Annotated in this window: 56 protein-coding genes and 4 pseudogenes (2 of these 60 running past the window's edge); 28 read left to right on the forward strand and 32 right to left on the reverse strand. The window is 68.6% G+C overall.

Going from position 1 to position 56,084, the window contains the following annotated elements:
- Together gad and SM116_RS02385 are read left to right on the forward strand one after the other, a co-directional pair.
- On the forward strand, positions 1-36 hold the 3' end of the coding sequence (gene gad / locus SM116_RS02380) for a glutamate decarboxylase (protein WP_320942867.1). Its footprint begins 1,359 nt before the window's first position; 36 of the gene's 1,395 nt are visible here — the last part of the coding sequence; its start codon lies beyond the left edge, outside the window; the stop codon is at positions 34-36.
- A 91-nt stretch (positions 37-127) separates the two neighbouring features.
- Complete coding sequence (locus tag SM116_RS02385; RefSeq protein ID WP_320942868.1) at positions 128-655, forward strand: DUF1269 domain-containing protein; 528 nt, start codon at positions 128-130, stop codon at positions 653-655.
- A gap of 31 nt (positions 656-686) precedes the next feature.
- Here the strand turns inward: SM116_RS02385 and SM116_RS02390 are convergent, their stop codons facing one another.
- Positions 687-1,505, reverse strand: a complete 819-nt coding sequence (locus SM116_RS02390; RefSeq protein ID WP_320942869.1) for a mechanosensitive ion channel family protein — start codon at positions 1,503-1,505, stop codon at positions 687-689.
- A gap of 225 nt (positions 1,506-1,730) precedes the next feature.
- Here SM116_RS02390 and SM116_RS02395 point away from each other — a divergent pair, with 225 nt between their 5' ends.
- From SM116_RS02395 to SM116_RS02405, 3 genes are read left to right on the forward strand one after another with little or no spacing between them, the layout of a single operon-like run.
- On the forward strand, positions 1,731-2,963 hold the full coding sequence (locus SM116_RS02395; protein WP_320942870.1) for a glycosyltransferase: 1,233 nt from the start codon (positions 1,731-1,733) through the stop codon (positions 2,961-2,963).
- Positions 2,964-2,977: 14 nt separating this feature from the next.
- Positions 2,978-4,162: a glycosyltransferase gene (locus SM116_RS02400; protein WP_320942871.1), complete on the forward strand. Its 1,185-nt coding sequence runs from the start codon at positions 2,978-2,980 to the stop codon at positions 4,160-4,162.
- Between the two features lie 38 nt (positions 4,163-4,200).
- On the forward strand, positions 4,201-5,133 hold the full coding sequence (locus SM116_RS02405; RefSeq protein WP_320942872.1) for a DUF1214 domain-containing protein: 933 nt from the start codon (positions 4,201-4,203) through the stop codon (positions 5,131-5,133).
- A gap of 67 nt (positions 5,134-5,200) precedes the next feature.
- On the opposite strand, the gene SM116_RS02410 is transcribed toward SM116_RS02405, so the two are convergent.
- Positions 5,201-5,614, reverse strand: a complete 414-nt coding sequence (locus SM116_RS02410) for a DUF7144 family membrane protein (protein ID WP_320942873.1) — start codon at positions 5,612-5,614, stop codon at positions 5,201-5,203.
- A 206-nt stretch (positions 5,615-5,820) separates the two neighbouring features.
- Here SM116_RS02410 and SM116_RS02415 point away from each other — a divergent pair, with 206 nt between their 5' ends.
- Positions 5,821-7,491, forward strand: a complete 1,671-nt coding sequence (locus SM116_RS02415) for a SulP family inorganic anion transporter (RefSeq protein WP_320942874.1) — start codon at positions 5,821-5,823, stop codon at positions 7,489-7,491.
- A 15-nt stretch (positions 7,492-7,506) separates the two neighbouring features.
- Here SM116_RS02415 and SM116_RS02420 read toward each other — a convergent pair whose 3' ends face one another.
- The gene (locus SM116_RS02420) at positions 7,507-7,668 is read right to left on the reverse strand and encodes a hypothetical protein (protein WP_320942875.1); all 162 of its coding nucleotides are present in this window, start codon (positions 7,666-7,668) and stop codon (positions 7,507-7,509) included.
- A 106-nt stretch (positions 7,669-7,774) separates the two neighbouring features.
- Between SM116_RS02420 and SM116_RS02425 the strand changes: the two genes are divergently transcribed.
- The 3 genes from SM116_RS02425 (at position 7,775) to SM116_RS02435 (ending at position 11,592) form a co-directional block, all read left to right on the forward strand.
- Entirely contained in the window at positions 7,775-9,961 is a 2,187-nt protein-coding gene (locus SM116_RS02425) for an ATP-dependent Clp protease ATP-binding subunit (protein ID WP_320942876.1), read from the forward strand.
- 184 nt (positions 9,962-10,145) lie between these two features.
- The gene (locus SM116_RS02430) at positions 10,146-10,772 is read left to right on the forward strand and encodes a hypothetical protein (protein WP_320942877.1); all 627 of its coding nucleotides are present in this window, start codon (positions 10,146-10,148) and stop codon (positions 10,770-10,772) included.
- A gap of 205 nt (positions 10,773-10,977) precedes the next feature.
- Positions 10,978-11,592, forward strand: coding sequence for a hypothetical protein (locus SM116_RS02435; protein WP_320942878.1), 615 nt, complete (start codon positions 10,978-10,980; stop codon positions 11,590-11,592).
- 33 nt (positions 11,593-11,625) lie between these two features.
- On the opposite strand, the gene SM116_RS02440 is transcribed toward SM116_RS02435, so the two are convergent.
- Positions 11,626-12,444: an MIP/aquaporin family protein gene (locus SM116_RS02440; protein WP_320942879.1), complete on the reverse strand. Its 819-nt coding sequence runs from the start codon at positions 12,442-12,444 to the stop codon at positions 11,626-11,628.
- 139 nt (positions 12,445-12,583) lie between these two features.
- Positions 12,584-13,918 carry an MFS transporter gene (locus SM116_RS02445; RefSeq protein WP_320942880.1) on the reverse strand — a complete coding sequence of 445 codons (1,335 nt, stop codon included), beginning with the start codon at positions 13,916-13,918 and terminating at the stop codon, positions 12,584-12,586.
- 57 nt (positions 13,919-13,975) lie between these two features.
- Here SM116_RS02445 and SM116_RS02450 point away from each other — a divergent pair, with 57 nt between their 5' ends.
- On the forward strand, positions 13,976-14,518 hold the full coding sequence (locus SM116_RS02450) for a winged helix-turn-helix domain-containing protein (protein WP_320942881.1): 543 nt from the start codon (positions 13,976-13,978) through the stop codon (positions 14,516-14,518).
- Between the two features lie 19 nt (positions 14,519-14,537).
- On the opposite strand, the gene moaC is transcribed toward SM116_RS02450, so the two are convergent.
- Genes moaC through SM116_RS02465 form a run of 3 tightly spaced genes read right to left on the reverse strand, consistent with a single transcriptional unit; the run spans position 14,538 to position 16,542 of the window.
- Complete coding sequence (gene moaC / locus SM116_RS02455; RefSeq protein ID WP_320942882.1) at positions 14,538-15,023, reverse strand: cyclic pyranopterin monophosphate synthase MoaC; 486 nt, start codon at positions 15,021-15,023, stop codon at positions 14,538-14,540.
- On the reverse strand, positions 15,007-16,290 hold the full coding sequence (locus SM116_RS02460) for a molybdopterin molybdotransferase MoeA (RefSeq protein WP_320942883.1): 1,284 nt from the start codon (positions 16,288-16,290) through the stop codon (positions 15,007-15,009). The genes moaC and SM116_RS02460 overlap by 17 nt, the downstream gene beginning before the upstream one ends.
- 3 nt (positions 16,291-16,293) lie before the next feature.
- Positions 16,294-16,542 carry a MoaD/ThiS family protein gene (locus SM116_RS02465; RefSeq protein ID WP_320942884.1) on the reverse strand — a complete coding sequence of 83 codons (249 nt, stop codon included), beginning with the start codon at positions 16,540-16,542 and terminating at the stop codon, positions 16,294-16,296.
- Positions 16,543-16,632: 90 nt separating this feature from the next.
- Here SM116_RS02465 and SM116_RS02470 point away from each other — a divergent pair, with 90 nt between their 5' ends.
- Both SM116_RS02470 and SM116_RS02475 read left to right on the forward strand, forming a co-directional pair.
- Entirely contained in the window at positions 16,633-17,778 is a 1,146-nt protein-coding gene (locus SM116_RS02470; protein ID WP_320942885.1) for a ThiF family adenylyltransferase, read from the forward strand.
- A 9-nt stretch (positions 17,779-17,787) separates the two neighbouring features.
- A complete protein-coding gene (locus SM116_RS02475) occupies positions 17,788-18,198 on the forward strand; it encodes a molybdenum cofactor biosynthesis protein MoaE (protein ID WP_320942886.1) in 411 nt (136 codons plus the stop codon).
- A gap of 12 nt (positions 18,199-18,210) precedes the next feature.
- Here SM116_RS02475 and moaA read toward each other — a convergent pair whose 3' ends face one another.
- From moaA to SM116_RS02500, 5 genes are all read right to left on the reverse strand, one after another.
- Positions 18,211-19,305: a GTP 3',8-cyclase MoaA gene (moaA, locus tag SM116_RS02480; protein ID WP_320942887.1), complete on the reverse strand. Its 1,095-nt coding sequence runs from the start codon at positions 19,303-19,305 to the stop codon at positions 18,211-18,213.
- 64 nt (positions 19,306-19,369) lie between these two features.
- Positions 19,370-20,449 (reverse strand): sulfate/molybdate ABC transporter ATP-binding protein, encoded by a 1,080-nt coding sequence (locus SM116_RS02485; protein WP_320942888.1) that lies wholly within the window; start codon positions 20,447-20,449, stop codon positions 19,370-19,372.
- Entirely contained in the window at positions 20,446-21,267 is an 822-nt protein-coding gene (locus tag SM116_RS02490) for an ABC transporter permease (RefSeq protein WP_320944229.1), read from the reverse strand. The genes SM116_RS02485 and SM116_RS02490 overlap by 4 nt, the downstream gene beginning before the upstream one ends.
- Before the next feature lie 20 nt (positions 21,268-21,287).
- Complete coding sequence (gene modA / locus SM116_RS02495) at positions 21,288-22,091, reverse strand: molybdate ABC transporter substrate-binding protein (protein WP_320942889.1); 804 nt, start codon at positions 22,089-22,091, stop codon at positions 21,288-21,290.
- Positions 22,088-22,498: a TOBE domain-containing protein gene (locus tag SM116_RS02500; RefSeq protein ID WP_320942890.1), complete on the reverse strand. Its 411-nt coding sequence runs from the start codon at positions 22,496-22,498 to the stop codon at positions 22,088-22,090. The genes modA and SM116_RS02500 overlap by 4 nt, the downstream gene beginning before the upstream one ends.
- A gap of 257 nt (positions 22,499-22,755) precedes the next feature.
- On the opposite strand from SM116_RS02500, the gene SM116_RS02505 reads away from it, so the two are divergent.
- Together SM116_RS02505 and SM116_RS02510 are read left to right on the forward strand one after the other, a co-directional pair.
- Positions 22,756-23,268 (forward strand): nucleoside deaminase, encoded by a 513-nt coding sequence (locus SM116_RS02505; RefSeq protein WP_320944230.1) that lies wholly within the window; start codon positions 22,756-22,758, stop codon positions 23,266-23,268.
- A 32-nt stretch (positions 23,269-23,300) separates the two neighbouring features.
- Positions 23,301-24,842, forward strand: coding sequence for an NCS2 family permease (locus tag SM116_RS02510; protein WP_320942891.1), 1,542 nt, complete (start codon positions 23,301-23,303; stop codon positions 24,840-24,842).
- A 331-nt stretch (positions 24,843-25,173) separates the two neighbouring features.
- Here the strand turns inward: SM116_RS02510 and xdhC are convergent, their stop codons facing one another.
- From xdhC to SM116_RS02530, 4 genes are all read right to left on the reverse strand, one after another.
- A complete protein-coding gene (xdhC, locus tag SM116_RS02515) occupies positions 25,174-25,992 on the reverse strand; it encodes a xanthine dehydrogenase accessory protein XdhC (RefSeq protein ID WP_320942892.1) in 819 nt (272 codons plus the stop codon).
- 31 nt (positions 25,993-26,023) lie between these two features.
- On the reverse strand, positions 26,024-28,417 hold the full coding sequence (gene xdhB / locus SM116_RS02520) for a xanthine dehydrogenase molybdopterin binding subunit (protein ID WP_320942893.1): 2,394 nt from the start codon (positions 28,415-28,417) through the stop codon (positions 26,024-26,026).
- Positions 28,414-29,868, reverse strand: a complete 1,455-nt coding sequence (locus SM116_RS02525) for a xanthine dehydrogenase small subunit (protein WP_320942894.1) — start codon at positions 29,866-29,868, stop codon at positions 28,414-28,416. The genes xdhB and SM116_RS02525 overlap by 4 nt, the downstream gene beginning before the upstream one ends.
- Before the next feature lie 1,027 nt (positions 29,869-30,895).
- Positions 30,896-31,654, reverse strand: a complete 759-nt coding sequence (locus SM116_RS02530; protein ID WP_320942895.1) for an IclR family transcriptional regulator — start codon at positions 31,652-31,654, stop codon at positions 30,896-30,898.
- A gap of 202 nt (positions 31,655-31,856) precedes the next feature.
- On the opposite strand from SM116_RS02530, the gene SM116_RS02535 reads away from it, so the two are divergent.
- The 4 genes from SM116_RS02535 to SM116_RS02550 are packed head-to-tail and all read left to right on the forward strand — an operon-like array spanning position 31,857 to position 36,952.
- The gene (locus SM116_RS02535) at positions 31,857-33,260 is read left to right on the forward strand and encodes an NAD(P)-dependent malic enzyme (RefSeq protein ID WP_320942896.1); all 1,404 of its coding nucleotides are present in this window, start codon (positions 31,857-31,859) and stop codon (positions 33,258-33,260) included.
- Positions 33,257-34,882 carry a malate synthase A gene (gene aceB / locus SM116_RS02540; RefSeq protein ID WP_320942897.1) on the forward strand — a complete coding sequence of 542 codons (1,626 nt, stop codon included), beginning with the start codon at positions 33,257-33,259 and terminating at the stop codon, positions 34,880-34,882. Before SM116_RS02535 ends, aceB begins: the two co-directional genes overlap by 4 nt.
- Positions 34,879-36,123 carry a DUF6986 family protein gene (locus SM116_RS02545; RefSeq protein ID WP_320942898.1) on the forward strand — a complete coding sequence of 415 codons (1,245 nt, stop codon included), beginning with the start codon at positions 34,879-34,881 and terminating at the stop codon, positions 36,121-36,123. Before aceB ends, SM116_RS02545 begins: the two co-directional genes overlap by 4 nt.
- 16 nt (positions 36,124-36,139) lie before the next feature.
- Positions 36,140-36,952, forward strand: coding sequence for a bifunctional allantoicase/(S)-ureidoglycine aminohydrolase (locus SM116_RS02550; RefSeq protein ID WP_320942899.1), 813 nt, complete (start codon positions 36,140-36,142; stop codon positions 36,950-36,952).
- A 51-nt stretch (positions 36,953-37,003) separates the two neighbouring features.
- On the opposite strand, the gene SM116_RS02555 is transcribed toward SM116_RS02550, so the two are convergent.
- The 7 genes from SM116_RS02555 to SM116_RS02585 form a co-directional block, all read right to left on the reverse strand.
- Positions 37,004-37,213 carry a hypothetical protein gene (locus SM116_RS02555; protein WP_320942900.1) on the reverse strand — a complete coding sequence of 70 codons (210 nt, stop codon included), beginning with the start codon at positions 37,211-37,213 and terminating at the stop codon, positions 37,004-37,006.
- A gap of 160 nt (positions 37,214-37,373) precedes the next feature.
- On the reverse strand, positions 37,374-38,702 hold the full coding sequence (locus SM116_RS02560) for a phosphoribosyltransferase family protein (RefSeq protein WP_320942901.1): 1,329 nt from the start codon (positions 38,700-38,702) through the stop codon (positions 37,374-37,376).
- Between the two features lie 83 nt (positions 38,703-38,785).
- On the reverse strand, positions 38,786-38,926 hold the full coding sequence (locus SM116_RS02565; protein ID WP_320942902.1) for a hypothetical protein: 141 nt from the start codon (positions 38,924-38,926) through the stop codon (positions 38,786-38,788).
- 205 nt (positions 38,927-39,131) lie between these two features.
- Positions 39,132-40,100, reverse strand: coding sequence for an aldo/keto reductase (locus tag SM116_RS02570; RefSeq protein WP_320942903.1), 969 nt, complete (start codon positions 40,098-40,100; stop codon positions 39,132-39,134).
- On the reverse strand, positions 40,097-40,426 hold the full coding sequence (locus tag SM116_RS02575; RefSeq protein WP_320942904.1) for a ubiquitination-like system serine protease family protein: 330 nt from the start codon (positions 40,424-40,426) through the stop codon (positions 40,097-40,099). Before SM116_RS02575 ends, SM116_RS02570 begins: the two co-directional genes overlap by 4 nt.
- A complete protein-coding gene (locus SM116_RS02580) occupies positions 40,423-41,610 on the reverse strand; it encodes a ThiF family adenylyltransferase (RefSeq protein ID WP_320942905.1) in 1,188 nt (395 codons plus the stop codon). The genes SM116_RS02575 and SM116_RS02580 overlap by 4 nt, the downstream gene beginning before the upstream one ends.
- Complete coding sequence (locus SM116_RS02585) at positions 41,585-41,845, reverse strand: multiubiquitin domain-containing protein (protein ID WP_320942906.1); 261 nt, start codon at positions 41,843-41,845, stop codon at positions 41,585-41,587. The genes SM116_RS02580 and SM116_RS02585 overlap by 26 nt, the downstream gene beginning before the upstream one ends.
- 42 nt (positions 41,846-41,887) lie before the next feature.
- Here SM116_RS02585 and SM116_RS02590 point away from each other — a divergent pair, with 42 nt between their 5' ends.
- The 5 genes from SM116_RS02590 to SM116_RS02605 all read left to right on the forward strand — a co-directional run bounded on the left by SM116_RS02590 (position 41,888) and on the right by SM116_RS02605 (position 45,895).
- Positions 41,888-42,277 (forward strand): hypothetical protein, encoded by a 390-nt coding sequence (locus tag SM116_RS02590; protein WP_320942907.1) that lies wholly within the window; start codon positions 41,888-41,890, stop codon positions 42,275-42,277.
- A 16-nt stretch (positions 42,278-42,293) separates the two neighbouring features.
- Positions 42,294-43,421 (forward strand): helix-turn-helix domain-containing protein, encoded by a 1,128-nt coding sequence (locus SM116_RS02595; RefSeq protein WP_320942908.1) that lies wholly within the window; start codon positions 42,294-42,296, stop codon positions 43,419-43,421.
- A gap of 442 nt (positions 43,422-43,863) precedes the next feature.
- Entirely contained in the window at positions 43,864-44,544 is a 681-nt protein-coding gene (locus SM116_RS02600) for a hypothetical protein (protein WP_320942909.1), read from the forward strand.
- A 34-nt stretch (positions 44,545-44,578) separates the two neighbouring features.
- Positions 44,579-44,944 carry a hypothetical protein gene (locus SM116_RS18455; protein ID WP_488168372.1) on the forward strand — a complete coding sequence of 122 codons (366 nt, stop codon included), beginning with the start codon at positions 44,579-44,581 and terminating at the stop codon, positions 44,942-44,944.
- A gap of 441 nt (positions 44,945-45,385) precedes the next feature.
- Positions 45,386-45,895 (forward strand): hypothetical protein, encoded by a 510-nt coding sequence (locus tag SM116_RS02605; RefSeq protein WP_320942910.1) that lies wholly within the window; start codon positions 45,386-45,388, stop codon positions 45,893-45,895.
- Between the two features lie 95 nt (positions 45,896-45,990).
- Here SM116_RS02605 and SM116_RS02610 read toward each other — a convergent pair.
- Positions 45,991-46,242 (reverse strand): annotated as a pseudogene (locus tag SM116_RS02610) (transposase); the annotation flags it as partial.
- Between the two features lie 272 nt (positions 46,243-46,514).
- On the opposite strand from SM116_RS02610, the gene SM116_RS02615 reads away from it, so the two are divergent.
- The 4 genes from SM116_RS02615 to SM116_RS02625 all read left to right on the forward strand — a co-directional run bounded on the left by SM116_RS02615 (position 46,515) and on the right by SM116_RS02625 (position 49,553).
- Positions 46,515-47,750, forward strand: coding sequence for an IS110 family RNA-guided transposase (locus SM116_RS02615; RefSeq protein ID WP_320944126.1), 1,236 nt, complete (start codon positions 46,515-46,517; stop codon positions 47,748-47,750).
- Positions 47,751-47,902: 152 nt separating this feature from the next.
- On the forward strand, positions 47,903-48,202 hold the full coding sequence (locus SM116_RS02620) for a hypothetical protein (protein ID WP_320942911.1): 300 nt from the start codon (positions 47,903-47,905) through the stop codon (positions 48,200-48,202).
- Between the two features lie 34 nt (positions 48,203-48,236).
- A complete protein-coding gene (locus SM116_RS18460; protein WP_488168372.1) occupies positions 48,237-48,602 on the forward strand; it encodes a hypothetical protein in 366 nt (121 codons plus the stop codon).
- A 441-nt stretch (positions 48,603-49,043) separates the two neighbouring features.
- Positions 49,044-49,553 (forward strand): hypothetical protein, encoded by a 510-nt coding sequence (locus tag SM116_RS02625; protein WP_320942910.1) that lies wholly within the window; start codon positions 49,044-49,046, stop codon positions 49,551-49,553.
- Between the two features lie 95 nt (positions 49,554-49,648).
- On the opposite strand, the pseudogene SM116_RS02630 reads toward SM116_RS02625, so the two are convergent.
- Positions 49,649-49,900: pseudogene (locus SM116_RS02630) on the reverse strand (transposase); the annotation flags it as partial.
- Positions 49,901-50,154: 254 nt separating this feature from the next.
- On the opposite strand from SM116_RS02630, the pseudogene SM116_RS02635 reads away from it, so the two are divergent.
- Positions 50,155-51,081 (forward strand): annotated as a pseudogene (locus SM116_RS02635) (IS110 family RNA-guided transposase); the annotation flags it as partial.
- A 94-nt stretch (positions 51,082-51,175) separates the two neighbouring features.
- Here SM116_RS02635 and SM116_RS18420 read toward each other — a convergent pair.
- From SM116_RS18420 to SM116_RS02660, 6 genes and pseudogenes are all read right to left on the reverse strand, one after another.
- On the reverse strand, positions 51,176-52,369 hold the full coding sequence (locus SM116_RS18420; protein ID WP_430438690.1) for an IS256 family transposase: 1,194 nt from the start codon (positions 52,367-52,369) through the stop codon (positions 51,176-51,178).
- A 139-nt stretch (positions 52,370-52,508) separates the two neighbouring features.
- Positions 52,509-53,063: pseudogene (locus SM116_RS18425) on the reverse strand (RHS repeat-associated core domain-containing protein); the annotation flags it as partial.
- A gap of 255 nt (positions 53,064-53,318) precedes the next feature.
- Entirely contained in the window at positions 53,319-53,648 is a 330-nt protein-coding gene (locus SM116_RS02645) for a carboxymuconolactone decarboxylase family protein (protein WP_320942912.1), read from the reverse strand.
- Positions 53,645-54,055, reverse strand: coding sequence for a (R)-mandelonitrile lyase (locus SM116_RS02650; RefSeq protein ID WP_320942913.1), 411 nt, complete (start codon positions 54,053-54,055; stop codon positions 53,645-53,647). The genes SM116_RS02645 and SM116_RS02650 overlap by 4 nt, the downstream gene beginning before the upstream one ends.
- A 59-nt stretch (positions 54,056-54,114) precedes the next feature.
- Complete coding sequence (locus SM116_RS02655; RefSeq protein ID WP_320942914.1) at positions 54,115-55,134, reverse strand: zinc-dependent alcohol dehydrogenase family protein; 1,020 nt, start codon at positions 55,132-55,134, stop codon at positions 54,115-54,117.
- An 11-nt stretch (positions 55,135-55,145) separates the two neighbouring features.
- On the reverse strand, positions 55,146-56,084 hold the 3' portion of the coding sequence (locus SM116_RS02660) for a multidrug effflux MFS transporter (RefSeq protein WP_320942915.1). It continues 309 nt past the right edge of the window; 939 of the gene's 1,248 nt are visible here — the last part of the coding sequence; its start codon lies beyond the right edge, outside the window; its stop codon occupies positions 55,146-55,148.

Consider the following 56,084-nt stretch of genomic DNA (forward strand, 5'->3'; position numbering starts at 1 on the left):
ATGTCGGAGGAGGAGGCGGGAGCCTTCCACCACTGAACGCCGGGTCGGCCCACTCGGGGGCGGGTCGACCCGGGCACCATCGCCGCGCAGACCGCGTCGGGCGACGAAGGAACGAGAGGGGAGACAAATGAGTTCGGACAACCTCGCACTGGTCGTCGGCGCCTATGGCGACGACACCGCGGCGCAGGAAGACTACGACGCGATGGAGAAGGGCCAGGAGGAGGGCCAGTACGAGATCGTCGGCGCCGTCGTCCTCCAGCGCGACTCGAGCGGCAAGGTCACCGTCAAGGAGCACAAGGACGGCACGGTGGGCCGCGGCGCGGCGTGGGGTGCCGGCGCGGGCGTCGTCGTCGGGCTGTTCGCCCCGCCGCTGCTGGCCGCCACGGCGATCGGCGCCGGCATCGGCGCCGTGATCGGCGCGATCAAGAAGGGCCGCGACGAGAAGGAGCTCGGCGTCGACGTCGACGAGTACCTGCCGCCGGGGTCGTCGGCCGTCATCGCGGTCGTCGACGACAAATGGGCCGACAAGGTCGAGGCCGCCCTCGAGCGGTCGGACAAGCGCATCAGCAAGGCGATCGACAAAGGCGACTACGACAAGCTGCGGGAGGCCATCGAGAAGTCGGTCAACGACGTCTCGGACGCGATCGAATCCTGATCGAGCGAGGATGGATGAGCGTGCTGGAGTGCTACTTCTGCACGCTCATCACGGTCGCCTCCACGCCGCGGTCGGCGAAGGCCGTCGCGAGGGCGCGGACCACGTCCGACCTCACGACCACGCCGCGAGTGGGCTCGTGCCAGAACTGCACGACCCCCGTCACCTTGCCCTGCAGCACCGTGTTCGCGAGGGTCTGCGGCGCCGGCGCCGCCTGGACGCCCGGTACGGCGGCCGCCGCCTCGGCCACGCGCGACAGCAGGTCGTCGATCGCCTCCCCGTCGACGCGGGGGAGCCGGAACTGGATCTCGCTGCGGCGCAGCCCGTGGAGCGTGTGGTTCACGACCGAGTCGCCGAGCAGCTTCGCATTCGGCACGACGACCGTGCGCCCGTCCGCCGCCAGGAGCATGACCGCGCGCGCGGTGAGCTCGGTGACGGTTCCGACGACAGCGCCTCCCGGCGTGTCGACCTGGATCTCGTCGCCGATGCGGACTGGATTCTCGGACTGGATGAGCACACCGGCGGTGAAGTTGTCGGCGGTTCCGCGCAGCACGAGCACGGCGACCACGGCGACGATGATGACGACGGCCAGGAGCGGCTGGATGTTGGCGCCGAGGATCGCGAGGGCGATGCCGATCCCGAGGGCGACCACGAGGTACTCTGCGATCCGCGCCGTGGGATAGGCGGCGGCCCTGGGGAGGCCCGGCGCACGAGCGAAGAGGGCGAGCACGGCCCTCCGGGTGAGCCGTCCGAGGATCCACCCGACGACCATGACGGTGATCGCGACGATCAGCTGCCACCACTGGATGCCCGCCAGCAGCGTGGCCAGATCGACGTTCGCGAGGTGCCGCACGATCACACGGTAGAGCGCAGGAGCGCTCCGGCCGCGGAGGACACCCGCCACGGCGCCGAGAGGATGCGCAGACTGGTACACGCAGACGACGGAACGGGCCCAGCCGCGCCGCCGTACGGGGATGCACCGTCTCGGGGCGCCTGCCAGAGGCGCCCCGACCCCCTCGGGTAGAGTTGTGCGGTCCGCGCGCCGCATCCCCCGGCACACAGAGAGCAGCCACAGACCGTGACTTCCCCCGACAGCCCGCCCCGCCCCTCGCCCGAGGATTCGTCGCATCCGGAGGGCGACCGACGACCGCTGACCGTACTCATCGGAGCCGACACGTTCTCGCCGGACGTGAACGGCGCCGCCCGGTTCGCGGAGCGGCTCGCCGCGGGCCTCGTCCAGCGCGGGCATGACGTGCACATCATGGCGCCGAGCAAGACGCACGCGCAGCACGGCACCTATCGCGAGACGATCGAGGGTCAGGAGATGACCGTCCATCGCCTGCCGTCGTGGCGGTGGTATCCGCACGACTGGCTGCGCTTCGTGCTGCCGTGGATGTCGAAGCACTACGCGCGGAAGGTTCTGGACGATGTGAAGCCGGATGCTGCGCACATCCAGTCGCACATCGTCATCGGACGCGGCCTCATGCGCGAGGCCCGCAAGCGCGACGTACCGGTCGTCGCCACCAACCACGTCATGCCCGAGAACATCGTCGACTTCACGACGCTGCCGCCGTTCCTCGACAAGGTCGTCGTCAAGCTCGCGTGGGATGACGCGTCCCGCACACTGCGGATGGCCCGCGCCGTCACGACCCCGACGCAGAAGGCCGCCGACTTCCTGACGGCGGCGACGGGCCTGACCGATGTGATCCCGGTCAGCTGCGGCATCGACAGGTCGCATTATTCGCCGGACCTGTCGCCGCGCACCTCGAACCGGATCCTCGTCGTCGGGCGCCTCACGACCGAGAAGCACATCGACGTCACGCTCAAGGCCGTCGCGAAGCTCGACCCGGCATTGGGCGTCACCGTGGAGATCGTCGGCGGCGGCGACCAGCGCAAGAACCTCGAGGTGCTGACCCGGCAGCTCGGCCTCTCCGACCGTGTGGAGTTCGTCGGCCGTGCGTCGGATGAGGAGCTCCGGCGCCTCTACTCCGAGGCGAGCCTGTTCGTCATCTCGTCGATCGCCGAGCTGCAGTCGATCGCGACGATGGAGGCGATGGCGTCCGCCCTGCCGATCGTCGCCGCGGATGCCGTGGCACTCCCGCATCTCGTCCACGACGGCGAGAACGGCTACCTCTTCCCGCCCGGAGACATCGATGGGCTGGCCGACCGCATCACCCGGGTGCTGACGGCGTCACCGGAGGAGCGGCTGCGGATGCAGCAGGCCTCCCTCGACATGGTCGCCGTGCACGACATCAACCGCACTCTCGACACCTTCGAGGCGCTCTACCGCGGCGAACCGCTGCCCTCCTGAGGCCCGCCGTGCACGTGGTGTTCTTCGGTGACCAGCACCTCGAGTCGCTGGGCGGAGCCCAGGTGTCGATGCGCCTGCAGAAGACCTATCTCGAACGCGCGGGGCACACGGTCACGGTGGTCGCCCCCCGCATGCACGGCCGCCGCGCGCGCGAGGCGCGGAAGGATGCCGCGTACCTCGATCTGCCCTCCGTCCCGGTCACGTTCGATCGGGAGTATGCGATGACGTGGCCCGGGCGGCGCACCGACCGGTGGCTCGATCGCGCGATGGCCGAGCGCCCCGCCGTCGACGTCGTCCATGTCCAGGCCGACTTCTGGGGGGCGTTCATCGGCCATCGCTTCGCCGAGCGCCACGGTCTGCCCGTCGTGCATACGATGCACAACCGCGTCGACGTCGGGATCGAGGCCACGGCGCCCTTCCCCGGACTCGTGATGCGGATGCTCAACGCCTGGCAGCGCCGCGCGGTGCGCGCGGAGGACGGCGGCACCGATGGCTGGGCGTATCTCCGCCGATTCGCGCAGCATTCGGCCGCCGTGACCGCACCGTCAGCGCACTTCGCGGACCGGCTCGAGCAGCACGGCGTGAGCGAGCGCGTCGACGTGATCTGGAACGGCATCGACGACCGGATCCGGGCCGAGGTCCTGACGGCGGCTCCTGTCCGGACCTCCGAGCGGCCGCACATCCTGTGGCTCGGCCGCATGAGCCCCGAGAAGCGGCTGCTGCCGTTCCTCGAGGCCGTCGCCGAGTCGGGCATCGACGCGGACGTGGAACTGCTGGGCGGCGGTGGCCAGCTGCGCGCAGCGCAGCGGCTCGTCGCGAAGCGCAGGCCCGCGGCATCCGTCGTCTTCGCCGGGCGGATGAGCTACGCCGACACCCTGCGCAAGATCGCCCGGGCGGATGCCGTCGTGCAGACCTCGATCGGATTCGAGACGCAGGGGATGACCGTCTTCGAGGCGGCGACGCTCGGCACGCCTGCCGTCGTCAGCGACCCCGACATCGGCGCGGAACTCGAGAGCGGCTTCTGGCCGGTCGCGGATGCGTCGGTCTCCGCGCTCGCATCGACCCTGCGCACCGCCGTCGCGGACATCGCCGCCGGGCGGCCGCTCCAGCCGAATCCCGAGGTCGCCCACCGGTTCCTCCAGTCGTCGCGGACGGCCGCGATGATCGAGGTCTACGAGCGCGTGCTGGAGAACCGGTGAGAGCCGATATCGTCGGACGCGCCGCAGAGAGGACGCCCATGGCCATCACCGTCACGATCGACAACTTCGCCCGCGCCGAGACCGAGGACATGATCGTCAGGATGCTGCCGATCATCGGCGGTCAGGGGATCTTCCACCACGACCGTCAGCTCGCGCCGCTCGACCAGCAGCCCGTCATCCGGCAGAACCGCGACACGCTCTACTCCGTGGCGGTCGTGGACATCTCGGAAGGCGCGACGCTGACGATCCCCGAGGCGGGCGACCGCTACCTCTCTGTGATGGTGATCAACCAGGATCATTTCATCAACCGCGTGTTCCACTCCGCAGGCACCTACCCGCTCACGGTCGAGGAGTTCGGGACCGACTACGCGGTCGTCGCCGCGCGCATCCTGTTCGACCCCGATGATGCGGCCGACATCGCCGCGGTGCACCGGGTGCAGGACGGACTGGCGATCGAATCCCGTGCGAACCGCCCGTTCGTCCCGGGCGATTGGGATGCCCAGTCGCATCGGGAGATCCGCGACGCGCTGCTCGTGCTCGGCCGCACCATGGGCGGGCTGGCGCACGCCTTCGGGCGCAGGGACGAGGTGGATCCCGTACGGCACCTCGTCGGCACGGCGATGGGATGGGGCGGCCTGCCGGATGCCGAGGCGCAGTATGTCACGATCGACCCGCGACTGCCGCAGGGTCGCTACACGATGACGTTCCGCGACGTTCCGGCGGACGCGTTCTGGTCGCTCAGCGTGTACAACGCCGCAGGGTACTTCGAACCCGGGCCCTCCGGTGTCACGAACGTGAACTCGGTGTTCGCGCAGAAGAACGACGACGGCTCGACGACCGTCCGGCTCGGTTCGGCTGACGAGGTGAACGGCATCCCGCTGCCCGAGGGCTGGAATCTGCTCATCCGGATCTACCGGCCGCGCCTCGGCGACCTCGCCCGCTGGTCCGTACCCGAGATCGTCGCGGACTGATCCGGCACGGGGATGCCCCGGGCCGCCGAAGCGGGCGCCGGGGCATCCGTCGCTCGGACTCAGGCGGTCAGGCCTTCGTGGCGTCGATCTCGCGACCGTGCACGGTCAGGGCGTAGATCACCACGATGTCGAGCGCGAGGACCGCGATCGACAGCCACGGCTGGCTGTCGATCAGAGTGATCTGCCCGATGGCGTTGATCGCGACGAGCACGATCGCGGTGATGCGCGCCCACCTCTGGCCGCCGAGGAGCGCGATGCCGACGAGGATGAGCAGCAGGCCGACGATCAGGTGCCACCATCCCCAGCTGCGCACGTCGATCGAGAAGATCCCGATCTTCGCGAGGAAGTAGGCCGTGTTCGGACCGATGATGGCCTGCAGGCCGTGGAAGGCGTCGATCGCGCCGCTCACGATGAGGACGACGGCTGCGAAGGTGCCCCAGCCGGCCCAGCCGGACCTGGTTTCTGCGGTGTTGTCTGTCATGAAGAGATCCCTTCATCTCGGGCGGGACGCGGCGAGCGGGCTCGTCGGCGTCCTCACGCAGGTGCCTCCAGGAGCACCCTGCTGCACACGATAGCGAACCTGTGAGAAACCTGGGAGAAGCGTGCGGCGATCCGTGTCCCGGCGTTTCGCAGATGGTCACCCGCGGCCGGCGCCATACGGCCGGCCAAGTTCGTTACCGTGTGTCCGTGGGGTGGAATCCGAGGACGTGGCTCTCGCGCGAGACGCTCGGGAAGGATGCGGCGGCGGGCCTGATCCTCGGCATCGAGGCGGTCCCGGACGGACTGGCCGCCGGCGTGCTCGCGGGGGTCAACCCGCTCGCCGGCCTCTACGGGTACCTGTTCGGCATGGCGGGCGCCGCCGTCCTCACCGGCAGCGCGCTGATGGCGGTGCAGGCGACGAGCGCGATGGCCCTCGTGGTGTCGGACGCCGGCCTCGAATCCGCACCGGACCCCCATCGGAGTCTCTCGACGCTCGCGATGATGACCGGGATCGTGATGGCGGTCGCCGGCCTCGTGCGCGCCGGACGCCTCGTGAGCTTCGTGCCGACGGCGGTCATGACCGGCTTCGTCACGGCGATCGGCATCAACATCGTGCTCGGGCAGCTCTCGAACCTCACCGGGTATCAGGGCCGGGGGCCGAACCGGCTCCTGAAGACCGTGGACGTCTTCTTGAACATTGGGCAGTGGAGCATCCCGTCGCTGGTGTGCGGCGCGATCACCGTGCTCGTCATCCTGTCGTTCCGCTCGACGCGCATCGGGAGCCTCAGCCTCGTGCTCGCCGTCATCGTCGGCTCGGCGGCCGCCGCGCTGCTCAACCTGTGGGTGGGGCATCCCGCCCTCCTTCTGGACGACATCGTCGACGTCCCGCGATCGCTCCCCGTGCCGGTGCTCCCCGACCTCGCCGACGCGCCGAACCTCCTGATTCCCGCTGTCTCGCTCGCGTTCATCGGCCTCGTGCAGGGCGCGGCGGTATCGGCCGGCATCCCGACTCGCGACGGGCGCAGGGTGGACACGAACCGCGACTTCATCGGTCAGGGCGCGGGCAACATCGTCTCGGGCCTCTTCCAGGGCATGCCGGTCGGCGGGTCGATGGCCGGCTCGTCGATCCTCGTGCAGTCGGGTGCCAAGTCGCGCGTGTCGCTGTTCGTCGCGAGCGGCGTCATGGTGCTCGTCATCCTCTTCGCCGCCGACGCTGTCGGCTACATCGCGATGCCCTCGCTGGCCGGGCTTCTCGTCTACGTCGGCGTGCTCACTGTGAAGCCCAGCCGCGTCCACTCGGTCGTGAAGTCGGGTCCGCTGCCGGCCGCGATCATGGCGGTCACCTTCGCCTTGACCCTTGTCATCCCGCTCCAGTTCGCGGTGCTGGTCGGCGTCGGCCTCGGCATCATCCTGTACGTCGCCGAGCAGTCGAACCAGATCCGGGTGCGGTGGCTGCAGATCGAGGACGACGGGCGTACGCGCGAGACCGATCCGCCGGCGGTCGTGCCCGGTGGCCGGGCGGTCATCCTCCAGCCGTACGGCAGCCTGTTCTTCGCGAGCGCGCCCGTGTTCGAGAAGCAGCTGCCGGCGGTGGATGCGACGTCCCGCGGAGCGGTCGTCATCGTGCGGCTGCGCGGCATCGACCAGATCGGCCTCTCGCACGTCGACGTGCTCCGCCGCTTCGCGGCGCAGCTGCGCGAGGTCGACGGCGCCCTGAAGGTCGTCGCCGCGGAGGCGGCTGTGATCGCGAGACTGGATGCCGGCGGCCTCGCCGGCGACATCGGCCCCGAGAACATCTACAAGGGCAACGAGTGGATCGGCGCGACCGTGCGCCGCGCGTACGACGACGCGGCGCGCGAGATCGAGGCGCGCGGCTAGTCCGGAAGGGTCGGGCTACTGCTGCCTGCGCTGCGCGAGCCCGACGACCAGACCGATGACGACTGCGACCAGCAGGATCCCCACCGGGATCCACGCGGGCGTGTAGTCCACTTTCTCCCCCAGGGCGCACTGCGCGGCACCAGGGAAGCACAGCATGTACACATTCGTCAGGAACATCGGAAACCCCCTCCGTCGATGGCACGATTGTCCACCATCGGGGACGAGTGGTAAACTTGAGCGCAAGAGACTCAACTTTGAATCCCGAAGACTTCCAAGGAGCCCCATGAACGCCACGCAGCAGCCCGGGCAGGAGGACGCGCAGAGCGCGCTCGAGCAGTTCGGGATCAACCTCACCGATCGCGCCCGCCAGGGCAAGCTCGACCCGGTCATCGGGCGCGACAGCGAGATCCGGCGGGTCAGCCAGGTGCTGACACGCCGCACCAAGAACAACCCCGTGCTCATCGGCGAGCCCGGCGTCGGCAAGACCGCCGTCGTCGAGGGGCTCGCCCAGCGCATCGTCGCGGGCGACGTCGCCGAGTCGCTCAAGGACAAGGAGCTCGTGACGATCGACATCTCCGCGCTGGTGGCGGGGGCGATGTACCGCGGCCAGTTCGAGGAGCGCCTGAAGAGCGTCCTGAAGGAGATCACGGACTCCGACGGCCGCATCATCACCTTCATCGACGAGCTCCATGTGCTCATGGGCGCGGGCGGCGGCGAGGGGTCGGTCGCGGCATCCAACATGCTCAAGCCGATGCTGGCGCGCGGCGAGCTGCGCATGATCGGCGCGACGACGCTCAACGAATACCGCGAGTTCATCGAGAAGGATGCCGCGCTCGAGCGTCGCTTCCAGCAGGTCTACGTCGGCGAGCCGTCGGTCGAGGACACCGTCGCCATCCTGCGCGGCCTCAAGGAGCGCTACGAGGCGCACCACAAGGTGGCCATCTCGGACGGCGCACTCATCGCCGCGGCATCCATGTCGAACCGCTACATCCCGAGCCGGCAGCTGCCCGACAAGGCCATCGACCTCATCGACGAGGCCGCGTCCCGGCTGCGCATGGAGATCGACTCCGCGCCGCTCGAGATCGACGAGCTGCGCCGGCACGTCGACCGGCTCAAGCTCGAGGAGCTCGCCCTCAAGAAGGAGAAGGATGAGGCGTCCCGTGAGCGCCTCGCGAAGCTGCGCGACGACCTCGCCACGGAGCAGGCGCGGCTCGACGACCTGCAGGCGCGGTGGGAGCGGGAGCGTGCCACGCTCAACCGCGTCGGCGACCTGAAGTCGAAGCTCGACGCCGCGCGCGGGGAGGCCGAGCGCGCGCAGCGAGAGGGCAACCTCGAGCGTGCGTCGCGTCTGCTCTACGGTGAGATCCCGAGCCTCGAGCGGGAGCTCATGGTCGCCGAGCAGGCCGAGTCCTCGGAGGACCGCATGGTCAACGACCAGGTCACCGACGAGGACATCGCCTCGGTGATCGCCGCGTGGACCGGCATCCCCGTCGGCCGCCTGCTGCAGGGCGAGACCGAGAAGCTGCTGCACCTCGAGACCGAGCTGGGCAAGCGCCTGGTCGGCCAGAAGGAGGCCGTGAAGGCGGTGTCGGATGCGGTGCGCCGCTCGCGCGCCGGCATCAGCGACCCGCGCCGGCCGACGGGGTCGTTCCTCTTCCTCGGGCCCACCGGTGTCGGCAAGACCGAGCTCGCGAAGGCGCTCGCGGAGTTCCTGTTCGACGACGAGCACGCCATGGTGCGCATCGACATGTCGGAGTACGGCGAGAAGCACACGGTGTCGCGTCTGGTCGGCGCCCCTCCCGGCTACATCGGCTACGAGCAGGGCGGCCAGCTCACCGAGGCCGTGCGTCGGCGCCCGTACTCGGTCGTGCTGCTCGACGAGGTGGAGAAGGCGCATCCCGAGGTCTTCGACGTCCTGCTGCAGGTGATGGATGACGGCCGCCTGACCGACGGTCAGGGTCGCACGGTCGACTTCACGAACGTGATCCTCATCCTCACGTCGAACCTCGGCTCGCCGGTGCTCATCGACCCGACACTGTCGGCCGACGAGAAGCGCGACACCGTGATGGCGATCGTGCGGCAGGCCTTCAAGCCCGAGTTCCTGAACCGGCTCGACGACATCGTCATGTTCTCGGCGCTCAGCGAGGACGACCTCGCGCAGATCGTCGAGCTGTCGGTCGACCAGCTGCACAAGCGTCTGCGCGAGCGCCGGCTCACTCTCGCCGTGACCCCGGATGCGCGCGCGTGGCTCGCCGAGCGCGGGTACGACCCGGTGTTCGGCGCCCGGCCGCTGCGGCGGCTCATGCAGTCCGAGATCCAGGACCGCCTCGCCATGGCACTGCTCGCCGGGCGGGTGCGCGACGGAGACATGGTGCGCGTGGATGTCGCGGCCGACGGCTCGTCGCTGGTCCTGACGAGCGACGGTCCGGCCGTCGAGGACATCGTCGAGGCCGAGCTGGTCGAGGAGTAGCGGCTACTCCCGACCGGGGCGTGCGAAATCGTTATTCGACGACCCGCGATTTGCACTAGCGGTGGAGTAAATGGGTACCGCACAATAGCCCAGCGGGCATGCGACCCCGCGCGAAAGGACCGCGATGACCGCGCCCCACCCCGAGGCGGACCCGCCTCGGAGGCGGATCCCGCCTGCCCTCTGGATGACCGCGACGGCGACCGTGTTCGTGCTGATCGGCGGGATCGCCCTGACGACATCGATCGCCACTCGCTACGGACAGGCTCTGAGCGAGCTCGCCGGATTGTCCAGCCCGAGTTCGCCGCTTCGCGGGGACTGGGGGCTCTCCCAGCGGGCGCCGGTCGGCCCCCTGAAGTGGAGTTTCTCTCGGGTGGAGTGGCGTGAGCAGGCACGCAGCGGCACGGGGGACAGGGTGTTCCAAGACGCAGCCGACAATTGCATGCTGTTTCTCAACGTTCGAGGGGTCGGCTCCATACTCCCTGTGTTCCGTGCGGACGACCTGGACTCGGAGGGCTCGCTGCTGGGCGCAGAACGCGGACTCTCCCGCGGCGGCGCGACCATCGCCCACGAGGGTTCTACTCGCGACGGTTGGGTCGCGGTGGACGAGGGCAAGGTCGAACTCGCGGCCGCAACCCTCGACTTCACACCACGTGGGTCGAAGCAGCCCATCACCCAGTACATCTACGTTCGGAAGTTCAATGCCTCGCACCAGTTGGCGAGCATGATCATCGACTGCCCGAAGGGCACATTCGAGACGGCGCCGACGCTGCTTTCCGACGCCGTCCACGCCGCCAGCCTTGTGCATGAGTAAGGTCACGATGTCCAGCACCCCTTCGCAGCCCCCATCCATGTCGAGGAACCCCACGAAAGACTCTCTGGCGGAGGACCGCTCCCTGCCCATGGGGGCGTGGGCCGGGCTCGGCGTGAGTGCGCTTCTGATGACGGCGGCTGCCACAGTGGCCATCGCGGTGGCGATGGGAGCCTTCGGGTCGGCCCCGCCGAGTCATGCCGCGCCCGTGGCCAAGACGGGCACCGACTGCGCAACGTGGCCGCTCTGTCCTGCGCAATCGCCGACAGCATCGGACGCACCGCACGTGTCACAGCAGCCGCTCCTTGCGGCCGACGCGCCGATCACAGACCCGATGCCCTACGACGGGACCCTGACAGCGACCTTGTCCGGCGACTGGAACGTTGTGCCGGGTGCTGCGGAGGGCGTCGAGCACTTTCGCAGTCTGACAAGGGGATGCGACCTGACGACGGGGTACACGCCGGCTGACGGATCCGCCGGCATGTCCGATCAGGATGCGACGGAGGCCGTTTTGGCCAACGTCTTCGACTCGTACGCAGGCGATCCGAAGATGAAAGACGCGGCGCGCAACCGGCTGCCGAACGTGTGGATACCCGTGAACGGCACCACGGCGCGCGTCGAGTTCGAAGGCGAACGCATCGACTACTCGATGGACGTGCCGAACACGGTCGCAACGTTCAGTACCGTCGTCTTCTCGCGCGCGTTGCCGCAGAAGAACGAGACCGTGTATGCGGAACTGGACTGCGACACCTTCTCGCCGGGCAATCTGCCTTCCGGTGTCGTGCAGCAGACGACCCAGGCGCTCGAGTTCCAGGAGCGGTAGGCGGCAGTCCTGGTTGCCGCGAACCTCAGGCGACTACTTCTTGCCCGGGTGCTCGACCTCGGTGTCGATGTCGCCCTGGGCGGCTGCCGAGCCGCTCAGGCCGCCTCCCGCTCCGCGCAGGACGTAAGCGAGAAGGACGGCGACGACCGCACCGAGGAGCGGACCGGCGAGGTAGACCCAGTAGGCGGTGAAGTCGAGGCTCGCGAGGTCGGGGCCGAAGGTGCGGGCCGGGTTCATCGAGGTGCCCGAGATGGGGCTGCCCCACAGGCCTGCCAGGGCGATGTATCCGCCCACGCCGATGGCCCCCAGGACTCCGATGTTCTGGGCACCGGATGCGGTGCCCAGGATGACGCTCACGAGCCCGAGCGTCAGCAGCGCCTCCATCCAGAACGCCTGGAGCGACGTTGCCGCAGACGCGGGATAGTTCGAGCCGTACTTCGCGGAGACGCCGATGATCCAGACGAGCACCAGGGATGCGAGCGTGGCTCCGATCAGCTGGGCGATGATGTACCCCGGCACGCGCCGCCACGGGAAGTCGCCGCGCATCGAGAACGCGAGAGTGACGGCGGGGTTCAGGTGGGCGCCGGAGATCTTGCCCATGAACAGGATTATCCCCATGACCATGAGGCCCGGCGCGACCACGGCGGCCGCGCGAGTGATCTGGCCGGGGTAGGCCTGCGACATCATGCCGCCGCCGGCAGCGACGATCACGAGCAGGAACGTGCCGAACACCTCGGAGGTGAGCCGCCGCCACTCCTGGCGCGGATTGTGGAAGTCGTTCATCGGCTCGATGACCTCCACCTGGAGCCAGTCCTCGACCCTGCTGCGAACCCTGTCCTTGCCATCGGCCATCGGTCTCACCCCAACCCGTCGTTTCCCCGCACTGATGGAGCGATCGGCACCATCGCCCACCGCTCGGTGGCCGCGAGCCTACTCTCGCCGTCCACCCGCGACCAGGCTTGGCGCGGCGACGCGCCGGACGACGGGCGGGTCAGGCCGGGACGGTCTCTGCATCGGGCAACGTGCGCATCGCCCAGAACGGTCCGGCCACCACGAACAGCGCCGACAGCAGCTGGCCGACCGCGCCGATCCACATGGTGGGAACGATGCCGAGCCACGTGCCGAGGGTGCCGGAGAGCAGCGAGGCGATCGGCATGACGCCCCACACGACGAAGCGCACCGACGCGTTCATCCGCCCGAGCAGGCGTGGCGGCGTGATCCGCTGACGGAAGGTGACCTGGGTGATGTTGTAGACGAGCACGGTGAAGCCGGCGATGAAGCTCTGTGCGACCAGCAGCGGGAACGCGATCAGCGGCGTCATGGCGGCGAGCGGGAGGAAGACGCCGACGACGGAGAACCCGATCGCACTCAGAGGGATGGCGCGCGCCTCGCCCACCCCGCGGACGATGTGCGGCGTGGCGATCGCTCCGACCACACCGCCGACGGCGCCCAGCGAGAAGATGAGGCCCATCGCGGCGGCCGTCATGCCGAGCTCGCGCAGCAGGAAGATCGGGAGCATCGTCATGGCCACGATGTTGAAGAAGTTCGATGTGCCGGTCGTGCCCACGATGCGCCGCAGGTACCGGTTGCCGAAAACCCACCGAAGCCCTTCGCCGATCTCGCGCAGCATCGGCTCGTGCTCGTGGGCAGGGCGCGGGACCTCGTGGTCGCGGGTCAGGAGGAGCGCGACGAACGACACCACGTACGTGCACGCGGTGACGATCATGGCGAACGGCGCGCTCACGAGCGAGATCAGCCCGCCGCCGATGGCGGGGCCGGCGAGCTGCGCCACCTGCTGCGTGGCCTGCAGCTTGCCGTTGGCCTCGGCGATCTGCCCCGGGCGCACGAGCGATGGGATCACGCTCTGGTACGACACGTCGAAGAACACCGTCGCGACGCCGATGACGAACGCGATGGCGTAGAGCTGCCAGATGTGAAGGGCGCCGAGCATCCACATGAGCGGGATGGTCGCGATCGCGACCGCCCGGACGGCGTCGGCCCAGATCATGACGTGGCGCTTGCGCATCCGGTCGACCCACACGCCCGCGGGCAGGCCGATCAGCAGGAACGCGACGAGTCCCGCGGCATCGAGCACCCCGACCTGGAACGCGGTCGCGTCGAGGAGGACGACCGCGAGCACCGGGATGCCGAGCATCGAGATCTGCGCGCCGAACTCGCTGAGCGTCTGACCGCTCCACAGCGTCAGGAAGTTCCCGTCGTGCCACAGGGAGCGCTCGGGCACCGGGTTCGGGCCGTCGGCCACGATCGGCTCCGCCGCGCCCCCGCGTTCCTCGTCGAGCGCCTCGGCATCCTGCGATTGAGACATGCCAATCAGTCTGCGCTTCTGATTGAGACTTGTCAATCGGTCGCGTAGAGTCGCCGCATGGGGGACCAGGAGCGCATCGAGATCGGCCTCGAGGACGCGGATGCCGAGAACCAGGCGAAGGCCCGCGCGCTGAGCTCACCGCTGCGCATGCGCATCCTGCGGCTGTGCGCGTTCGAGGCGCGCACGAACAAGGAGCTGGCCGACCTGCTGGGCGTGAACCCCGGCACGATGCTGCACCACGTGCGCACTCTCGTGCAGACCGACTTCCTGGCGGCTGAGCCTGCGCGCGTCGGACGGCAGGGCGCGCGCGAGGTGCCGTACCGCGCGACCGGGCTATCGTGGCGCACCTCGATGCCGGGCGGCGGGCCGGTGCTGGTCGAGACGTTCCTGCAGCAGATCGCGCACCTCGACCCCGACGAGCTCGACATCACGTGGCTGGGGCTGAAGCTCAACGCGGAGCACAAGGCCGAGCTCGAGGACCGCCTCTACGCGCTCGCGAACGAGTTCAAGGAGCGCGGTCCGGATGCCGACGGCGAGACGTACTCCCTCTTCACGGCGTTGCATCCCGATGAGAACCCGCCCTCGGCGCTGACACCATGACCCTCGCGCCGGCCCGGGCCTACTCGACCGACCAGTCGCCGCTCTTGCCGCCCGACTTCGCGAGCACCCTCACATCCGTGATGACCGCGCGGTTGTCGACGGCCTTGATCATGTCGTAGAGCGTCAGCGCTGCGATGCTCGCGGCGGTCAGTGCCTCCATCTCGACGCCGGTCACGCCATTGGTCACAGCCGTCGCGACGATGCGGACCCGGTCGCCGCCGGGCTCGAGGTCCACGGCGAGCTTCGTGAGCGGCAGCGGGTGGCACAGCGGGATGAGGTTCGACGTCTGCTTGGCGCCCATGATGCCGGCCAGGCGTGCGGTGCCGAGCGCCTCGCCCTTGGGAAGGGTTCCGTCGGCGATGGCCGCGACCACCTCCGCCGTCGTGATGAGCACGGCCTGCGCGCGCGCCTCGCGGCGGGTCACCGCTTTGTCGGTCACGTCGACCATGTGCGCCGAGCCGTCGGCACGCAGGTGGGTGAGCTGCGGGTCACGTGATTCCGTCATCGATCCTCCAGATCTCGACCTCCGCCCCGGCGGGAAGCGAGTCCACGCCGACTGGGAGGTGCACGAGCACGTTCGCCAGCGCGTAGGCGTGCAGCAGGTGGGAGCTCGGTGCGCCGACCTCGACCGCGCCGTCCGCGCGAAGACTGCCGCGGCGCACCTGGTGGCGCGCCGGGGGAGAGGACACGGGATGCGCCAGCACGGCGAGCTGAGACGGCCGGTGCGCCGGCAAGCCCGCGAGGCCGCGCAGCACCGGCCGCAGGAAGAGCTCGAACGACACGAGGGCCGACACCGGGTTCCCCGGGAATGCGACGACCGGCACTGTTCGCCCGCCCGGCAGCACGGCGCTGCCGAGTCCCTGCGGGCCGCCGGGCTGCATCGCGACCGGACCGAACTCGACGCCGAGCGGCGCCAGCGCGTCGCGAACGACCTCGAACGCGCCGGCGCTGACCCCGCCGGTCGTCACCACCAGGTCGGCCTCGGGGTGGGCTTCGAGTACGTCGATCACCGCCGCCGCATCGTCGGGGGCGGCATCCGTCACCGCCACAGCGCCCGCCTCCGCGATCGCCGCGGCCAGCATCGTCGAGTTCGCGTCGTAGATCGCACCGCTGTCGCGGACGGGGTCGAAGGCGATGCCCGGGTCGCGCAGCTCGTGCCCGGTCGACAGGACGAGCACACGGGCCTGCGGGCGCACGGGCACGTCGACCACCCCTGCCGCCGAGAGCGAGCCGAGCTGCGCCGGGCCGAGACGCGTGCCGGCCCGCAGCAGCACGTCGCCCTCGGCGATGTCGGTGCCCACGTCACGGACGAAGGTGCCCGGCGCGACGGGCGCCGTGAACGAGACCGTCGTGCCCATCGGAGCATCGTGCGCGCCGGCGCCGATGCCGACGAACCTGGGCGGGTCCGCCCGCTCGATCGGCACCACGGCGTCAGCGCCGAGGGGTACCGCCGCGCCGGTCATGACGGGGGCGGCTTCGCCCGCATCCATCGTCCCCACCGGATCGCCCGCGGCGCTCGTGCGGCCGACGGTCAGACGCACCGGGGAATCCGGGGATGCCGATGCCAGGTCGGCGGAGCGGATCGCGTAGCCGTCCATCTGCGAGTTCGCGAATCGCGGCAGCGACGTCGGCGAGGCGATGTCGGTGGACAGGATGCGTCCGCGGGCGTCGCCGACCCGGATCACCTCGGCGACGGCCGGATCGGCGAGGTGCTCGATGAGCGGGGCGAGCAGAGCGGCGGTCGCTGCCCGATGCTCGAGGTGGGTGCGCACGCGTCACCCTCCCGCGAAGGGAGGGAGGACGTCCACGCTGGCGCCGAGCGGGGTCGACGGCGATCGTCGCACGATGCCGTCGACGAGGAAGGAACCCGAGCGCAGGACGCGCTCCATTGCGGCGCCGTACCGCTCGAGCAGAAGCTCGCGGAGGGTCAGCACGGTCGCGTCGGGCCCGAGCTCGAGCTGCTCCTGCTCGCGCCCGGCCGCTTCCGCCGCAGCGGCGAAGTACCGCACCGTCACCGTCGCCATAGGCCCATGATACCCGGGATGCGGAAGCGCGCATCCGTAACGCGGAAAAGAAAGTCCGCGATGCGGAGCCGGCGGCGTAGAATCGCAGGCATGAGTCCGCTCGTCGAGCCCGGTCCCCCGCTGGATGCGGACAGCATCGCCCGCTACAGCCGCCAGCTTATGCTCCCCGGCTTCGGCGAGGACGCGCAGCGGCGTCTCGGGGCGGCCCGCGTCCTCGTGATCGGCGCCGGCGGGCTGGGCAGCGCCGTGGTTCCCGCACTCGCCGCAGCGGGCGTCGGAACCATCGGCGTCGTCGACGACGACGTGGTGGAGGCATCCAATCTGCACCGCCAGCTCAGCCACGGCGTCGCGGACATCGGGCGCCCGAAGGTCGACTCGCTCGCCGAGACGGTGGCGGCCATCGCACCGGGATGCCGCGTCGAGACGTATGCGATGCGGGCGACGAGCGCGAACCTGCCCGAGCTGCTGGCCGCCTACGACCTGCTGATCGACGGCAGCGACAACTTCCCGACGCGTTATCTCGCCAACGACGCGGCCGTGCTCGCGGGCGTGCCGCTCGTGTGGGGTGCGATCCTGCGCTTCCACGGCCAGGTCGGCATCTCGTGGCACGGCCACGGGCCGACGTACCGCGACCTCTTCCCCGTGCCGCCGGCACCGGACGAAGCGCTGTCGTGCGAGCTCGGCGGCGTGCTGCCCACCCTGTGCACGGCGGTCGGATCGATCATGGCGACCGAGGCGATCAAGCTCGTCACGGGTATCGGCGAGCCGCTCCTCGGTCGCGTGCTCGTCTACGACGCCCTCACGGCCCGCACGCGCGAGATCGCCTACGGCGTGTCGGACGAGACGCCCGTGATCACCGGGCTCGTCGACTACGAGCTGTTCTGCGGAGTCGATGCCGGCAGTGATCTCGAGGCCATCTCGGCGGCCGACCTGCTGCGGCGCATGCGCGCGGGCGACGGGATGCGGCTGCTCGACGTGCGCGAGCCGCACGAGGCGCGGGCGCGACGCATCCCGGACAGCATCCTGATGCCGGTCGGCGAGCTTCGCGGCGGTGCTCTTCCCGAACGGGCCCTGCCGGGGCGCGCCGCCGATCCGCTCGTGGTGTACTGCGAGCAGGATCCCCGTGCGCGGCAGGCTGCCCGCATCCTCCGTGACGCCGGCTTCGCCGGCGTCGTCTACCTCGCCGGCGGCATCCAGGCCTACGCCGCCGTCGGCGGCGAGACCGTCCACGACTGAAGGGTTCGCATGACCTCCTACGCCCTCGTGTCCGAGCAGCCGCTCGATGAAGCCGCCATCCGCCGCGCCGTCGAGGCCGACGCCAGTGGAGCCGTCGTCATGTTCTGCGGCGTCGTGCGCGACCACGACGGCGGCAAGCCCGTGCGCTCCCTCGACTACCGCGCGCACCCGGAGGCCGAGCGGTTCCTCGCCGAGTGCGTGGCGCGCATCCAGGCCGACACCGGGCTCGCCGTCGCGGCAGCCCACCGGGTGGGCGACCTGCGCATCGGCGACGTGGCGCTGTTCGCCGCCGCATCCGCCCCCCACCGGGCCGAGGCGTTCGACGCGTGCGAACGGCTCGTCGAGCTCATCAAGCGCGAGGTGCCGATCTGGAAGCGTCAGCACTACGACGACGGCGTCTCGGAGTGGGTCGGGCTGTAGGCCGGAGCCGCCTCAGCCGCCGATGTACGACATCTCGACCCGTTTGCGGTGCTCGCGCAGCTCGGGCGTGAGTCCGGCGCGGATCTCCGAGTAGCGGTCGTCGCGGGCTCCCCAGATGGATGCCATCGCCGCAGCCAGCTCGTCGTCCGTGGCCCCGCCGCGCAGCAGCGCGCGGAGGTCGTGCCCTTCCGAGGCGAACAGGCACGTGAACAGTCTGCCCTCGGTCGAGATGCGGGCCCGGTTGCAGGTGCCGCAGAACGCGTTCGTGACGCTGGAGATGAGGCCGATCTCGCCGCCGCCCTCGACGTAGCGCCAGCGCTGTGCGGTCTCGCCGGGAACGATCGCGCCCACCGGCTCGAGGGGGTGCACGGCGCCGATCCGCTCGACGATCTCGGCGGAGGACACGACCTCGTCGAGCGTCCAGCCGTTCGTGTTGCCGACGTCCATGTACTCGATGAAGCGCAGCGTGTAGGGCGTGCCCTTGAAGTGCTGCGCCATGTCGACGATCTCGTGGTCGTTGAGGCCGCGCTTGACGACCATGTTGATGCGGATGGGCGCGAGGCCGGCGTCGTGCGCCGCGTCGATGCCGGCGAGCACGCGCCCGACGGGGAAGCGCACGTCGTTCATTCGCTGGAAGAGCGCGTCGTCGAGGGAGTCGAGCGACACGGTGACGCGGGTGAGGCCGGCAGCCTTCAGGGCTGCGGCCTTGACGCCGAGCGCGGCGCCGTTCGTGGTCAGGGCGATCTCCAGCGGGTCGCCTGACGGTGTCCGGATCTCGGCGAGCTGCGAGATCAGCTCCTCGACCCCGCGCCGCAGCAGCGGCTCGCCTCCTGTGAGCCGGATCTTGTGCACGCCGTGGCCGGCGGCGACCCGTGCGATGCGTGTGATCTCCTCGAACGTGAGCAGCTCGTCACGGTCGAGGAAGGCGTAGTCGCGCCCGAAGACGGTCTTCGGCATGCAGTAGACGCAGCGGAAGTTGCATCGGTCGGTGATCGAGATCCGCAGGTCGCGGAGCGGCCGGCGATACGCGTCGACGAGGCCGTCGGGCACGCCGGTCGACGGCAGTCGCCGCGCCCGGGCGGGCGCATCGAGCCGTGTGATCGTCATCGGTCACCCCCTTACGGATCGTCAACCGTAGCACCGGAGCCTCCACGTTGGATCCGAAAATAAGCTACCGCATTGCGGAAACGCGCACAGAGACGTCGTCGGCATGGATCGTGAAGCCGAGACGGATGCCGGGTGCCACCCCGGTCGCGACGGCGATGGTCGAGGGGCAGTCGATCGCGATGGCGGGATGCTCGGCGGTCCGCAGCCGCATCCCTCCCGGCAGGGGCTCGAGCGTGGCGACCGTGCCGGCCCACATGTTCGGCGCCGCTGTCGTCTCGACGGCCGGATGCAGCCGCACCGAGCTGGGCGCGAACACGACCGTCGCCTCGGAGCCGCGGGGCACCGCATCCCCCACCCCCGCCCACTCGATGCCCTCGTGCCGGATCGTTCCGTCGGCGGTGCCCGTGCCCGCGAGGAGGTTCACGCCGGCGAGCGCCGCGACGAACGACGACCTCGGGTGGCCCAGCACTTCGGCCGTCGGCCCCTGCTGCATGAGGCGGCCCTCGTGGACGATCGCCGTGCGCGAGGCGAGGAGCACGGCGTCCAGGGGATCATGCGTCACCATCACGATCGGGATGCCGGCCGCATCCCGCTGCTCGGCCACCAGCTGCCTCGCCAGCGACGCGGTCTCGACGTCGAGCGCCGCGAAGGGCTCGTCGAGGAGCAGGGCAGCGGGTCGTGCCGCCAGCGCGCGGGCGAGCGCCACACGCTGCTGCTGACCGCCCGACAGCTGGGCCGGCCGCCGCTGGGCGAACGCGCCGACACCGAGGCGGTCGAGCCAGGTCGCCGCATCCGCCCGCGCCTGTGCGCGCGAGACCCCCCGCGCGCGCGGACCGAACGCGACGTTCTCCAGGGCGGACAGATGCGGGAACAGCAGGGCGCGTTGGCCGAGCAGGCCGATGCGGCGCTCGGCGGGCCGGATGCGGACCGGCCGTCCGTCCGCGCCGGCAGTGTCGAGGGTGCGGCCGTTCAGCGTGATCGCCCCGGTCTCGAGAGGCAGGAGCCCGGCCAGTGCCGCCAGGAGCGTCGACTTGCCCGACCCGTTCGGGCCGAGGACCGCGAGCACCTCGCCGTCGTCGGCCGACAGTGCGGCTTCGACGACGAAGGCGCCGGCACGTGTGCGGAGGTCGGCCTGCAGCGTCATCGCACGGCATCCGCTCGCCAGCCGCGCATGAGCGCGAGCACCGCGATCGCGACGAGGATCAGCAGGAGCGACAGCGCGATCGCGGTGTCCTCGCCGACGCCTGCGCCGTTGAACGCCGTGTAGATCGCGAGGGGCATCGTGCGGGTCACACCGGCGGCGTTGCCGGCGAACAGCGCCGTGGCGCCGAACTCGCCGAGCGCGCGGGCGAAGCAGAGCACCGTGCCCGCGAGGAGCCCAGGCGCCACGAGCGGGAGCGTCACGCGGCGGAACACGGTGAACGGCCGCGCGCCGAGGGTCGCGGCGACGGCCTCGTACGCCGTGCCGCGGGTGCGCAGCGAGCCTTCGACCGAGATCACGAGGAACGGCATCGCGACGAACGTCTGGGCGATCACGACGGCGGGTGTCGTGAAGGGGATGTGGACGCCGACCTCCGCGAGCATCCCGCCGAGAACGCTCTGCCGGCCGAGGAGCGCGAGGAGCGCGATGCCGCCGACGAGGGGCGGAAGGATGAGCGGCAGGGTGGTGAACGTCCGCAGCACCGCGGCCAGCCGCCGGTGCGCTCGCGCGATGACGACGGCGAGCGGCACACCGAGCAGCAGGCAGACGATCGTCGCGGCCGTCGCCGTGGTCAGCGACAGGCCGAGCGCCTGCAGCGCCTCCGGCGAGGTGATGGCCGCCGGGACGCTCGCCCAGTCGAGCTGCGCGAGCAGGGCGACGAACGGCAGCACGAGCAGCGCCGCCCCGATGGCCGCCGGAACGAGGAGCCAGACCGGCAGGCGCGCGGACGCGCCCGCCGCGGCCCCCGTGGGGGTCGCCATCGGCGCGTACCTGAGCGACGTCACGGCGCTCCGAAGCCGAACCTCTTCAGCACCGCCCGGCCCTGCGGGCCGGTGACGAAGGTCACGAACGCGGCCGCCGCAGCGGGATTCGGAGCGTGGGCGAGCTCGGCGATCGGATAGACGTTGGTCGCGGCATCCGCCCCCTCGATGGGCACGCCGGTCACAGCCGAGCCGGCGGCCTTCACGTCGGTGACGTAGACCAGGCCGGCGTCGGCATCCCCCGACTTCACCTTCGTGAGCACTGCCGTGACGTTCTGCTCCTCGCTCGCGGGGGTCAGCGTGACGCCCGCGTTCTCGAGCAGCGTCTGCGCGGCGCTGCCGCACGGCACAGCGGGCGCGCACAGCACGACGGTCGGGACGGCGCCCGTCGAGCTCGGCTTCGCGAGAGAGGCGAGGCCGGTCAGGTGGCGCGGATTGCCAGGGGCCGTGGCGATCTCCATGACGTTGGTCGCGAAGTCCACCGGGTTGGACGCGAGCTTCGCGTCTGTGACCTTCTGCATGTTCTTCTGGTCGGCCGAGGCGAAGACGTCGACCTGCGCGCCGCCGTCGATCTGGGTCGCGAGCGTGGACGATCCGTCGTAGTTGACGGGCTTGACCGTGACGCCGGGATGCTCGGCCGCGAACTCCGCGGCGAGCTCGTCGAAGGCGCCGGAGAGGGATGCGGCGGCGTAGATCGTCAGGTCGCCGCTCAGCGCATCGGAGCCCGCGGTCCGGGATGCCGCGGGCGGCGCGGCGCTGCCGCAGCCGGTCAGCGTCAGAGCCGCCGTGACGGCCAGGGCGATCGCTGCACTTCGCGTCTTCACGTTCCGGACTCCCGGCTGTGGGTCTCGATGATGACCGTGGTCGCCTTGACCACGGCCACGCCTCGGTCGCCGACCTCGAGCTGGAGGTCGCGCGCCGCTTCGGCCGACATGAGCGACACGACACGGAACGGGCCGCACTGCAGCTCGACCTGGGCCATCAGCCCCTCGATCTCGACCCTGGTCACGAGGCCGACGAACCTGTTGCGGGCGCTGGTGCGCACGCCCGCGTCATCCGTCGCCCCGGACGCCATCGCCTGCGCACGCGCGGCGAGCTCGTCGCCGCGGACGACCTGTCGGCCCGCCGCATCGCGAGACACGGAGAGGATGCCGTCATTCACCCACCGTCTGACGGTGTCGTCGCTCACGCCGAGGAGGTCGGCGGCCTCGGCGATCCGATAATGCGTCATGAAGACGACGTTAGAGCAGCATATGCGGAACTGCAACCAAGATTCTCACATCGTGGAAGTGACATTCCGAATTTGCTGGACGATCGTCCGGTTCGTTGTTATGCTCATGACGCCGCCGCATCCACACCTGACGCCCGGCAAAGAAGCACACCCTAGCGGTTCGACGTATATCTCGTGGAACGACCCGATCCGGGTCCGACCCGATAAGCCGTATCACTGCGACGACAGCAAGGAAGCTTTTCGTCATGAACTACGTCATGAGCAGCTCCACCGTGCCCGAATCCGCACCGCACCCCAGCCCGGCCGAGTACCTCGCCCGAGCCGTGCAGATCGCCGTGGACAACGTCCACAACTCCGGCGGCCCGTTCGGCGCCATCGTCGTCTCGGCCGACGGGCAGATCTTCGAGGGCGTGAACCGGGTCACCGCGAACCTCGATCCGTCTGCGCACGCCGAGGTCACCGCCATCCGGAACGCCTGCCAGGGCCTCGGCACGTTCGACCTCTCGGGCGCGACGCTCTACACGAGCTGCGAGCCCTGCCCGATGTGCCTCGCGACATCGCTGTGGGCGCGCATCGACCGCGTGTACTTCGCCGCCAGCCGCGACGACGCCGCCGACGCGGGCTTCGACGACGCGCTCTTCTACCGCTACTTCGAGGGCGACGCCGCCGACCGACGGATCATGCCCGTGACGGACATCGTCCTCAGCGACGAAGAGCGCGTGGCCCCGTTCACCGCCTGGAGCCTCAACCCCACCCGCACCGAATACTGAACCCACCCGACGAACACCGAAAACTGGAGCCGATGATGTCTTCACAACCACCCTCAGCCGACGGCAACGCGACAGCGTCGTCGTCGACGTCCTCGCCGTTCTCGCGCACTGCGCAGACGCTGCCCCCGCTCGCGACCGGCACGTCCACCACCGTCGACGCGAAGCCCAAGAACGGGTTCGACAAGTTCTTCGAGATCACGCGCCGCGGCTCGACCATCGGCCGTGAGTTCCGCGGCGGCATCGTGACCTTCGTCACGATGGCGTACATCGTCATCCTGAACCCGCTGATCCTCGGCGGCGCGAAGGATGTGGCGGGCAACATGCTCAACCCCGCCGAGATCGCCGCATCCACCGGCCTGACCGCCGGCGTCATGACGATCCTCTTCGGGCTGATCGCCCGACTGCCGTTCGCGATCGCCGCCGGCCTCGGCATCAACTCCTTCCTGGCCGTCTCGGTGGTCCAGCAGGTCACGTGGCCGGAGGCCATGGGCCTCGTCGTCATCAACGGTCTGTTCATCGTGCTGTTCGGGGCGACCGGCATCCGGACCGCGATCTTCAAGGCCGTGCCGCAGCAGCTGAAGGCCGCCATCACGGTCGGCATCGGCCTGTTCATCGCCTTCATCGGCTTCGTCGACTCCGGCTTCGTGAACCGCACCCCCGGCGGCCCGCCCGTGCAGCTGGGCGACGGCGGCTCGATCACGTCGGTCCCGACGCTCATCTTCGTGTTCGCGCTCGTCCTGATCGGCGTGCTCGTGGCGCGGAAGGTGCCGGGCGGCATCCTGATCGGCATCCTGGTCTCCACCGTCATCGCGATCATCGCCCAGGCGATCCTGCAGCTCGGCTCGTCGGCCAAGGACCCCAACGGCTGGCACATGACGATCCCGCAGCTGCCGAGCCAGTGGGTCACGATCCCGAACTTCGGGCTCGTCGGGCAGTTCGACCTGTTCGGCGCGTTCAGCCAGGTCGGTGTGCTGTCGGCGACGATGCTCGTCTTCACGCTCGTGTTCTCGAACTTCTTCGACGCGATGGGCACGATGACGGGTCTGGCGAAGAACGCCGGCCTCGCCTACAAGGACGGCACCTTCCCGCGCCTGCGCTCCGCGTTCGTCGTCGAGGGCCTCGGCGCCGTCGCCGGTGGTGCCACCTCGTCGTCGTCGAACACCGTCTACGTCGACAGCGCATCGGGCATCGGGGAAGGCGCCCGCTCGGGCGTGGCGTCGCTGGTCGTCGGCGGTCTGTTCCTGCTGTCGATGTTCTTCACGCCGCTGACGCTGGTCGTGCCGATCGAGGTCGGATCCGCAGCGCTGGTGGTCGTCGGTGCGATGATGATGGCCCAGATCAAGACGATCAAGTTCGACAACTTCGCGATCGCGCTGCCGGTCTTCCTGACCATCGTCACCATGCCGCTGACGTACTCGATCGCGAACGGCATCGGCGTCGGCTTCATCTCCTGGACGCTCATCAACGCCCTGTCCGGCCGAGCGCGGAAGGTCCACTGGCTGATGTGGGTCGTCTCCGCCGGCTTCCTGCTGTACTTCGTGCGCGGGCCGATCGAGACGCTCCTCGGCCACTAGCCTGTTCGGCGGAAAGCCCCGGCTCCCTCGCGGAGCCGGGGCTTCTTCGTCTGCACCACGGCCTCGGGCGCCCCGGCCGTTCAGTTGTCACGAAAAGGGGTCTGCGGCCCTGGTTTGTGCCAGGTGAGGGGATGCCCGGGCTGCTTCGGTTGTCACGAAAAGGGGTCTGCGGCCCTGGTTCGTGACATGTGAGGGAAGCCCGGGCTGCTTCAGTTGTCACGAAAAGGGGGGTGCGGCCCTGGTTTGTGACAGGTGAGGGGATGCCCGGGCTGCTTCGGTTGTCACGAAAAGGGGGGTGCGACCCTGGTTCGTGACAGGTGAATTCAGTGCGCTACTCGGATGCGATGGGCGCGGCCTCTTCGACGAGCTGCAGCAGCCGCGCCGCCACACTCACAGCGATGACGGCCGGCTGCTTGCCGGAGACCTCTGGAATGCCGATCGGCGTCGTCACGCGCTCGAGGTCGGCGGGCGTGTGCCCGGCCTCGGTGAGCCTGGCGCGGAAGCGCGCCCACTTCGACGCGGAACCGATCAGGCCGATCGAGCCGACGCCCGCCGTGCGCAGCGCCTGATCGACGACAGCGAGATCCTCGACGTGGTCGTGGGTCATGACGAGCACGTGCGCACCGGTCGGCAGCGAGGCCAGGACGGACTCGGGAACGGGCGCGTGGTGCACTTGGATGCGGGCGACGGCGTCGCCCAGGGCCGGCTGGAGGCGCGCAGCATCCAGCATCTCCGCGCGGGAGTCGACCAGATGCAGGTCGAGCTCGTGACGGGAGAGGATGCGGGCGAGCTCCAGCCCGACGTGACCGAGGCCGAACACGGCCACGGTGGGGACGACCCGGACGGGTTCGAGCAGCATGGTGACCTCGCCTCCGCAGCACTGCACGCCGTATTCGGTGGTGGCCTTGTCGCTGAGCGTCAGCGTCAGCAGGTCGGGCTCGCCCGTGCCGGCCGCGAGCATCGCGCGCGCCTGGTCCACGGCAGTCGCCTCGAGGTTGCCGCCGCCGACCGTGCCGAACAGGGCGTCCGGCGAGACGACCATCTTCGCGCCGCCGTTGCGCGGCGCATGCCCGCGCACGATGGCGAGCGTGACGATGACTGCGGGGGTGCGCGATTCGCGCAGTGCCCGCAGTGCGTCCAGCCAGTCCATCGTGCGCGGCTCCGCTCTCTGATCGTCGAGCTCAGACCGAGGCGAGCTCGGCCTCGGTGCCCGGCTCCGCGGCCTCGGCGGTCTCTGCAGAAGGCGCCGCCGCGGCCCGCGCGGCCTCGATCGCCCAGAAGACCGCCTCAGGCGTCGCGGGCGAGCCGAGCTCGACCATGTGTCCGGCGGGCCCGAAGGCTCCCACGGCCTCGCGCAGCGCCTCGCGGGCGCTGAAGGCGAGCATGAACGGCGGCTCGCCGACGGCCTTCGAGCCGTAGACGGCACCGTCCTCGCGGGCGTTCTCGAACAGGCGGACGTGGAACTCCGCCGGCATCTCCGAGAAGCTCGGCAGCTTGTACGTCGAGGCGGACTGGGTCTGCAGGCGCCCGCGGTTCGGGCCGTCGCTCGCGTCCCAGCGCAGCTCCTCGAGCGTGAGCCATCCCACGCCCTGCACGTAGGCGCCCTCGATCTGGCCGATGTCGAGCATCGGCGACAGGGAGTCGCCCACGTCGTGGATGATGTCGACCCGGCGCAGCGTGTACGCGCCCGTGAAGCCGTCGACCTCGACCTCGGTGACCGCGCATCCGTAGGCGAAGTACTTGAACGGCGAACCCTGCATGCGGTCCGGGTTCCAGTGCAGGCCCTCGGTGCGGTAGTAGCCCGCGGCGAACAGCTGCACGCGCTGGAGGTACGCGGCCTCGGCGACCTCGGCGAACGTGAGGCGCTGGTCGATGTTGCCGAGACCCGTGACGTAGCCGCCCGAGAAGCGCACGTCGCGCTCGTCGACGCCGAGCATGCGGCCGGCGACCTTGGCCATCCGGTCGCGGATCTGCTCGCACGCGTTCTTGACGGCGCCGCCGTTGAGGTCGGCCCCGGAGGATGCGGCGGTCGCCGACGTGTTCGGCACCTTGTCGGTGCGCGTCGGCGCGAGACGCACCTGGTGCAGCTCGAGCCCGAGGGCGGTGGCGGCGACCTGCATCATCTTCGTGTGCAGGCCCTGCCCCATCTCGGTGCCGCCGTGGTTGATCAGCACGGAGCCGTCCTTGTAGACGTGCACGAGTGCGCCGGCCTGGTTGAACGCGGCGAAGTTGAACGAGATGCCGAACTTGATCGGGGTCATCGCGATCGCGCGCTTGACGTCGGGATGCGAAGCGTTGAACGCCGCCACCTCGGCCCGTCGCGCGTCGAGGTCGGACTCGTCGCGCAGCTGGTTCCAGATCGTCGGCAGGCGCTCGGCATCCTTCACCAGCTGCCCGTACGGAGTCGACTGGCCGGGGCGGTAGAAGTTGCGCTGGCGCAGCTCGACCGGATCGATGCCCAGGGCGGGCGCGACGCGGCCGAGGATGTCTTCGATGAGGAAGACGCCCTGCGGGCCGCCGAAGCCGCGGAAGGCGGTGTTGGAGGTCTTGTTGGTCTTCGCGATGCGGCCGTGGGCGCGCACGTTGGGGATCCAGTAGGCGTTGTCGAGGTGGCACAGGGCGCGGCCCAGCACCGGCTCGGACAGGTCGATGCTCCAGCCGCCGTCGGCGGTCAGCGTCGCCTCGAGCGCCTGCAGGTAGCCGGCATCGTCGAAGCCGACAGTCCACGAGATGTGGAAGGGATGCCGCTTGCCGGTCATCGTGATGTCCTGGGTGCGGTTGAGCCGCAGGCGCACCGGGCGGCCCGTCAGCTTGGCGCCGAGCGCGGCGATGGCCGCGAACCCGTGCGGCTGCATCTCCTTGCCGCCGAAGCCGCCGCCCATGCGCAGCTGCTGCACGGTCACCTGGTTCGACGAGATGCCGAGGACGTGCGCGACGATCTCCTGCGTCTCGGTCGGGTGCTGCGTGGAGCATTGCACGAAGTACTGCCCCTCCGAGTCGATGACGGCGAGGGATGCGTGCGTCTCGAGGTAGAAGTGCTCCTGGCCGCCGAACTCGGTCACGCCCACGAAGACCCGGGCCGAGCCGGCGAGGCCGGCCGCGGCATCCCCGCGCTCGACCGTGCGGGCGATGCCCTGGTACGACTCGGCGGCGATGGCGTCCTGCACGGTGATGAGCGACGGCAGCGGCTCGTAGTCGACGGTGACGGCCGCGGCGCCGAGGCGGGCGGCCTCCTGCGTCTCGCCGAGCACCCACACGAGCGCGTGCCCGTAGAACATCGCCTCGGACGGGAACAGCGGCTCGTCGTGCTTGATGCCGGCATCGTTGATGCCGGGCACGTCGTCGGCGGTCAGCACGCGGACGACCCCGGGCACGTCGTACGCCGGAGTGACGTCGACGGTGACGCGGGCGTGCGCGTTGGTGGACTGCACCGGCCACGCGGTCAGCACCCCGTGGGTGTGCGCGGCGATGTCGTCGGTGTACATCGCGGCGCCCGTGACGTGGAGCACCGCACTCTCGTGCGGGGCACGGATGCCGACGACGGGGTGCGCGGGGCGGTCGGCGAGAGCGCTCATGCCGACACCTCCTTCGACTCGATGACGGTCTGGCTGTAGAGCTTCAGCAGCGACGTGCCGAGCATGTGCGAGCGGTAGTCCGAGCTCGCGCGGTGGTCGGACATCGGGGTCCCCTCGGCCTGGAGGATCTTCGACGCGGCCTTGACCACGGCGACGTTCCACGCCTTGCCCACGAGCGCCTCCTCGGTGGCGTAGGCGCGCAGCGGGGTCGCGGCGACACCTCCGAGTCCGATGCGTGCGGCCGTGACCGTTCCGCCCTCGATCTCGAGCGCGAACGCGACCGCGACGGACGAGATGTCGTCGAAGCGGCGCTTGGCGATCTTGTGGAAGGCGGTGGTGGATGCGAGGGGCAGCGGGATGCGGATGGACCTGATGAGCTCGTCCTTGCGGCGCACCGACTGACGGTAGCCCGTGAAGTACTCCGCGAGGTCGACCTCGCGCTCGCCGTCCGCAGACACCAGCACGACGCGCGCGCCGAGCGCGAGGAGCGCGGGAGGCGTGTCGCCGATGGGCGAGCCCGTCCCGAGGTTGCCGCCGACCGTGGCGCGGTTGCGGATCAGGCGCGAGGCGAACTGCGGGAGGAGCTGCGCGAGCAGCGGGATGCGTCCCCCCAGTCGCCGTTCGATGTCCGTCAGCGGCAGGGCGGCCCCGATCTCGACGTACTCGTCGGTCTCGGTGAGCCCGCGCAGCTCGTCCAGCTGATCGATCGCGACGACGAAGGGCGCACGGCTGCCGCGGATGTTGACCTCGACGCCCCAGTCGGTGGAGCCCGCCACGACGAGCGCGGACGGCTCGTCGCGCAGGATGCCGACAGCCTCGGCGAGGGTGGTGGGCCGGACGAATCGCGCGCCGTCGACGACCGCATCGGTCGCGACGGCGACGGGTGCGGGCTCGCTCAGCCGCTGCTGCAGCGGGTCGTCGGCCTCCGGCATCCCGAGCGTGTACGCGGCGTCGCGGATCGGGCGGTACCCGGTGCACCGGCAGAGGTTGCCGCTGAGAGCGTGCAGGTCGAAGCCGTTGGGGCCGTGTTCGGAGTCGTGCACGGGGCACGACTCATCGGGCGCCGACCGGTCCGCGCGGTAGTACTCGCCCGCCATGCTGCAGGCGAACCCCGGAGTGCAGTAGCCGCACTGGGATCCACCTGCCTCGGCGAGCTTCTGCTGCACGGGATGCAGCGCCTCGGTCGTGCCGAGCCCCTCGGCGGTGACGATCTCCTGCCCGTTGAGCGCGTACACGGGCACGAGGCACGCGTTGACCGGCGTCCATTCGGTGCCGCCCTCGGCGGTCGGAGTCGCCAGGAGCATCGCGCATGCGCCGCACTCGCCTTCGGCGCAGCCTTCCTTGCTGCCGGAGAGGCCGGTGTCGCGCAGCCAGTCGAGCGCGGTGGCGTGGGCGGCGACCCCGTCGAGCGGGCGTCGGCGTCCGTTGACGGTGACGGCGATGTCGGTCATTCTCGTTCTCCTCAGGTCCGGCGTCGTGCGCCAAACGGCACGACTCAACGTGCTTCGGGGATCCCGAGTCCTCGCGCCGCTCTGCGCTCGATCCGTACGTGCGACGGACTGCGCCGGCAGCGCGCGCGGATGCGGCGAGTCTACGCCGGACCAGTGCTGCGCCAGAGGCCCCGGAATCGCGGGTGGCTGATTCCGTCAGCAGGTCTCAGGCGCCGTGGGCGAACCAGTTGCGCCAGGAGAAGGAGCGGATGCGGCCGCGATCGGCATCCATGCGCATCGGGGTCTCCTCTCCGTTGAGTTCCGAGATGCGGAAGGGCACTTCTATTTCTCGGAAATGGTACGGGATGGGGGGCGTTGGGTCAACCCACCCTGGGTGCTTGCCGCTCATGTTCGCCTGTCACGTTCGCCTGTCGCGTTCACCTGTCGCATTCACGGCCACGGGCCGAGGATGGTGACAGGTGAAGCGCCGCTGGCGCTGCTTGCCTGTCATGTTCACGGGCACGGGTCCGGGCACGGGTCGAGGATGGTGACAGGTGAGGCGCGTCCTGGCTGCTCGCCTGTCATGTTCACGGCCACGGGCCGAGGATGGTGACAGGTGAGGCGCGTCAGGTGGGGCGCGTCGGTCGAGGGGCACCCAGCGCTGCTCGCCTGTCACATTCACGGGCACGGGTCGAGGATGGTGACAGGTGAAGCATCGCTGGCGCTGCTTGCCTGTCATGTTCACGGGCACGGGCCGAGGATGGCGACAGGTGAAGCGTCGCCCGGGCTGCTCGCCTGTCACGTTCACGGCCACGGGCCGAGGATGGTGACAGGTGGGGCGCGTCAGGTGGGGCGCGTCGGTCGAGGGGCACCCAGCGCTGCTCGGCTGTCACGTTCACGGCCACGGGCCGAGGATGGTGACAGGTGAGGCGCGTCAGGTGAGGCGCGTCAGGTGGGGCGCGTCGGTCGAGGGGCACCCAGCGCTGCTCGCCTGTCATGTTCACGGCCACGGGCCGAGGATGGTGACAGGTGAGGCACCCGAGGGGGTCTACTCGGCGTTGGCGAGGGCGGAGATCTCCCGGGCGATCTCGTGCAGCACCGGCACCGCGCGCTCGCCGAACGCGTCGTCGACCCGCGTGCGCGGTCCCGAGACCGACACGGCGGTCGGCACGGGCATGTTCGGCACGGCCATCGCGTAGCAGCGGACGCCGATGTCCTGCTCGCCGTCGTCGATCGCGTAGCCGCGGCGGCGGATCTCGGCGAGGTCGGCGAGGAGCTTGTCGACGCTGTCGATCGTGTGCTCGGTGGCGCGGGGGAGGCCGGCGCGACTGACGATGTCGCGCACTTCGACGTCGTCGAGCTGGGCGAGGATCGCCTTGCCCACGCCCGAGTTGTGCATGTAGACGCGACGGCCGACCTCGGTGAACATGCGCATCGCGTGCGGTGAGGGCGCCTGCGAGACGTAGATGACGCGATCGCCGTCGATCGTGGCCAGGTTGGCGGTCTCGCCGAGGCGCTCGACGAGGTCTTTGAGCTGCGGCATCGCGATGTGGCCGAACTGGCGGTTCGCGACCTCGCCGAGGCGCACGAGGCGCGGGCCGAGCGCATATCGGCGGTTCTGCAGCTGACGGGCGTAGCCGAGCGACACGAGCGTGCGCAAGAGGCGGTGGATCGTCGGAAGCGGCAGGCCCGCGGACGTCGACAGTTCGCTCAGGGTCACGCTTCCACCCGCGTCGGCGATGAGTTCGAGCAGGTCGAAGACCCGCGCGACGGACTTCACGCCCTCGCCGGCAGCCGCTGTCGACATGTATGGCCCTCCTCGATGGATGCGGGCAAAGATATCCGCATGGTGGAAAACATCGTGTCGTGCCACACTACCCCACGGAAGGCTCGGCCGAGATCCGGTTCTGGTATGCCATTGCATTTCCGTATTGCAGACGATAATATCCGTAATGCGAAAGAACCAGGAAGCGACTGAGCCGGCCGACGGCTCCCCGAGAGGACGATCAATGGCGAACCCGAGTCCCGGATACTCCATCCAGCTGCGAGCAGAGGCAGCGGTGCGCGGAACCGCCACCAGCGAGATCGTCGCGGCGATCACGGAGACCGGGGCGCTCGTCCACGGGCTCACCGTCGACGACACGGGCCACGAGCGGCTCATCCTCGACCTCAACGTCTACACATCCGGCGTCGCGCATGCCGAGCGGGTCGCGCAGGCGGTCGCCGCGATCGCCGGCGTCGCGGTGCTCGAGTCGGCCGACCGCGTGTTCGCGCTGCACGAGGGCGGCAAGCTGAGCGTCGAGCCGACGGCTCCGCTGCTCGACCGCGACGACCTCTCGCGCGCCTACACGCCGGGCGTCGCCCGCGTGTGCCTCGACATCGCGGCCAACCCCGACAACGCGAAGCGCTACACGGTCAAGGGCAACACCGTCGCCGTGGTGACGGACGGCTCGGCCGTCCTGGGTCTCGGCAACATCGGGGCCGCGGCATCCCTCCCCGTCATGGAGGGCAAGGCAGTGCTGTTCAAGCAGTTCGCGGGAGTGGATGCGTGGCCGGTCGCACTCGACACGCAGGACACCGAGGAGATCATCTCGATCGTGAAGGCCCTGGCACCCGTATACGGCGGCATCAACCTCGAGGACATCGCCGCCCCGCGCTGCTTCGAGATCGAGCGGCGCCTGCGCGAAGAGCTCGACATCCCTGTCTTCCACGACGACCAGCACGGCACCGCGATCGTGACGCTCGCAGCGCTCGCCAACGCGCTCAAGCTCACCGGCAAGAGCATCGGCGACGTCAAGATCGTGATCTCCGGGGTCGGGGCCGCGGGCAACGCGATCATCCAGCTGCTGCAGGCGGAGGGTGCGCAGCACATCGTCGCCGCGGGCCGCTCGGGCATCATCCACATGGGCGAGACGTACGCGGATGCGCACCGCCAGTGGATCGCCGAGAACACCAACCCCGAAGGCCGCATCGGCACGCTCGCCGACGCCCTCGTCGGAGCCGACGTCTTCATCGGCGTCTCGGCGCCGAACCTCCTCGGCGAGGTCGAGCTCGCGAGCATGGCCTCGGATGCGATCGTCTTCGCGATGGCCAACCCCGATCCCGAGGTCGACCCGACGGTCGCCGCGCGCTATGCCGCCGTCGTCGCGACCGGCCGCAGTGACTTCCCCAACCAGATCAACAACGTCCTGGCGTTCCCGGGCCTCTTCCGCGGCCTGCTCGACGCCCAGGCATCCGACATCACGACCGAGATGCTCGTCGGCGCCGCGCGTGCGATCGCATCGTGCGTCAGCGACGACGAGCTGAACGCGCAGTACATCATCCCCAGCGCGTTCGACGAGAACGTCGCCAGAGCCGTGGCGTCGTCCGTCGCCGAGGCAGCCCGTGCAGCAGAAGGAGCACTTGTCCCATGACCATCGAGATCACCCGACCCGCCCGGGTCGAAGGCGCCGATGAGATCCTCACCCCCGAAGCCCTCGCGTTCGTCGAGGAGCTGCACCACCGCTTCGCGGGGCGACGCGACGAGCTGCTGGCCGCCCGCCGCGTGAAGCGCGAGGAGGTCGCGCGGACCGGCACCCTCGACTTCCTCGCCGAGACGCGCGCCATCCGCGACGGCGACTGGCAGGTCGCGCCGGCTCCCGCCGCGCTCATCGACCGCCGTGTCGAGATCACCGGCCCCGCGGCCGATCCCAAGATGGCCATCAACGCGCTCAACTCCGGCGCGAAGGTCTGGCTCGCAGACCTCGAGGATGCGACGAGCCCGACGTGGGAGAACCAGGTGGGCAGCATCCGCATCCTGCGCGACGCGGCCCGCGGCACGCTGACGTACACCTCCCCGCTCGGCAAGCGATACGCGCTCCGCAACGACATCGAGCGCCCCACCGTCGTCGCGCGTCCGCGCGGCTGGCACCTGCCCGAGAACCATGTGCTCGTCGACGGCGAGGTCGCGGTCGGCGCGCTCGTCGACTTCGGGCTGCACGTCTTCCACACAGCGCGCCTCCTCATCGAGAGCGGCGCGGGCCCCTACTACTACCTGCCCAAGATGGAGAGCCACCGCGAAGCACGGCTGTGGAACGACGTCTTCACGTACGCGCAGGAGGCTCTCGGCATCCCCTACGGCACGATCCGCGCCACGGTGCTGATCGAGACCATCACGGCAGCGTATGAGATGGAGGAGATCCTCTACGAGCTGCGCGACCACGCCTCGGGCCTGAACGCCGGCCGCTGGGACTACCTGTTCAGCTTCATCAAGGTCTTCCGCGACCAGGGCGCCGAGTTCACGGTCCCCGACCGCGCGGACGTCTCGATGACCGCGCCCTTCATGCGCGCCTACACGGAGCTGCTCGTCAAGACCTGCCACAAGCGCGGCGCCTTCGCCGTCGGCGGCATGGCGGCGTTCATTCCGAGCCGCAAGGACCCGGAGGCCGCGGAGGCGGCCTTCGCGAAGGTGCGCGCGGACAAGACCCGCGAGGCCGGCGACGGGTTCGACGGCTCGTGGGTCGCGCACCCCGGACTCGTCGAGGTCTGCCGGGAGGTGTTCGACGGCGTGCTCGGCGACCGACCGAACCAGCTCGACAGGCAGCGTCCCGAGGTTTCGGTGACCGCCGAGCAGCTCATCGACGTCGCCTCCGCTCCCGGGCGCGTCACCGAGGCGGGCCTGCGCACCAACCTCTATGTCTCGGTCGCGTATGTCGCGGTCTGGCTGTCGGGCAACGGCGCGGTCGGCATCCACAATCTGATGGAGGATGCCGCGACCGCCGAGATCTCGCGCTCGCAGGTGTGGCAGCAGCTGCGCAACGGCGTGGTGCTCGAGGACACCGGCGAGGTCGTCACCCCGGAGCTCGTCGCGCGCGTGCTCGCCGAGGAGGTCGAGCGCCTGCGCGGCGAGGTCGACCCGGCCAGGTTCGACCGCTACTACGTGCCTGCCGCCGCGCTCGTGTCGGACATCTGCCTCAGCGAGGAGTACGTCGACTTCCTGACCCTGCCCGCGTACGAGCTGCTCGACGCGATCGAGATGGAGGACGCCGTCGCATGATGCTGACCCCCGACGACCTCGCACGGATCGACGCGAAGCTCGCCGCCACCGACGAGCTGCTCGCGACCGCCTACCCGGGCGACAGCGGTGCCCGTCAGCCCGTGCACACCGTGTACGTGCCGGCCGACCGCTACACGCCCGACCTGCCCGCCCGCTGGGGTGCCGACGCGCTCGCGGCGGTGGATGCCGCAGGCGGCATGGAGGCGCTCGCCGAGCGCGTCGGCATCGCTCCGGAACTCGTCGCGCCGGTCGCGGCCCGCGCGGCCGCCAAGCTCGCGGCCGAGCCGATCGAGGATCTGCGGATCGACTTCGAGGACGGCTATGGCGATCGGGGGGATGCCGAGGACGCCGAGGCCGTACGGGCCGCGCAGCAGGTGTCCGAGGCCGTCGCCTCCGGGCAGGCGCCGCCGTTCATCGGCATCCGGTTCAAGTGCTTCGAGCGGCCCACCCGCGCTCGCGGCCTCCGTACGCTCGACCTCTTCATCGGCGGACTGATGGATGCCGGCGGCCTGCCCGACGGGCTCGTCCTCACGCTGCCGAAGGTCTCGACCGTCGCGCAGGTCGAGGCGATGGCGGATGCTGCGGCCGCCCTCGAGCGCGGGCACGGCCTGCCAGAGGGCCGCATCCGGTTCGAGGTGCAGGTCGAGACCCCGCAGCTGATCCTCGGCGCGAACGGGCGGTCGCCGCTCGCAGAGCTGCCCACCGCCGTACCTGGGCGGATCTCGTCGTTCCACTACGGCACGTACGACTACAGCGCCTCGCTCGGCATCGCCGCCGGGTACCAGTCGATGGAGCACCCGGTCGCAGACCTCGCCAAGGGCGTGATGCAGCTGGCCGTGGCCGGGACCGGCATCCATCTGTCCGACGGGTCGACCAACATCCTGCCGATCGGCGACCGCACCGAGGAGGCGTGGGCGCTGCACGCGCGGCTCGTGCGCCGGTCGCTCGAGCGCGGGTTCTCCCAGGGCTGGGACCTGCACGCCCACCAGCTGCCGACGCGGTACCTCGCGACCTACGCGTTCTACCGGGAGGGCTGGCCGGAGGCGGCGTCGCGCCTGCGCGGCTACCTCGAGCAGACGCCCGGAGCCGTGCTCGACGAGCCGGCGACCGCCCGCGCGCTGGCGTGGTTCGTCGCCCGCGGCGTACAGTGCGGAGCCATCGGCACGGACGAGGTCGCCGACGGCATCGGCATCGACGAGAGCGCGCTGCTCGCGCTCGCACATCCGCGGCGCGCGGCCTGATACCCGAAGGGACACCATGGGTTACTACACCCCCGCGGGCGGCCTGCCCCCGCAGACCGACCTGCTCACCGACCGCGCGGTCGTCAAGCTCGCGTACACGTTCATCCCGAAGGGGGTGCTGCGCGACATCGTGACCTCGAGTCTCCCGGGGTTCACCGACACCCGTGCGTGGGTCATCGCGCGGCCGACGCCGAGCTCGGCGACCACCTTCTCGCAGCTGATCGTCGAGATCGCCCCCGGCGGCGGCGCGCCGAAGCCCGAGGTGGAGGCCGGCGTCGAGGGCGTCGTCTTCGTGACGACCGGGGCGCTGACCCTGACGCTCGAGGGGGAGCAGCACGTGCTCGAGGAGGGCGGCTACGCCTTCATCGCGCCGGGCGCGCAGTGGTCGCTGGCCAATGAGGGCGACGAGGTCACGAGCTTCCACTGGATCCGCAAGGCGTATGAATTCTTGGACGGCGTTGCGGCGCCGGCATCCTTCGTCACGCGCGACCAGGACATCGAACCTGTCGCGATGCCCGACACCGATGGCGTGTGGGCCACCACCCGGTTCTCGGATGCGTCGGACATGGCGCACGACATGCAGGTCAACATCGTCACATTCCAGCCCGGCGGGTCGATCCCGTTCGCCGAGACACACGTCATGGAGCACGGCCTGTTCGTGCTGCAGGGCAAGGCCGTCTACCGCCTGAACGACGACTGGGTCGAGTGCGAGGCCGGCGACTACATGCTGCTGCGCGCCTTCTGCCCGCAGGCCTGCTACGCGGGCGGCCCCGAGCCGTTCCGCTACCTGCTGTACAAGGACATGAACCGGCAGATTCGCCTCACCTGAGCCGCCATCCGCGGTGACGCCGGTGGGCGGCGTGCGATACGTCGCAGGGAGTCAGTCGTCTCCTCGTCCCCGTGGACCGTAGACGATGATCGCGGTCACGGGGATCAGCAGGAAGAAGATCCAACTCCACGCCCAGGCATTCTGCATGCCGACGAGGAAGAACAGAGCGACGGCGACGAACGGCGACAGGGCCACCAACGTCGTTCCGATCCGCCCCCCGAGCGGCCGCCTCGGCCCGCTCGCCCTCTCATCACGACTCATCGGATTCTCCGTTCCGTTGTTGCCGGCCGCACCGCATGAAGTGACGGTCGTCCTCTCAGCATCCGACTTCGCAGCGCGATGCAGCAGGGACCTTCGTCACCTGCGCGCTCTGCCCGCTGGAGCTCGGGATCACGTGGGCGTCGCGGTGTCCTCGCGCACGTCATCCACGATCGGCGGCTGCGGCGGGCGACCGTTGGATGGAGAGATGGTCGGCGAACCACGCGCCTGCAAGTGAGGCGACCTGTTCCAGCGCCCCGGGTTCCTCGAACAGGTGCGTGGCGCCCGGCACGATCTCGAGCCGTGTCGGGCACCGCATCCTCGATTGTGCGAGCCGGTTCAGTTCCAGCACCTCGTGATCCGCACCGCCCACGATGAACAGTGTCGGCGCAGTCACCTGCACCAGCATCGGGCCGGCGAGATCGGGACGCCCTCCCCTCGACACGATCGCCGTGATGTCCGCACCCTGCTCGCCGGCCGCCGCGAGCGCCGCCGCCGCGCCGGTGCTGGCGCCGAAGTAGCAGACCCGCAGACCAGCCGTCCCGTCATTCTCGCGAACCCATGCAGTCGCCGCCGCGAGCCGACTCGCCAGGAGGTCGATGTCGAAGACGAGCCGGCGATCGTGCTCCTCATCTGGGACGAGCAGGTCGAGCAGCAGTGTCGCGATCCCCCGACCGTTGAGGACGGATGCGACGTACCGGTTGCGGGGGCTGAATCTCGAGCTGCCACTGCCGTGAGCGAACAGCACGATACCGGTCGCGTCGTCCGGAACGGTCAAGGAGCCGGCGAGGCTCGCGTCTCTGGTCTGCACGAACACCTCGGGATCCGTCGCCCCGACCGTGCCTCCCGACGGCGCGGAGCGAGTGGATGCCCGGGCAAGCAGCCGTTCCACCTCGTCATCCGGTGTCTGTGAGAAGTCGCGATACGCCTGACCGACCGCGTAGTAGTCCGCAGGCTGGAAGAGGCAGATGACTTCGTCGGCGTCGGGGTGAAGACGTTCCGCGGCGCCGGGTGGCCCGACCGGGGCGGCCAGGACGACCCGCGAGGCTCCGAGTGCTCGCGCAACGCGACATGCCGCCCGCGCTGTGGAACCCGTCGCGATGCCGTCATCCACGATGATGACCGTCTTCCCGGCCAGTGGCACCGCCCGGCGACCGTCTCGGAACCGTGTGATGCGCCGCTCCAATTCGCTACGTTCCCGACGTTCCACGTCCTCGAGCTCGTCCGGCGAGACGCCGGCCATCCGGACCAGATCCTCATCGACGACCCGGACGCCGTTCTCACCGATCGCTCCCAGAGCGAGTTCCGGTTGGTAGGGGACGCCGAGCTTGCGCACGACAAGCACATCAAGCGGCGCGTGCAATGCCGATGCGACCTCGAAGGCGACCGGCACACCCCCGCGCGGAAGCCCCACAACGACAGGACGCTCGGCGGCGAGCGCGCTGAGACGCCCCGCGAGAAGGCGGCCCGCCTCGGAACGATCCTTGAACATGACGGCCCTCGTTTCTCCTCTGACGGAATGCCGGCGATACCAACCGCGCGGGTCACGGGTTCGCCTCCCGCGGAATGAGCGTCCTAGTCGTGCCCTGTCGACGCGTCCGGCGCTGCGGTGGTATCGGTGACCAGTGCGGTGATGTCGATGGGCCGGGTGGCCGGCAGGGTGATCGCCGCGGGGTCGATCGGGTCGGCCAGCTGGATCGGCCGGCGACTGTTCATCCCGCGCCTCCGGGGGGTGTCAGTGATGGGTGCGGCGCGGTCGGCCCCGTCCCGCTCTGGACAGGATGCGCGACGCCGCGCCGCCGAGTCGGGACTTTGGACCCGCGACCGCCGGTTCTCCGACCGGGCCTCTTGCCGAGGCTCCGGGTGCCCGGAGGTCTTCGCAGGTGACCACGGATGCGGGAGGCGCGCATCCGTACGAGGGTCACCACCAGAAAGGTGGTTGTGTCACATAGCGGTCACCGATCAGTGTGACTTCGTCGTCGGTGAGTTCGATGTCGAGCGCGGCGACAGCGTCAGTGAGGTGGTGGGGTTTGGTGGCTCCCACGATAGGGGCGGCGACGACGGGGTTCTTCAGCACCCAGGCCAGAGCGATCTGGGCCATGGGCACGCCGCGATGGGCGGCGACGGACTCGACGGCGTCGATGACCGGACCGTCGACGTCTGCGTCGAACGCCTTGGCGACCTCGTCTGCACGAGACCGGTCCGTTTCGACTCCGCGCGGCCGCGCGAGCCGACCCTTCGCGTTCGGTGAGTAGGGGACGAGGCCGACGCCGAGGTCGGCGCACAGCGGGATCATCTCGCGCTCTTCCTCGCGTTTGAGCGCGTTGTACTGGTCCTGCATCGCCGAGAACGCGCTCCAGCCGTGCACGGCGGCCGCGGTCTGCAGTTTGGCGAATTGCCAGGCCCACATACTGGATGCGCCGAGGTACCGGACCTTGCCGGCGCGCACCAGCCCGTCCAGGGTCTCCATGGTCTCCTCGACGGGGACGTCGGGGTCGAAGCGGTGGATGTAGTAGAGGTCGATGTAGTCCGTGCCCAGGCGCGTCAGGGACGCGTCGACCTGCTCGAGGATCGCAGTGCGCGAGAGTCCTGACCCGCCCGGGCCGTCGTGCATCTTCCCGAACACCTTGGTGGCGACCAGGATGTCCTCGCGACGGGAGAACCGTCGGATCGCCCGGCCGACGTACTCTTCGCTGGTGCCTTGCTGGTACCCGTTCGCGGTGTCCCAGAGCGTGATGCCCAGTTCGACCGCCTGCCGGAAGAACGGCGCCGCAGCGTCCTCGTCGAGGGTCCAGTTGTGCAGCCCGCGCGTCGGGTCGCCGTAGCTCATGCAGCCCAGGGCGAGGCGCGGGACCCGCAGCCCGGTGTTGCCCAGTCGCGTGTACTTCATGCGCCGTGCCTCTCTTCGATGATCAGTTGAGAGTTCGGGTCTGGATTGCCTCGCTGCCAGATGATCTGGCTTTCGCGGATGATGTAGTGCGATCGGCAGGGGAGGGCGCCGTTACCGATCGAGGGGGTGAGCGTGATCGTCTCTCCGTCGTAGCAGAGGCGCCAGGAGCCGGGGCCGAGCGGTGTGACGACCTCGTGCCCGCAACCGCACATGCAGGAGTGGATCGCGGTGGAGTGTTCCATCGACACGTAGAGGACGCCGGGGTCGAGTTCCTGGGGGATCTCGGCGCGGAAGCGAACACCTGCGAGTCGGTTTCGACGCGTCACGGTGCGCTGTCTTGGTTGATGATCTCGTTGCCGTCGACGATGTAGGTCATGTCGTGTTCGTGCTCGCTGTCGACGTAGAATCCTGCGAGCTTCTTCCAGCGGACGACGGCCATGAGTGCGTTCAGCGCGTTCATCTCTGCGACCTGCAGGTTGGTTGAGTACGCGTTGTCCGCCACCGGATCGCCCAGCGGGATTCTCCCGAGGTCGTGCACGTGCTCGCGCTTGTTCGGGGTGCTGGTCGTGACGCGCAGTTGTCCGCGAACCTGGTCGTCGTCGGTGAGGGAGAGTCCCATTCCACAGTCAATGAACGTGACAGCGACCTGTTCGAGGTGCTCAATGATCGGGCGCTTCGCAGCGCTCTCGTCGACGGCAACGAACACGACGTCCATGGTGTCCAGCCCGGAGACGTTCTCCGTGGTGATCGCATACGGGTGCGGGATCACGCCGCGTCGGAGAGCTCCGAACGTTGTCGCCCAGTGTTCGACCTTGGTGGGCTGCGCTCGGAGCTCAGCGAGTGTCACGGCGCCCGGTGCCCGGAAGGCGTTGTGCGTCAGGAGCCGGTCTCCGTCGTAGAGGTGGATCTCCTGAACGGGGGTTTTCGCGACGGCATCGAGGATGTATGCGCCTGTTCCGCCGAGGCCGATGATCGCGATCCGCTGCCCACGGAGCTTTTCGTTGGCGCTGGTCGTTCCTGCCCTTGCGCTGGCAGTGTCCTCGTACAGGAAGACGGACTCCTCGGGGGACGTTTCGACCGGTTGGAATGTCCGCGGGTCGACTGTCGGGTCAAGGGCCCGCGCCTGATCGGACAGGATGCTCGCGTAGGCGGTGACCTTCTCGTAGAAGTCGGGGTAGGTCCCGGACATCGGCTTGCTGGAGAAGGAAAAGTTGAAGGTCAGCCCGCCGATCGTCTCGACGATGTTGCTGTGCCGGATCGGTTCGAGGGCTTGTCCTGTCGGCGTGCAGGGATATTCGCCGGCGAACTTCATCACGTGTGTTTGCGGCTGGACGGTGCTGTCGCCGCAGAGATCGAGGACGCAGGCGAGGGCGCCGAGGCGAACCGTGCGGGACTCATCGACGTAGGGAATGTCTCGTACGACGAGATGACCATCGGCGATGCGGATGTCGAAGCCCTCCGCCCGTAGGCGGCTCAGGTCTGAACTACGAGCGATTGGTGACGTCGACATGGAACTCCATCCCCTCCTTGACCTTGACGGACTGGCCGGCTGCGAGGGTGCCGCTCTTGTTACCCTCGCCGCGGCGGTAGCTGACGCGGTACTGCGCCTCGCCGCCGGTACCATCCGGGAAGGCGAGTTGGACGAGCTCCTCGAAGGTGATGTCGCCCTTCTCGAGCTGGAACGGGCGTGCGTTGATGGTGACCGTGACCGGCTTCTTGTGTGCCGCTGTTGTGTCGATCGACACGTGGCCCTCCTTGGGGCGTAGAGTGTTTTATGCACCGGATCGGTGCACAATACGGAGTCTACATCAAGAATCATTTACCTGCGGGGTAAACGTTTGAATTTCGCGTGGAGCTCGGTCGACCTGCATGAGATCTGCTCGTCGAGGAACGGCCTGGACATCGCCGCGCCCAGCAGTGCTGGCGACATACGGCTGCTCCTCACGCTGCTCGGCCGAGCAGATGACCTCGGCCAGGTTGGCCGGCTGAACTGCGCCACGGTCGAACATTCGGGCGCCAGCGTCGTAGTGAGACTCGGCGCGATCGAGATCGACGCCACGCTGGTGCAACTCGCGGGTGGGCCTCAGCACCAGGCCCCCGAACTCCACGCGAGGGTGGGCCTCATGATCGAACAGATTCGCGTGGCAGGTCAGCCGTTACTACGCGCGGCAGGATGACAAGGGAGGAGCGCACGTGAACACGCAACGCGTACAGGACCTTGAGGACTTCGTCCCCGAGTGGGATGCCCCAAATCCCGGAACGCTGATTCAGCGAGAGCTAGACGCAACTGGGCGGACGCAGGCCGACCTGGCTGACCGTATGAGCATCAGCAAGAAGCACCTCAACCAGGTGATCAAGGGGGCGAGCCTCACGCCTGAGTTCTCACTCGCGATCGAGCGCGCCCTCGGGATCGATGCACGACTCCTGCTCCGTATGGAAGCCGAGTGGCGAGCAGCGCGCCTCATCGACGAATCGCGAGCGAGCCTTGCGCAGCACGTCGGATGGGTGAACACCTTCAAGGGAGAGGACGTGCGCCGCGGCATCACTCACGCGAGCGACGATCAGGTCACCCGTGTCGAGAAGCTGTTGCGCTTCTTCGGCGTCAGCGATCCGGCCGCCTACGACCGCACGTGGCTCAAGTTGGAAGCCAGCTTCAAGCGCAGCAGCGCGTTCAACATCGACGAGCACGCCACGGCGCTCTGGATCCAACTCGCTGTCCGCCAAGCGGACGCCATCGCAGCCGACGCGCCCGACTACGACGCCGGGAAGCTCCGTATCGCCGCGAAGAAGCTCCCAAGCCTGACCCTGAAGGAGCCAGAGGCAGCATTCGTGGAGCTGCAGCAGGAGCTGTTGGGGGCGGGCGTCATCCTCGTCTACGTCGAGGAGATGCCGGATACGCGAGTCTCTGGTGTCTCACTGTGGCTGCCGAACGATCGCCCGATGATCGCTGTGACCGGTCGCTACAAGTTCGCCGACTCGCTGTGGTTCGCGATCGCCCACGAGATAGCCCACGTGCTGCACCACCTCAAACGAACTACCTTCCTGGAGATCTCGTCCGACGAAATGGAGGAGCGCTTCCACCACGGCGACGCCGCCGACCACCAGGAAACGCAAGCCAACACGTACGCCTCGAATCTTCTCCTTGCTGGACTTAGCGAGGCTGAACTGCGCTCGGTGGCCACCAAAGAGGAGCTCCTCGAGCTTGCCGGGGCGCTTCATGTGTCCCCGGGAGTTCTAGCCGGTCAGTACGCTCACCTCACGAATGACTGGGCAAAGTTCGGAAAGCTACGAACGAAGGCGGATCTGTCGAGCCTGCCGTGACGCCGGGGCAACTTGCCTTGTCGGGAGAAGACCGTCACGGCCCCCTCAGCTTCCAGCTGCTCGTGGCCTGGGGCACACCTCGCCTTTCACGCGCGCCTCGCGAAGATGCCGTTGCTCGGCCAGCTGCGCCCCGAGATCCGGGTACCGCTTGTTCGTACCCACCTGTACAGGATAGATAAAGCGTTCTAAACTGATGTATCCGAGGGCGTTCTGAGATTCGCCGATAATGTCTCTTATGTAGGTCAGATGCGTCGGTGCCGGAGCCTGCGCCACTCCGCGGCCCCGGAACCCGCGCAGCGGCTGTGAAACGGGACACAATACTCCGGCTGCGTTCATGACCGCGTCCCCCATGTTTCCTACTTCGCATGGAGAAAATCTGCATTACCGTCATCCCAGGTCGCCTGGCTGAGGCGGTCTCAGGATGCGACAGAGGAATGTTCGGATGAAGAAGATGACCATGATTCAAGCGGCGCTGCTTACCAGCATCGTCGTCATCGGTCTCGGTGCCACCGACGCGCAAGCGGCGACGTCGGCACCGACCGGCACTACGACGAGCGGGGTGTGGGCCGTGGTAACGAAGAACGGCGCAGTTCCGCTAGCACCCGGGGCAATCCACATGACGCCACCCCCAAAGAACACGCCGAAAGCTAAGCAAAGCACGGGCGGCGCCACACCATTCCTTCTCGATCCCGGCGCATCGTTCATGTGCTTGACGGTCGGCGAAGAAGGCCTTGACATCAGGGACTATGACTTCTACTGGAACGGGGGTACGCAGAGCATCTCCTTGCTATGCGGTACAAGCGCGTACGGTTACAGGCACATCATGAATGAACACGAGGGCGACTGGGAGGCGGTACAGAGGGCAGCTGGGGACTCCGGCGCGGACTACTCGTGGGACGACCTGATGTCCAACGGGATCGAAGCCTCCATCACCTACCCGACCTGGATAACCGGCCCGGACAGCAGTAACAAGTTCTGCGGAGAGTCATCATTGGCTTGGTTTCCGAACGGCGATCCCAACTCGACGCCAACGTATGTGCAGCGCGTCGAGACGATCCGGTCGAACAACAACAAGACCGTCATCACCTCCTTCCCCATCACCCCGACCGCACCGGGCTGTTAGACGTACGCGATCGAACATGACACGAACAATCCGAATGTTCCCCGATTCCGGGGTCGACTGGCCGTTCTGGGAGACCAGCAACGGACCCTCACAGCCCTCGCCCGCCGACCTCGGACTATCTGCCGAAGTCACGCGGCGGTTGCGTGATTGGGTGGACTTCTGGCGGATCCACTGTGAGGCTCAGCTGGCGTGGGACGCTGAGACGAACCGTCAGGCTTTCCTAAAGGACGGCGAAGAGCTGCGGGCAGCGGTCCTCGACGAGCTCCCGGAGGGCTTCGAAGTGACGCTGCTGCCAGGGATCTCAGGAACGGGGGAACCTGAGAGTCCGGCTCTGCCGCCCGCGAAGCGCAAGTCAGACCGGGGCCCTGGCATCTGGACGATACCTAATAAGAACCGATAGCAGCTCACAACGGTAAGAGTCCGCGGCAGTCGCTACCCGTGCAGTCGGCGTAGACTTATGTACGAATGTCACGCCTTTCACCACCGGCACTGCCTACGGGAACTGCGGCTCGGCCTCGATCACCATCTACAGCCTTGGTGCCGGACGGGCCTACATTAGCTGGTCGCTGCACTCCACGAGCGGACCCATCATCTACTACTCGGTAGCGACCCCATACTCGGGTACAGCCCATGCGGGCAGCTTCTCCTACAGCGGATGGTGGCCAGGTAATGACGCCGCCGGCGGCAACCCGGCAACAACAGGCAGCGGTTACGCCAGCACTTATCTCACCGGATCCGTCACTACGGCTCTCTACAACTGCACCGTGTACAACCCGTCGGCGTACACCTACGTTTGAGTGCCTGCTGACATGGCCTCTGATCTGTTCGTAGGGTGGCTTTCATGAGCAACGACGAAGGGTCGATGTACTGCGAACCGGTTTCAGACGAAGAGGCCGAGCGGCGGAGGGGAATGATCGCGGAGTTCTACGCGAGCAACACCCTTCCGCCGCTGTACCGTCTGTCAACGATGGCAGAACACGTCGACTGGGGCACCGCCATCACGGGCGCGCCGACGACAACCACGCAGTCGCGCTTCATCTTTGAGGCCGACACCCCTCCGGGTCATCGGTTCGAAGTTCATACGGTCGAGTTCGGCACCGTCGAGGAACTCCTCTTCGTCGCCTGGAGCACCAACTTCGCCGGTCTTCCCCCCGAAACTCCCACGCCGCCAGCGACCGTCCCTGTAACAATCGCTTCCGAGTCCTATCCGGGACAAGTCCTGGCCACGACACCGGATGGATGGGCGGTCTCCGTCCCAGCCCCAGAGCGCACCTTCTTGATAGTGGGTCCACGAGCTCTTCCGAGCTCCCTCTCACTCGTTCAGGCCGTTGTCGGCACGCCTGCAATGTGACCAGGAAAGTGCGCTAGCGAAACGCCAGGGCAACAGCTGCCGGTCAAGTCCTTTTGAGTGGTGTATTCGCTCATGTGTGATCCCTCGCCTGGTTGTTATGCGGTGAGGGCGCGGTAGTCGGGCTCGGGGACCTCCTCGTCGGCTGGTTGGGGTTCGCCGACGCGGCGGGCGCGGCTGAGCGCGTCGAGGCCGAGGTAGCGGCGCTGCTCGGCCCACTCGTCGTGCTGCTCGGCGAGGACCGCGCCGACGAGGCGGATGATCGCCTCCCGGTTGGGGAAGATGCCCACGACGTCGGTGCGGCGGCGGATCTCCCGGTTCAGCCGCTCGGTGGGGTTGTTACCGGGTATGAAAGTCGTGGGTGCCTCACGTGTTCGTCTGGCTGGCTGGGTCCTCGGGCTTGGTTCTACGGTGAGACCGTCCGGAACAGGGGCTCCTAGGGAAATCGGTATGGGCAGGCCGTTCTTGATCGATGGGCTGAGCGCCCGAATTGTTAGATGGCCGCCCTTGCGACTTGTCCGGCTGCGCCGTGAGCGCGAATCCGTAGGTGTCGGTTGCCCAACCCTTTCCCGCCTCAAAGAACGAGTGGGGAGAGGAACGCATCATGCCGAGATTCATCGGTTTGGACGTGCACCGCGACTTCGCGCAGATCGCGATCGTCGAGGCCGGGGTGGTGGTCGATGCCGGCAGGGTGGATTGCCGGCCGGAAGCGCTGCGGGCGTGGGCTGCTCAGCTGACCGTGGATGATCAGGTCGCTTTGGAGGCGACGGGCAACAGTGACGCGATCGCTGGACTGTTGTCACAACACGCGGGACGGGTGGTGGTGTCCAACCCGCTGAAGACGCGTGCGATCGCGGAAGCGAAGATCAAGACCGACAAGGTCGACGCGAGGATCCTCGCGCAGCTGCTCGCGGTGGACTTCCTGCCACCGGTCTGGCTGCCCGATGATCGCACCGCGATGCTGCGACGGATGAGCACGGCGAGAGCGAGTCTGGTCAGACAGCGCACGCAGACCAAGAACCGGGTGCATGCGGTGCTGCACCGGAACCTGATGCCGCGGCCACCTGCCACAGACCTGTTCGGCAAGACCGGACGGGCATGGCTCGAGACGCTGCCGCTGCCGAAGGACGAGCAGGACGCGGTCACGTCGCTGCTGCGACAGCTCGACTTCCTCAACACCGAGCTCGCCGCGGCGGACCGGGCGATCGCGCAGCAGGTGGTCGGCGACCAGGCGGTGCGCAGGCTGATGACCATCCCCGGCGTGGACGTGATCGTCGCGGTATCGATCATCGCCGCGGTCGGCGACTTCTCCCGGTTCGAGTCTCCCGACAAGCTCGTGGCGTATCTCGGGCTGCATCCGAAGGTCCGGCAGTCGGGGAACTCACCGGCGATCCACTCCCACATCACCAAGACGGGACGTGCGTCGACGAGAGGGATGCTGGTCGAGGCGGCATGGGTCGCGGCGAAAGCACCCGGACCGCTGCGGGCGTTCTACCACCGCGTCAAGAACCGGCGCGGGTTCCAAATCGCCGTGGTCGCGACCGCGCGCAAGATGCTCGTGCTCGCCTGGCACCTGGTCACCAAGGACGAGGACTACGCGTTCGCCCGGCCCAGCCTGGTCGCGTTCAAGCGCCGCAAACTCGAGCTGGCCGCCGGCGCCCCGAGAGACTCCCGCCGCGGAGCGGGCTACGACTACAACGACAAGCAGCTGCGCCGTTTCGAACGAGAACTGGTCCAGAAGAGCGAGCAGGCCTACGAACGCCTCGTCGCAAGCTGGCAACCATCCCGGCCGGCGGGCGCCGACCGGATCGACTTCCACCCCACCCCCGAGACGGAGACCACACCCGCGAGGACTTGACTATTTCATCCGTCGATCCCGGCGCATCGTTCATGTGCTTGACGGTCGGCGAAGAAGGCCTTGACATCAGGGACTATGACTTCTACTGGAACGGGGGTACGCAGAGCATCTCCTTGCTATGCGGTACAAGCGCGTACGGTTACAGGCACATCATGAATGAACACGAGGGCGACTGGGAGGCGGTACAGAGGGCAGCTGGGGACTCCGGCGCGGACTACTCGTGGGACGACCTGATGTCCAACGGGATCGAAGCCTCCATCACCTACCCGACCTGGATAACCGGCCCGGACAGCAGTAACAAGTTCTGCGGAGAGTCATCATTGGCTTGGTTTCCGAACGGCGATCCCAACTCGACGCCAACGTATGTGCAGCGCGTCGAGACGATCCGGTCGAACAACAACAAGACCGTCATCACCTCCTTCCCCATCACCCCGACCGCACCGGGCTGTTAGACGTACGCGATCGAACATGACACGAACAATCCGAATGTTCCCCGATTCCGGGGTCGACTGGCCGTTCTGGGAGACCAGCAACGGACCCTCACAGCCCTCGCCCGCCGACCTCGGACTATCTGCCGAAGTCACGCGGCGGTTGCGTGATTGGGTGGACTTCTGGCGGATCCACTGTGAGGCTCAGCTGGCGTGGGACGCTGAGACGAACCGTCAGGCTTTCCTAAAGGACGGCGAAGAGCTGCGGGCAGCGGTCCTCGACGAGCTCCCGGAGGGCTTCGAAGTGACGCTGCTGCCAGGGATCTCAGGAACGGGGGAACCTGAGAGTCCGGCTCTGCCGCCCGCGAAGCGCAAGTCAGACCGGGGCCCTGGCATCTGGACGATACCTAATAAGAACCGATAGCAGCTCACAACGGTAAGAGTCCGCGGCAGTCGCTACCCGTGCAGTCGGCGTAGACTTATGTACGAATGTCACGCCTTTCACCACCGGCACTGCCTACGGGAACTGCGGCTCGGCCTCGATCACCATCTACAGCCTTGGTGCCGGACGGGCCTACATTAGCTGGTCGCTGCACTCCACGAGCGGACCCATCATCTACTACTCGGTAGCGACCCCATACTCGGGTACAGCCCATGCGGGCAGCTTCTCCTACAGCGGATGGTGGCCAGGTAATGACGCCGCCGGCGGCAACCCGGCAACAACAGGCAGCGGTTACGCCAGCACTTATCTCACCGGATCCGTCACTACGGCTCTCTACAACTGCACCGTGTACAACCCGTCGGCGTACACCTACGTTTGAGTGCCTGCTGACATGGCCTCTGATCTGTTCGTAGGGTGGCTTTCATGAGCAACGACGAAGGGTCGATGTACTGCGAACCGGTTTCAGACGAAGAGGCCGAGCGGCGGAGGGGAATGATCGCGGAGTTCTACGCGAGCAACACCCTTCCGCCGCTGTACCGTCTGTCAACGATGGCAGAACACGTCGACTGGGGCACCGCCATCACGGGCGCGCCGACGACAACCACGCAGTCGCGCTTCATCTTTGAGGCCGACACCCCTCCGGGTCATCGGTTCGAAGTTCATACGGTCGAGTTCGGCACCGTCGAGGAACTCCTCTTCGTCGCCTGGAGCACCAACTTCGCCGGTCTTCCCCCCGAAACTCCCACGCCGCCAGCGACCGTCCCTGTAACAATCGCTTCCGAGTCCTATCCGGGACAAGTCCTGGCCACGACACCGGATGGATGGGCGGTCTCCGTCCCAGCCCCAGAGCGCACCTTCTTGATAGTGGGTCCACGAGCTCTTCCGAGCTCCCTCTCACTCGTTCAGGCCGTTGTCGGCACGCCTGCAATGTGACCAGGAAAGTGCGCTAGCGAAACGCCAGGGCAACAGCTGCCGGTCAAGTCCTTTTGAGTGGTGTATTCGCTCATGTGTGATCCCTCGCCTGGTTGTTATGCGGTGAGGGCGCGGTAGTCGGGCTCGGGGACCTCCTCGTCGGCTGGTTGGGGTTCGCCGACGCGGCGGGCGCGGCTGAGCGCGTCGAGGCCGAGGTAGCGGCGCTGCTCGGCCCACTCGTCGTGCTGCTCGGCGAGGACCGCGCCGACGAGGCGGATGATCGCCTCCCGGTTGGGGAAGATGCCCACGACGTCGGTGCGGCGGCGGATCTCCCGGTTCAGCCGCTCGGTGGGGTTGTTACCGGGTATGAAAGTCGTGGGTGCCTCACGTGTTCGTCTGGCTGGCTGGGTCCTCGGGCTTGGTTCTACGGTGAGACCGTCCGGAACAGGGGCTCCTAGGGAAATCGGTATGGGCAGGCCGTTCTTGATCGATGGGCTGAGCGCCCGAATTGTTAGATGGCCGCCCTTGCGACTTGTCCGGCTGCGCCGTGAGCGCGAATCCGTAGGTGTCGGTTGCCCAACCCTTTCCCGCCTCAAAGAACGAGTGGGGAGAGGAACGCATCATGCCGAGATTCATCGGTTTGGACGTGCACCGCGACTTCGCGCAGATCGCGATCGTCGAGGCCGGGGTGGTGGTCGATGCCGGCAGGGTGGATTGCCGGCCGGAAGCGCTGCGGGCGTGGGCTGCTCAGCTGACCGTGGATGATCAGGTCGCTTTGGAGGCGACGGGCAACAGTGACGCGATCGCTGGACTGTTGTCACAACACGCGGGACGGGTGGTGGTGTCCAACCCGCTGAAGACGCGTGCGATCGCGGAAGCGAAGATCAAGACCGACAAGGTCGACGCGAGGATCCTCGCGCAGCTGCTCGCGGTGGACTTCCTGCCACCGGTCTGGCTGCCCGATGATCGCACCGCGATGCTGCGACGGATGAGCACGGCGAGAGCGAGTCTGGTCAGACAGCGCACGCAGACCAAGAACCGGGTGCATGCGGTGCTGCACCGGAACCTGATGCCGCGGCCACCTGCCACAGACCTGTTCGGCAAGACCGGACGGGCATGGCTCGAGACGCTGCCGCTGCCGAAGGACGAGCAGGACGCGGTCACGTCGCTGCTGCGACAGCTCGACTTCCTCAACACCGAGCTCGCCGCGGCGGACCGGGCGATCGCGCAGCAGGTGGTCGGCGACCAGGCGGTGCGCAGGCTGATGACCATCCCCGGCGTGGACGTGATCGTCGCGGTATCGATCATCGCCGCGGTCGGCGACTTCTCCCGGTTCGAGTCTCCCGACAAGCTCGTGGCGTATCTCGGGCTGCATCCGAAGGTCCGGCAGTCGGGGAACTCACCGGCGATCCACTCCCACATCACCAAGACGGGACGTGCGTCGACGAGAGGGATGCTGGTCGAGGCGGCATGGGTCGCGGCGAAAGCACCCGGACCGCTGCGGGCGTTCTACCACCGCGTCAAGAACCGGCGCGGGTTCCAAATCGCCGTGGTCGCGACCGCGCGCAAGATGCTCGTGCTCGCCTGGCACCTGGTCACCAAGGACGAGGACTACGCGTTCGCCCGGCCCAGCCTGGTCGCGTTCAAGCGCCGCAAACTCGAGCTGGCCGCCGGCGCCCCGAGAGACTCCCGCCGCGGAGCGGGCTACGACTACAACGACAAGCAGCTGCGCCGTTTCGAACGAGAACTGGTCCAGAAGAGCGAGCAGGCCTACGAACGCCTCGTCGCAAGCTGGCAACCATCCCGGCCGGCGGGCGCCGACCGGATCGACTTCCACCCCACCCCCGAGACGGAGACCACACCCGCGAGGACTTGACTATTTCATCCGTCGACCAGATCTGCTTCCAGATCTCCTTCGGGAACACCGTGAACGCGAGGATCTCCTCCCGGGCTGCCTCGAGGTGCGCGAAGCTCTTGGGGAGCTTGTGTTCGAGGGCGTCGAGGACCCGGTCGAACTGGGCGTGCACCGCGTCGGCGTCGGGCTGGTCGAACACCGTCGAAAGGAGCGTCTTCACCCACGGCCACGAGCTCTTCGGCGTCGCCGCCATCAGGTTCGCCGCGTAATGCGTTCTGCATCTCTGCCACCCCGCCCCGGGCAGGGTCGCGCCGGCCGCGGCGACCAGCCCCGCGTGAGCGTCGCTGGTGACGAGCTTGACCCCGGTGAGGCCGCGGGCGACGAGGTCGCGGAAGAAGGTCAGCCAGCCGGCGCCGTCCTCGGTGGAGCTGACCTGCAGGCCGAGGATCTCCCGGTAACCCTCCGCGTTCACGCCGGTCGCCACCAGCACGGCGACCTTGATCACCCGGCCGCCCTCACGGACCTTCATCGTCAGGGCGTCCGCGGCGACGAACGAGTACGGGCCGGCATCCAGCGGGCGGGTGCGGAACTGCTCGACCTGCTCATCGAGGTCTTTCGCCATCTCGGAGACCTGCGACTTCGACAGCCCCGTGATCCCGAGGGTCTGCACCAGGTCCTCCATCCGCCGCGTCGAGACCCCGAGCAGGTAGCTGGTCGCGACGACCGTGGTCAGCGCGGCCTCCGCCCGGCGGCGGCGCTCCAGCAGCCAGTCCGGGAAGTAGGAACCCTGCTGACGGCGCTCAGCGAAGGACCGTGCGAAGAGCGCTAGGCAGGATTCCGAGCTGCAGCCAGTATGGAGAGGGCGGCGAGCAGGGCGGATAACGGGCTCTTCGGACATTCGGTGACCCCCACCGAATGTCCGAAGAGCCCCCAAAGCGGCATCCGACGATTGCCCCAACGCCAACGGCGCTGAACCCCACAGAAGCCCACGCGGCGGCCGTTGCGATGCGCCGTCCTTGCTTCGACCGCGTGAACTTCCGCATAGAGGCGTAACTGATGCCCTGGCACCTATGGTGGCGCGCACACTTCGGCGCCGGGATGCTGCGGTTGCCGTCGAGGTCGGTCATGTTGACCGGGTCGTTGGGGTAGTTGTACGCGGTGGTGTTGCCTCCGAGGACAGGGTCAACGGAGAGGAATCGGCCCAGGAGCGGAACGTACTGTCGGGCGCCCATCTCGATGGTGGCGATAGTGGATTCGTGCTCGTCGAGTTTCTGGTGCGTGCCCTCCCATCCGTAGCTCGCGCTCCGCGTCGTGTTTCCAGGCACGCTGTCGGCCGCCGTGGTGGTGTCGATGCGGTGGGTGGTCGGGTCGATCGGGTTGCCGAATGGGTCGTACCAGGCGAGTTGCCCCAACCGCACCCCCGCGCCATCGGTGGTGACCACCACGTCGCCGTGCAGGTCCCGAACGACCAGACGCTGGTGGACGCCTGCAGTGAGACGACAACTCCCCAGGCAGCGCGAGCGTCTGCTCGAGCACCGTCCCGGTGGTCGCGAGGGTGAAGTCCGGGGAGTCGCCGTCGCCCGTGAACCCATACCGGACCGTGACGCGGTCCCGCCGTTGGGGGTGGTGGTGCGGGACACGATCCGCCCGCTGAGGTCCCGCAGGTAGCTGACCATGGATCCGCCGGCAACGACGGTGGAGATGTGCCGACCGGTCTGGTCGTATCCGAGGGTCTGGTCGGAGAGGGTGGTGGTGTTCCCGGTCGTGTCGTACGCGAGTGTTCCCGCACCCAGGCTGCTCGCAGTGGGGGCGGCCCCAGTGACCCCGGTCGGGGCGGTAGTGGAGGTGAGCCGGCGTAGTACTCAAGTATCGCGCACGCCCGCTCGCAGCGGTGCACCGCAATCCGGACGATACGACATCGCAGCTGCTGTTCAGGTCTCACCCGAAGGGGTGGCGAACACGGCCCGGGCGACACCGATGGCGGACATGGCGCGAGGCCAGCCGACGTAGAACGCAAGATGCGTGATCTCTTCAATGATCTCCTGCTCGGTGAGCCCGTTCGACCGCGCGTAGTCGATGTGGAAGGTGAGCTGATCCACGGCCCCCAGACTGACGAGCGCGGCGATGGTGATCATGCTCCGGTCGCGCCGCGCCAGCTCGGCCCGCTCCCAGACCTCGTCGAACAGCACCTTGTCGGTGTACCGGGCGAGCGCAGGGGCGATGTCGCCAATGGAGTTCTGTCCGCCGGTCCATCCGGTCATCGTCTGGGTGTCCCTTCATAGTCGGCGTCGGTGATGTGCTCTTTCCAGATCGTGGTACCGCTGGGGTCGTCGCCGGCTTCGAGCATGGCGATGTGCTCCATGAACGTGCCGTGTGCGGCGGCGTGCCAGTGATCCTGCCCCGGTGGCGTGTACAGCGTCTGACCGGGACGCACCTCGATGATCTGGCCGTCCCGGGTACCGAAGCGCGCGATGCCCTGGGTGACTCGGAGATACTGTCCGCGAGCGTGCGAGTGCCAGGCAGTTCGTGCGCCCGGCGCGAACTTCACGATGGCGACGCTCATCCGCTGGTCGTCGTCATGCGGAGCGGCGACGACGTCGACCCAGACATCGCCGACGAATTGCTCCGGAGGATTCTTGACCGTCTGTGAGGGGGGCTCGATATTCATGGATGGTCCCTGCTGCCGCATGATGACGCTGTCTCGGGTGTATCCGGCACGCTCTCGTCTCACACCGAGAGCAGCACCTTGATGGCACGTCGTTCGTCCATCGCACGGTAGCCCTCAGCGGCCTGCTCGAGGGGCAAGGTGAGGTCGAAGACGACGCCGGGATCGATCTCACGGTCCCAGATCAGCTGGATCAGCTCCGGCAGGAACCGCCGAACCGGTGCCGGCCCGCCGTGCAGGTGCACGCCGGAGAAGAAGAGCTCCTGCCCGTCCAGCGACACGTCGTGGGAGACACCGACGAACCCGACGTGCCCGCCCGCGCGGGTCGCGCGGATCGCCTGCATCATCGCCTCCTGCGTGCCGACCGCCTCAATGGTCGAGTGCGCACCGAGACCGTCGGTGAGCTCCCTGATCCGCTCCACACCCGCGTCGCCGCGCTCCTCCACGATGTCGGTCGCGCCGAAGCGGCGGCCGAGCTGTTGGCGGTCGGCGTGGCGCGACATCGCGATGATGCGCTCCGCACCGAGCTGCTTCGCGGCGAGGATGCCGAGCAGACCCACGGCGCCGTCGCCGACCACGGCGACCGTCTTCCCAGGCCCGGCCTCAGCAGACACGGCGGCGAACCAGCCGGTGCCGAGCACGTCCGATGCGGCGAGCAGCGACGGGATCAGATCCGTATCCGGCTGGCCCGGGGTGGCGACGAGGGTCCCATCGGCAAGCGGCACACGGACGTACTCGGACTGCGCGCCGGTCGCGGCCCCCGGCTGCCGGTGCACACAGTGCGTCTGGTACCCGGCGCGGCAGATCTCGCAGGTGTTGTCGGACGCGAAGAACGAGCCGACCACGAAGTCGCCGACCGTCACGTTCCGGACGTCGGCACCGATCTGGGTGACGACGCCGGCGTACTCGTGACCCATCGGGTTGTGATCGACGTGCTCGGCACCGCGGTACGGCCACAGATCGGACCCGCAGATGCAGGTCGCCGCGAGCTTGATCACGGCGTCGGTCGGCTCGACGATCGCGGGCATCTCGCGGTCTTCGACCCGGACATCGCCAGGGGCGTACATGATGACTCCACGCATTGGTGTTCTCCTTATCGGGTGACAGGGGCAGGGACCGTCGCGCGGCTCGAGATTGTGCGGACGCGACGGGGAAGGCGGGTGGGGAGGAGAAAGGATGCGGCCGCGAGGACGGTCGCGGTGACCGCGACCATGCCCAGCGGCAGGATGCTGACCGCCCCGGCGATCCCCACGAGGGGGGCCGCGACGCCCCCGAAGCCGAAGCGCACCATGCCCAGAAGCGACGACGCGGTGCCCGCGATCTGCGGATAGCTGACGAGCGCCAGTGTGGTCGCGGGAGGCGACGTCGTGGCGACGCCGCTCGCGAGCGCGAACAGCGACGCGAGGACGAGCCACAGAGGCACATGGGTCAGCCCGGCCAGCAGCAGTCCGAGGGCGCCGAGTCCGGCGACGCCGATCCCGATCGTCAGCGTGCCGCGCACCGACCACCGCTCCGCGACACGCCCCGAGAGATACCCGAAGACCATGAACCCGGCCGAGTTCGCTCCGAACGCCAGCGCATATGCCTGCGGCGAGAGGCCGTAGATGTCCTGCAGCACGAACGTCGCACCGGCCAGGTAGGCGAACAGGGCGGCGTACAGGAAGCCCTGGTTCAGCACCGCGCCCCGGAAGACCCGATCGGACGCGAGCGTGCGGAGATCATGCAGGGTGCGGGAGAAGCCTCCCGCCGTCCGCTGCCCTGCGGGCAGCGTCTCGCGGAAGACGACAAGCGTGAGGGCGAGGATGCCGGCACCGATCGCCGAGAGGACCACGAAGAGCCCCCTCCAATCGACGACGCTGCTCAACATGCCGCCGAGCAGCGGTCCGACGATGGCGGCGAAGCCGCCGATCACCGTGAGCCGGCCGTAGAAGCGGATCAGGGCGCCGCCGGAGTACACATCCCGTCCGGCTGCCTGAGCGATCACGATGCCGACGCCGCCCGTCAGGCCCTGGACGAGCCGAGCCGCGACGAG

The sequence above is a fragment of the Microbacterium rhizosphaerae genome, assembly GCF_034120055.1.
Taxonomy (GTDB): domain Bacteria; phylum Actinomycetota; class Actinomycetes; order Actinomycetales; family Microbacteriaceae; genus Microbacterium; species Microbacterium rhizosphaerae.

Coding starts and splice junctions, on each gene's coding strand:
- SM116_RS02385 (WP_320942868.1), top strand. CDS start 128: ATGAGTTCGGACAACCTCGCACTGGTCGTCGGCGCCTATGGCGACGAC.
- SM116_RS02405 (WP_320942872.1), top strand. CDS start 4,201: ATGGCCATCACCGTCACGATCGACAACTTCGCCCGCGCCGAGACCGAG.
- SM116_RS02410 (WP_320942873.1), bottom strand. CDS start 5,614: ATGACAGACAACACCGCAGAAACCAGGTCCGGCTGGGCCGGCTGGGGC.
- SM116_RS02420 (WP_320942875.1), bottom strand. CDS start 7,668: ATGTTCCTGACGAATGTGTACATGCTGTGCTTCCCTGGTGCCGCGCAG.
- SM116_RS02425 (WP_320942876.1), top strand. CDS start 7,775: ATGAACGCCACGCAGCAGCCCGGGCAGGAGGACGCGCAGAGCGCGCTC.
- SM116_RS02430 (WP_320942877.1), top strand. CDS start 10,146: ATGACCGCGACGGCGACCGTGTTCGTGCTGATCGGCGGGATCGCCCTG.
- SM116_RS02440 (WP_320942879.1), bottom strand. CDS start 12,444: ATGGCCGATGGCAAGGACAGGGTTCGCAGCAGGGTCGAGGACTGGCTC.
- SM116_RS02445 (WP_320942880.1), bottom strand. CDS start 13,918: ATGTCTCAATCGCAGGATGCCGAGGCGCTCGACGAGGAACGCGGGGGC.
- SM116_RS02450 (WP_320942881.1), top strand. CDS start 13,976: ATGGGGGACCAGGAGCGCATCGAGATCGGCCTCGAGGACGCGGATGCC.
- moaC (WP_320942882.1), bottom strand. CDS start 15,023: ATGACGGAATCACGTGACCCGCAGCTCACCCACCTGCGTGCCGACGGC.
- SM116_RS02465 (WP_320942884.1), bottom strand. CDS start 16,542: ATGGCGACGGTGACGGTGCGGTACTTCGCCGCTGCGGCGGAAGCGGCC.
- SM116_RS02470 (WP_320942885.1), top strand. CDS start 16,633: ATGAGTCCGCTCGTCGAGCCCGGTCCCCCGCTGGATGCGGACAGCATC.
- SM116_RS02475 (WP_320942886.1), top strand. CDS start 17,788: ATGACCTCCTACGCCCTCGTGTCCGAGCAGCCGCTCGATGAAGCCGCC.
- moaA (WP_320942887.1), bottom strand. CDS start 19,305: ATGACGATCACACGGCTCGATGCGCCCGCCCGGGCGCGGCGACTGCCG.
- SM116_RS02485 (WP_320942888.1), bottom strand. CDS start 20,449: ATGACGCTGCAGGCCGACCTCCGCACACGTGCCGGCGCCTTCGTCGTC.
- SM116_RS02490 (WP_320944229.1), bottom strand. CDS start 21,267: ATGGCGACCCCCACGGGGGCCGCGGCGGGCGCGTCCGCGCGCCTGCCG.
- SM116_RS02500 (WP_320942890.1), bottom strand. CDS start 22,498: ATGACGCATTATCGGATCGCCGAGGCCGCCGACCTCCTCGGCGTGAGC.
- SM116_RS02505 (WP_320944230.1), top strand. CDS start 22,756: ATGAGCAGCTCCACCGTGCCCGAATCCGCACCGCACCCCAGCCCGGCC.
- SM116_RS02510 (WP_320942891.1), top strand. CDS start 23,301: ATGATGTCTTCACAACCACCCTCAGCCGACGGCAACGCGACAGCGTCG.
- xdhC (WP_320942892.1), bottom strand. CDS start 25,992: ATGGACTGGCTGGACGCACTGCGGGCACTGCGCGAATCGCGCACCCCC.
- xdhB (WP_320942893.1), bottom strand. CDS start 28,417: ATGAGCGCTCTCGCCGACCGCCCCGCGCACCCCGTCGTCGGCATCCGT.
- SM116_RS02525 (WP_320942894.1), bottom strand. CDS start 29,868: ATGACCGACATCGCCGTCACCGTCAACGGACGCCGACGCCCGCTCGAC.
- SM116_RS02530 (WP_320942895.1), bottom strand. CDS start 31,654: ATGTCGACAGCGGCTGCCGGCGAGGGCGTGAAGTCCGTCGCGCGGGTC.
- SM116_RS02535 (WP_320942896.1), top strand. CDS start 31,857: ATGGCGAACCCGAGTCCCGGATACTCCATCCAGCTGCGAGCAGAGGCA.
- aceB (WP_320942897.1), top strand. CDS start 33,257: ATGACCATCGAGATCACCCGACCCGCCCGGGTCGAAGGCGCCGATGAG.
- SM116_RS02545 (WP_320942898.1), top strand. CDS start 34,879: ATGATGCTGACCCCCGACGACCTCGCACGGATCGACGCGAAGCTCGCC.
- SM116_RS02550 (WP_320942899.1), top strand. CDS start 36,140: ATGGGTTACTACACCCCCGCGGGCGGCCTGCCCCCGCAGACCGACCTG.
- SM116_RS02555 (WP_320942900.1), bottom strand. CDS start 37,213: ATGAGTCGTGATGAGAGGGCGAGCGGGCCGAGGCGGCCGCTCGGGGGG.
- SM116_RS02560 (WP_320942901.1), bottom strand. CDS start 38,702: ATGTTCAAGGATCGTTCCGAGGCGGGCCGCCTTCTCGCGGGGCGTCTC.
- SM116_RS02565 (WP_320942902.1), bottom strand. CDS start 38,926: ATGAACAGTCGCCGGCCGATCCAGCTGGCCGACCCGATCGACCCCGCG.
- SM116_RS02570 (WP_320942903.1), bottom strand. CDS start 40,100: ATGAAGTACACGCGACTGGGCAACACCGGGCTGCGGGTCCCGCGCCTC.
- SM116_RS02580 (WP_320942905.1), bottom strand. CDS start 41,610: ATGTCGACGTCACCAATCGCTCGTAGTTCAGACCTGAGCCGCCTACGG.
- SM116_RS02600 (WP_320942909.1), top strand. CDS start 43,864: ATGAAGAAGATGACCATGATTCAAGCGGCGCTGCTTACCAGCATCGTC.
- SM116_RS18455 (WP_488168372.1), top strand. CDS start 44,579: ATGTTCCCCGATTCCGGGGTCGACTGGCCGTTCTGGGAGACCAGCAAC.
- SM116_RS02605 (WP_320942910.1), top strand. CDS start 45,386: ATGAGCAACGACGAAGGGTCGATGTACTGCGAACCGGTTTCAGACGAA.
- SM116_RS02620 (WP_320942911.1), top strand. CDS start 47,903: ATGAATGAACACGAGGGCGACTGGGAGGCGGTACAGAGGGCAGCTGGG.
- SM116_RS18460 (WP_488168372.1), top strand. CDS start 48,237: ATGTTCCCCGATTCCGGGGTCGACTGGCCGTTCTGGGAGACCAGCAAC.
- SM116_RS02625 (WP_320942910.1), top strand. CDS start 49,044: ATGAGCAACGACGAAGGGTCGATGTACTGCGAACCGGTTTCAGACGAA.
- SM116_RS02645 (WP_320942912.1), bottom strand. CDS start 53,648: ATGACCGGATGGACCGGCGGACAGAACTCCATTGGCGACATCGCCCCT.
- SM116_RS02650 (WP_320942913.1), bottom strand. CDS start 54,055: ATGAATATCGAGCCCCCCTCACAGACGGTCAAGAATCCTCCGGAGCAA.
- SM116_RS02655 (WP_320942914.1), bottom strand. CDS start 55,134: ATGCGTGGAGTCATCATGTACGCCCCTGGCGATGTCCGGGTCGAAGAC.